Here is a 56,405-nt window from a genome sequence, read left to right as displayed (position 1 = left end):
CGGCGCGGACGTGGCGTGCGACTTTGCCCTCGAGTACTGCGACAGCCGCAAGCAGCTGCTGGAACGGCTCAACCAGTGGCTCGCCACCCATGACCCCGATGCGATCATCGGCTGGAACCTGGTGCAGTTCGATCTGCGCGTGTTGCACGAGCATGCTCAGCGCCTGCAGGTGCCGTTGCAGCTCGGCCGCGGCGGCGATGCGCTGGGCTGGCGCGAGCATGGCAGCCGCAACAATCACTTTTTCGCCGAGGCCGCCGGACGCCTGCTCATCGACGGCATCGAGGCGCTGCGCTCGGCGACCTGGAGCTTCACCTCGTTCAGCCTGGAGAACGTCGCGCAGACCCTGCTCGGCGAAGGCAAGGACATCGCCACGCCCTACCAGCGCATGGACGAGATCGACCGCATGTTCGCCGAGGACAAGCCCGCCCTGGCACGCTACAACCTCAAGGACTGCGAGCTGGTCACGCGGATCTTCGCCAAGACCGAGATCCTCACCTTCCTGCTCGAGCGCGCCACCGTCACCGGCCTGCCCGCCGACCGCAGCGGCGGCTCGGTGGCGGCCTTTACCCACCTGTACATGCCACTGATGCACCGCCAGGGCTTCGTCGCGCCGAACCTCGGCGAGCGGCCGCCGGAGGCCAGCCCCGGCGGTTTCGTCATGGACTCGCAGCCCGGCCTGTACGAGTCGGTGCTGGTGCTCGACTACAAGAGCCTGTACCCGTCGATCATCCGCACCTTCCTGATCGATCCGCTGGGGCTGATCGAGGGCATGCGCCACCCCGAGGACAGCGAATCGGTACCAGGCTTTCGCGGCGCGCGCTTCTCACGCACCCGGCATTGCCTGCCGGCCATCGTCGAGAACGTCTGGCAGGGCCGCGAGGCAGCCAAGCGCGAGGGCAACGCGCCGCTGTCCCAGGCGCTGAAGATCATCATGAACGCCTTCTATGGCGTGCTCGGCTCCAGCGGCTGCCGCTTCTTCGACCCGCGCCTGGCCTCCTCCATTACCCTGCGCGGCCACGAGATCATGCGCCGGACCCGCGAACTGATCGAGGCCGAAGGCCATGCGGTGATCTACGGCGACACCGACTCCACCTTCGTCTGGCTCAGGCGCGCGCATGGCGAGGACGAAGCGGCGCAGATCGGCCGCGCCCTGGTGCAGCGCGTCAACCAGTGGTGGCGCGAGCACCTGCGCCGGGAATTCGACCTGGAAAGCGCGCTGGAGCTGCAGTTCGAGACCCATTACAGCCGCTTCCTGATGCCGACCATCCGCGGCGCCGAAGAGGGCAGCAAGAAGCGCTACGCCGGCCTGGTCGTGGCGGCGGACGGCAGCCGCGAGATGGTCTTCAAGGGCCTGGAAACCGTGCGCAGCGACTGGTCGCCGCTGGCCCGGCAGTTCCAGCGCGAGCTGTACCTGCTGATCTTCAACCGGCAACCCCACCAGGACTATATCCGCGACTACGTGCGCCGCACCCTGGCCGGCCAGCTGGATGAGCTGCTGATCTACCGCAAGCGCCTGCGCCGCCGCCTGGACGACTACCAGCGCAATGTGCCGCCGCATGTGCGCGCGGCGCGCATGGCCGACGCATACAACGACCAGCACGGCCGCCCGCGCCAGTACCAGAACGGCGGCTGGATCAGCTACGTGATCACCCTCGCCGGCCCCGAACCGCTGGAAACCCGGCGGGCGGCCATCGACTACGAGCATTACCTGACCCGCCAGCTGCAGCCGGTGGCCGACGCCATCCTGCCGTTCGTCGGTGACGACTTCGCCCAACTGGTCGGCGGCCAGCTCGGCCTGTTCTGAGGCCGGCGCAGCTGCGCCAGCTTCGCCGGCGTAACCCGCAAGTTCTGCGAGACGCTGGATGAGGCTTTATTCATCCATCAATAGCAGGCCGTTTAAAAACGTAGGCGAGGCAGCGCTTAGCCCGGACGCAATCCGGGAGCGGTTGTTCAGGCCAATACTTGCCCCGGATTCCAGCCGGGCTACACAGCATGGTCACAGCGCGGCGCGGAGCAATGGCAGGTACGCGGGGCTCTCGGAAATCGTGTTGTGGCCCTTGCCCGGAATCACCTCGAGCGTGGCCACGCCGGGCGCGAAATGCCGGTAAAGCGCCTCGGTACTGGCACGCGGGATGATTTCGTCGTGCTCGGCCGCGACCAGCAGGGTCGGCACCCGGATGCGCGCGGCGTAGGTCGAGGATTCGAACTTGTCCTTGAGCAGCCACTTGATCGGCAGGTAGGGAAACTGGCGCGTGGCGAACGCCAGCAGGCTGTCGAACGGCGTGATCAACACCAGGCGCGAGGCCGGGCGTTGGCTGGCCAGACGCACGGCGACCCCTGCGCCCAGGCTGCGGCCCATCACCACCGTCTGCGGGTGCGCGGCGTGCACCCGGTCGAACAGGGCCAGGGCATCGTGCTGGATCGCCTCCTCGGAGGGCGACCCGGCACTGCCGCCATAGCCGCGGTAGTGCATCAAGTAGAGCGCATGCTCGGGAAAGGCCTGGGCGAACTCGGGCAGGTTCAGCGAAACGTCCTCGGCATTGCCGCCGAAGTAGATCAAGGCATTCGGGCCGGCGTGCGGCCTGACCGACACCAGCACCTCGCCAGCGTCCACCGGCAGCCTGAGCAGGGTGTCGGGCTGGCTGATGGCAAGCGGTTGCGGGAAGTAGATGAGGCTGCGCTGAAACACCCACACAGCCGCACAGATCGCCAGGTACACGGCGGCAAGCACTGCCAGGAGCGAGAGCATTCGCGACATAGGGGTAGCTTCTCTTCGGCTATGAGGCCGGGCTGAATGACTGCGACGGATCGCGTTCAACGTTTCAGCATAGGTTTATATGCCCTGCCCCGCGAAGCTCGCTACAGTAGCCGGTCACTCCAATAGCGAACTGAGCCAGGAGCCATTTATGAGCATTAGCCGATACGAAACCAGCGCACGGATGAGCCGAGTCGTGGTGCATAACCAGACCGCCTATCTATGCGGGCAGGTGGCAGAAGACCGCAGCGCCGGAATTGAGGAACAAACGCGCACCATGCTGGCCAAGGTCGACACGCTACTGGCGTCGGTCGGCAGCAATCGCCAACAGATTCTGTCCGCCACCCTCTACCTGAAGGACATGGGCCTGTTCGCCGAGATGAACAGCGTGTGGGACAACTGGGTGCCGCCAGGCTATGCCCCGGCCCGCGCCTGTGTAGAAGCAGCGCTGGCCAGCCCCGAACTGCTGGTCGAAATCTCCGTGATTGCAGCCGTCAGCCGTTGATTGCAGACGAACCGTTGCGCGGTTGCTGAACGTGGATTCGAGCATCCATCATCCTGCGCGGTTCGTAGGGCGGATTCGGAGCGCAGCATCGTAGGGTGGATGAAAAAGGCGTCATCCACCCTACCCGGCTGCCGTCGGCCGTTGATGGCAGGCGAACCGTTGCGCGCTTGCCGAGCCTGGATTCGAGCGCCCAGCATCCAGCGTGCATGGCTTTCCCAAAACAGCATGTTAGCGCTGGGCATAGACGATCCTGCGTCATCTATCCGCTGCACAAGCATCCTTTGTCAGCCACACCGCGGCGCCGTCTAATGGCAGCGCAACGCGGCCGGTTCATCTCTCCGCGCGCAGCCGAACATCCGACCCGAGGAACCTACCCATGCTGCTTGGCAAACCCCTCACCGCCTGGTGCAACGAGTATCCGCTGCTCAATGAGTTGATTGCGCTGCGGGAAACCAGCTGGTTCAACCCCGGGGTCGCCGGCGCGGCCGAGGCCTTGGCCGATGTCGGGTTGACCCGGGCCGATGTAACCGAGGCCAGTGCGCGCCTGGCTCGCTTCGCGCCCTATATCGCCCGGGCCTTCCCGGAGACCGCGGCCAGTGCCGGGATCATCGAGTCGGGCATCCGCGCGGCGCCGCACCTGCAGACGCTGTTAGCCGAACGCTATGGGCTGAGCGACAGTGGGGCGCTGTGGCTCAAGCAGGACAGTCACCTGCCCATCTCCGGTTCGATCAAGGCGCGTGGCGGCATCTATGAAGTGCTCAAGCATGCCGAGGAGCTGGCGCTGGCCGCAGGCTTGCTGCAGCCAACCGACGACTACGGCGTGCTCGACAGTGACGCGGCCCGGGCCTTCTTCGGTCGCTACAAGATCGCCGTCGGCTCGACCGGCAATCTCGGCCTGTCGATTGGCATCGTCAGCGCGCGCCTGGGCTTTCAGGCCACGGTGCACATGTCCGCCGATGCCCGCCAGTGGAAGAAGGACAAGCTGCGCGCCCACGGCGTCAGCGTGGTCGAGTACGCCTGCGACTACAGCGTCGCGGTGGCCGAGGGGCGCAAGCAGGCCGGCGCCGACCCTTACTGCCACTTCGTCGATGATGAGAACTCGACCAGCCTGTTCCTCGGCTATGCCGTCGCCGCGCAACGCTTGCAACAACAGTTCGCGGCCGCCGCGATCCGCGTCGATGCCGAGCACCCGCTGTTCGTCTACCTGCCCTGCGGCGTCGGCGGCGGCCCGGGCGGGGTGGCCTTCGGCCTCAAGCTGGCGTTTGGCGATGCGGTGCATTGCCTGTTTGCCGAGCCCACCCATTCGCCCTGCATGCTGATCGGGGTCTATACCGGACGACATGACCAGGTCTCGGTGCAGGACTTCGGCATCGACAACCTCACCGCCGCCGATGGTCTGGCGGTCGGGCGGCCGTCCGGCTTTGTCGGCCGCGCCATGCAGCGTTCGATCGACGGCTACTACACGGTCAGCGATGAAGAGCTGTATCGCCTGCTGGCACTGCTGGACAGCAGCGAAGGCCTGCGCCTCGAACCCTCGGCACTGGCCGGCGTACCGGGCATGGCCCGGGTGCTGACCGAGCAGCAAGGTTATCGTGCGCGCATGAACCTGACCCCGACCCGGATGGCCCAGGCCACCCACCTGGTCTGGGCCACCGGCGGCAGCATGGTGCCCGCGGCGGAAATGGCCGCTTATCTCGCCAAGGGCCGGCAACTGTTGCAGGCCGAACAGGCTGATAGCGGTGGCTGCTGATCCGCCACCGCTCACTGCTAGAATGACGCCATGCTGAATCTGCCCCCTCGGCTTGGCTCCGGGCTCAACAGTAGCCAGTTCGCCAACCTGCATACCTTCCATGCTGCGGCGCGCCATCTGAGCTTTGCCCGCGCGGCAGACGAGCTCTGCCTGACGCCGAGCGCCGTCAGCCATCGTATCGCGCGTCTGGAGCGCGGGCTGGGGCTGAAATTGTTTCAGCGCCTGACCCGCCAGATCCGCCTGACCGCGGATGGCGAACGCATCTTCAACATCCTGCAGGGTGCGCTGGGCGAGTTGCTCGAAGCCTTGCAGCAGGCTCCAGGCGCCGAGATCTCCGGACCGCTGGCGATCTATGTCCGTCCCTCGCTCGCCGAATGCTGGCTAGTGCCGAGGCTGGCCGACTTTACCGCCCGCTACCCCGCGGTTGCCCTGGATATCCGGGTGGGCAACGACACGGTCGATTTCCGCACCCAGAACATCGATTTGGCACTGTATTTCACCCGCGATGAGTTCCCCGGGCTGGTCGCCAGCCAACTGATGGACGAACAGATCGCCCCGGTGTGCAGCCCGCAGTATGCCCAGCGCCATGGCTTGCTGGATAACCCGGACAACCTGGCGCAGTGCACCCTGCTGCATGACTCCCTGGCCTGGGACAACGCCGCCTATGACGCCGAATGGCGACTGTGGGCCAGTCACTCGGGGCTTGAGGCCAAGCTGCCCCCGCGCAGCCTCACCTTCGACCGTTCCGACCTCTGCGTGCTGGCGGCCATCAATCACGCGGGGATCGCCATCGGCCGCTCTCGACTGGTGCAACAGCGGCTTGAGCGAGGCGAACTCATCCTGCCATTCGGCGGCTTCGCGCTGACCAGTCGCTGCCAATACCGGCTGGTGCACCCCGCCCTTGAGCCCATGCCGAGCCGGCTGCAGGTCTTCATCGACTGGCTGCGCGAATGCGTCACCGCCGACGCCGGGCAGGCATAAGGACCGCTCCAGAGCCTGTGAAAAAATCGAGCGCCGTAGCGAGCGCGTCTCCACGTGTTCGTAGCGCAACGTCAGCAGCGGACGCCTGGGGGCGGTCGCGGTAGGCGAGCGTTTTTTCACGGCTCTCAGGGTTTGCACCACCGCCCCGCTCCGCTACCCTCGCGACATACCTCAGCGCAAGAAGGATCGCCCCATGTTTCGCATCACTGCCCTCGTTGCCGGCCTGGCCCTGTCTGCCAGCGCTTTCGCCCTGTCGCTCGCCGACCTGTCCCAGCAGGATGCCAGCGGCGGGCTCAAGGACGCCTTGATCCAGGGCGCCCAGGTGGCGGTCAAGCAACTGGGCGCGCCCGGCGGCTTCAGCAACAACCCGGATGTGCGCATCGAACTGCCGGGCAACCTCGGCAAGACGGCGAGAGCCATGAAGATGATGGGCATGGGTGCCCAGGTGACCCAGCTGGAGACGAGCATGAACCAGGCCGCCGAAGCCGCCGTACCCCAGGCCCAGGTGCTGCTGGTGGATGCGGTGAAGAAGATGACCGTGCAGGACGCCAAGAGCATCCTCGCCGGCCCGCAGGATTCGGCCACCCAATACCTGAACAAGAGCAGCCGCGAACAGATCCGCGCGCGCTTCCTGCCGATCGTCAAACAGGCCACCGACCAGGTCGGCCTGGCCCAGCAGTACAACAGCTTCGCCGGCCAGGCCGCGGGCTTCGGCATGGTCGACGCGAAGAGCGCGAATATCGAGAACTACGTCACCGAACAGGCGCTGGACGGGCTGTTCGCGATGATCGCCAAGCAGGAAGCCAGCATTCGCCAGAACCCGGCCGGGGCGGCGACCAGTCTGGCGAAGAAGGTGTTCGGGGCGTTGTAGGAAGGGTTGAGTTGATGTGAAAAAGCCAGACCTTGGGGTCTGGCTTTTTTTGTGGAAAGACAAAACATTTATTGGAAGCGATGGGTGAAGGCGAGAAGCCAAAGCATCGCGGCCATGGCCCGCTCCTACAGTTTGCTTTGCTTTTTTCACAGGCGACGTGAAATGCCCCATCAGGAGGCCGAAACGCAGCGAGTAGTGGAATCGTTGGGTAAGGGAGCACGAGCCGGCATGGATGCGGCGAGAGGCTTAACGGGCCAGGGCCAGCCCTTTTAGGCCGGCCCCTGGGGCGCGCACTCCGTAGCCATGCCGTACACGAGCGCCAATCATAAACGCAGCAATACCCGGCTCAGCACCTGAAGGTCGTCTCCTCGCCGCTGTCCGGGTCGGTGCAGGTCACGGTGGCGGTGCGGAAGTTCAGGTCGACGAACAGGTGGCAAGCATGCTCGCCGGCGCGCCAGCCCATCGACACGCTCGACATGTTCGACTGGTGCAGCTCGAACTCGCCGGCGAAGGCCGGGTGGATCGAGCGCAGTTCCATCAGGCTCAGCAGGCGCTGCACCACCGGGGCCTGCAAGGCCTGCTCGGCCTCGTCCAGTGAGTAATGGTGGCGGTTGATTTCCCGCGCCTCTCCGGTTTCCAGCATCAGCTCGGTGTCGTTGTGGCCGGCCAGCAGGCCGACGTAGTAGACCTGCGGAATGCCGGGGGTGAAGAACTGGATCGCCCGCGCAGCGATGTAGGCGTCCTCGTTGCCCTGCAGGGCATCGAAGAAGGTGCAGGTGAGCTGGTAGATGGCGCCGACGCTGTGCACGTTGGCGGCCGAGCGGCGCAGGATGGGGTCGGCGCTGCGCTCCGAGACATTGTGGATCAGCGCTTCGATATGCTCACGCGGGAGGATCTCCTCCACATCGGGGATGCAGATGCCGTCGTGGGTGTCGAGCACGGTGATCTGGTTGTGCGGGCACATGCGCAGCCAGGACTTGAGGTACTGGCTGTTGGCGTCGAGCAGCGTGTACAGCAGCAGGGGCGGCAGCGCGAAGGCATAGGACCACATGCCGCGCGCCGAGATGGCGTACTGCCAGCTCGGATGGTCGTGCACCTCGGGCAGCAGCTCTATGCCGCTGGCCACCGCCGTGGTCTTGAACCAGTCGAGGATCTGCCACACCTGCGGCTCGACCAGAAAACAGCTGGTGCCGATCTTCTTGGTGGTGTAGCCGAAGGCATCCAGGCGCAGCAGCTTGACCCCGCGGGCGGCAAGATAGGCGATGGTGTCGGCCATCATCTGATAGGTCAGCGGCGAGTCGAAATTGAGGTCGATCTGCCGCTCGCTGAAAGTGCACCAGACCCGCCCGCTGCTGCCGTCGGCAAAGGTGATGTCGCGGAACGGTTCCTTTTCCTTGCGGATGTGGATCTTGGCCAGATCGTCCGGGCCGATTTCGCCCAGGCTGTCGACGTCGACGAACAGCTCGGCCCACTCCGAGGCCTTGCCCTTTTGCAGGTAGTCCTGGAACTCCGGCGAGTCGTCGGCCAGGTGATTGAGTACCAGATCCAGGCAGACATCGTAGTGCGCCGTCAGGCGCTCGATGTCTGCCCAGGAGCCGAAGGTCGGGTCGATGCGCTTGTGCGTCAGCGGCGAGAAACCGCCGTCGGCATTGGACGGGAAAGGCGGCAGAACATGCACCCCACCCACCGCGCGCCCCAGCTTGTGTTCGACGAAATCGGCCAGGTCAGCCAGGCCCGCACCGATACGGTTGGGGTAGGCGATCAAGTGGACGGTATTTTTCAGCGGCATGCGAAGTCTCCCTGAATTCATGGAATTTCAGCTGCCTGTCAGTGCAACCCTGGCAACCAGCGGTGCAGGACAAGCCGCGCAAGAACCCGGACGGATCAACGCACAAAAAGCCACGCCCTGCCGGCAACTGTCTGCCACAACGGTAACAGCTTGGGCCCAGGCCGTGAGCGGACAGCGCCCGCCGGCATCGGTTCGGCAGGACGTCGAATGGGGCGAACAAAAGGGCTCCGTACCCGAAGACTGGTCACAGGGCCGCTAGCGCTGCCCCGGATTGCATCCGGGCTACGAGCGCTGGGTAAGGTGGATGGATAAGTGGCGGCGCTGCAGCCGCGATGCGTTGCCACACGGCAACGCATTCGCGACCGAAGCCGCTGCCAGGACGCGGCTAAACCGCCGGACCAGGCTCTTGCTTGACCCGGAACCAGGCGGCGTAGAGTGCCGGCAGGAACAGCAGGGTCAGCGCCGTGGCGACCACCAGGCCGCCCATGATCGCCACCGCCATCGGCCCGAAGAACACGCTGCGCGACAGCGGGATCATCGCCAGCACCGCCGCCAGGGCGGTCAGCACGATGGGCCGGAAGCGCCGTACCGTGGCTTCGATGATGGCGTTCCAGCTGTCCAGGCCGGCGCTTCTGTCCTGCTCGATCTGGTCGACCAGGATCACCGAGTTGCGCATGATCATGCCGGACAGGGCGATGGTGCCGAGCATGGCGACGAAGCCGAACGGCTGGCGGAAGATCAGCAGGAACAGGGTCACGCCGATCAGCCCCAGCGGCGCGGTGAGAAACACCATGGCCGAGCGCGAGAAGCTCTTCAGCTGCAGCATCAGCAGGGTCAGCACCACCACGATGAACAGCGGCACCCCGGCATTCACCGATGCCTGCCCGCGCGCGGAATCCTCCACGGTGCCGCCGACGTCGAGCAGGTAGCCGTCGGGCAGCGCCGCGCGGATCGGCTCCAGAGTCGGCAGGATCTGCTTGACCAGGCTGGCCGGCTGCTCACCGCCATAGATGTCGGCACGCACGGTGACGGTCGGCAGGCGGTTGCGGTGCCAGATCACCCCTTCCTCGAAACCGTATTCGAGGATGGCGATCTGTGCCAGCGGCACACTGGTGCCGCTGTCGGTGGGTATGGCCAGGCTCGGCAGCAGACCGAGTTGCTGGCGCTCGCTCGGCGTACCGCGCAGGAGGATTTCGACCAGCTCGTTGCCTTCGCGGTACTGGCTGACCGGCGCACCGGTCAGCGAGCTCTGCAGGAAGCGCGACAGGTCGGCGGTGCTCACGCCCATGACGCGGGCGCGCTCCTGGTCGATGTTCAGGCGCACCACCTTGCTCGGTTCTTCCCAGTCCAGGTGGACGTTGGCCACATGCGGGTTGCCGCGCACCTTGTTCGCCACTTCGCGGGCCAGCGCGCGAACCTCGTCGATATGTTCGCCGGAGACGCGGAACTGCACCGGATAGCCGACCGGCGGGCCGTTCTCCAGGCGCGCAACACGCGTGCGCAGGGTCGGGAACTCCTCGCGCAGGGTGTCGATCAGCCAACTGCGCAGCTGCTCGCGATCCTCGATGCTTTTCGCCAGCACCACGAACTGGGCGAAGCTGGCGGCCGGCAGCTGCTGGTCGAGCGGCAGGTAGAAGCGTGGCGAGCCGGTGCCGACATAGGCCACGTAGTTGTCGATGCCCGCGTGGCCGTCGAGCAGTTGCTCGAGATGCTCGACCTGCTCTGCGGTGGCGTTCAAGGAGGCGCCTTCGCCGAGCTTGAGGTCGACCATCAGCTCCAGGCGCCCGGAGGCCGGGAAGAACTGCTGCGGCACGAAGCGGAACAGCATGATCGAGGCGACGAACAGCGCGAGGGTCAGCACGATCACCGTCTTGCGCCGACGTACGCACCACTGCACGGTGCGCCGCACGCGCTGATAGAACGGTGTCGCGTAGGGATCATGGCCCGCGGCGCTGCCGCCATGCTTGGCCGCGTGCAGCTTGGCCAGGTCCGGCAGCAGCTTGGCGCCCAGGTAGGGCACGAAGACTACCGCGGCGATCCACGACACCAGCAGGGCGATGGTCACCACCTGGAAGATCGAACGGGTGTACTCGCCGGTGCCGGACATCGCGGTGGCGATCGGCAGGAAGCCGGCGGCGGTGATCAGGGTACCGGTGAGCATCGGAAAGGCGGTGCTGGTCCAGGCGAAACTGGCGGCCTTGATACGGTCGTAGCCCTGCTCCATCTTGATCGCCATCATCTCCACGGCAATGATCGCGTCGTCGACCATCAGGCCCAACGCCAGCACCAGCGCGCCGAGGGAGATCTTGTGCAGGCCGATGCCCAGGTAGTACATGGCGGCGAAGGTCATCGCCAGCACCAGCGGAATCGACAGCGCCACCACCAGGCCGGTGCGCAGGCCGAGGGAGAAGAAGCTCACCAGCAGGACGATGATCACCGCCTCGGCGAGCACGCGGACGAATTCGCCGACGCCGGTCTTCACCGCCGCCGGTTGATCCGACACCTTGCGCAGCTGCATGCCGGCCGGCAGGGTTTCCTGCAGGCGGGCGAAATCGACTTCCAGGGCCTCGCCCAGCACCAGGATGTCGCCGCCGGCCTTCATCGACACGGCCAGGCCGATGGCATCTTCGCCCATGAAGCGCATGCGCGGTGCCGGTGGGTCATTGAAGCCGCGCTTGACCTCGGCCACATCGCCGATGCGGAAGGTCCGCTCGGCCACCCGGATCGGGAAGTTGCGGATTTCCTCGACCGACTCGAAGCGCCCGGTCACCCGCAGCTGCACCCGATCCGAGACGGTCTCGAAGAAGCCCGCCGCCGCCACCGCGTTCTGCTCTTCCAGCGCCTGCTGCACCACGGCCAGCGGCAGGCCGAGGGTGGCCAGCTTGGTGTTGGACAACTCGATCCAGATCTTCTCGTCCTGCAGGCCGATCAGCTCAACCTTGCCGACGTCCTTGACCCGCTGCAGCTGCAGCTGCACGCGGTCGGCATAGTCCTTGAGCACCGCGTAGTCGAAGCCTTCGCCGGTCAGTGCATAGATATTGCCGAAGGTGGTGCCGAACTCGTCGTTGAAGAACGGCCCCTGAATGCCCGGCGGCAAGGTGTGGCGAATGTCACCGACCTTCTTGCGCACCTGATAGAAGAGCTCGAGGATATCGGCCGAGCGCATCGAGTCGCGGGCCATGAAGGTCACCTGGGATTCGCCGGGGCGCGAGAAGGACACGATCCGCTCGTACTCGCCGGTCTCCATCAGCTTCTTTTCGATGCGTTCGGTGATCTGCCGGGAAATTTCTTCGGCGCTGGCTCCCGGCCAGTTGGTGCGCACCACCATGGCCTTGAAGGTGAACGGCGGGTCTTCGCTCTGGCCCAGCTTGGTATAGGAAATACCGCCGACCACGGCCAGCAACAGCATGATGTAGAGCACGATCTGACGATTGCGCAGCGCCCAGGCGGACAGGTTGAAATCCATCGGGGCTACTCCTTCGCGGCCAGCTTGACCGTGCGGTTAGCGCGGTCGACCGGGCGCACCTGCTGGCCTTCGCGCAGCACCTGCACGCCGGCGGCGACCACCCAGTCCTGCGCCTGCAGGCCCTCCAGCACCGGCACGCTGTGCTCGGCATAGGCTCCGATGCGCACGGGCGTGCGCTTGAGCGTGGAATCCTCGGGATCGACCACCCAGACATAGGGCTGGCCTTTCTCCGCGGTCAGCGCCGACAGTGGCACCGACAGTGGCACTTCGCCGTTGTGGGCGATGAACACCCGCGCGCTCTGGCCCAGCTCGGCCGCCACCTTGCCTTCGCTGAAGGCCACGCGGGCGGCAAAGGTGCGCGACTGCGAGTCGGCCGCCGGGGATATCTCGCGAATCCGCCCGGGGAAGCGCCGATCCGGCTGCGACCAGAGTTCGACCGCCACTGGCTGGCCGACCTTGAAGCGCTCGAAGGCTTGCTCGGGCAGGCTGATCGAGACTTCCCGCTCGCCATCGGCGGCCAGGGTGAACACCGTCTGCCCCGCCGCCACCACCTGGCCGACCTCGACCATGCGCCGGGCGATCACTCCGTCCTGCGAGGCGCGCAGCACTGCGTAACCGGCCTGATTGCTGGCCACGTCGAACTCGGCCCGGACCTGCTTGAGCCGCGCCTCGCCGGAGCGGTAGAGATTTTCGGCATTGTCGTATTGCGAACGGCTGACCAATTGGCGCGCCAGCAGGGTCTTGTAGCGATCACGCTCGGCGCGCACCAGTTGCAGATTGGCTTCGGCCGCGGCGACTTGCGCGCGGATGGCCTCGAGCTGCAAGCGCACATCCTGCGGATCCAGCTCGGCCAGCGGCTGATCCTTGCGCACATGGTCGCCCACCTCGACCAGGCGCTTGGCCACCTTGCCGCCGATGCGGAAGGCCAGCTCGGGCTCCAGCCGCGCGCGCACCTCGCCGGCATAGGCGTCCATCATTTCGGTCGCAGGTTGCGGCTGCACCACCATGGCGGGGCGGATAGACTGCTCGACCGGCTCACCATTACCACAGGCAGCGAGCAAAGCGATGAGACTGACGGACAAGGCATGGCGCAACATGATGGATGACCTTTCGCGAAGGTTTGGAATATTTGTACTGAGGGGTATAGTAAAAATAGCAAACTCACCAGTCCAGTATTAAAAGCAGCCAATGCCAAACAAGTTGTTACCGCCCAGCGGCCCCGGCCGCCCAAAAGATCTCGTCAAGCGCCAGGCCATCCTGCAAGCGGCGAAAACCCTGTTCCTGCGCCATGGTTACGATGGCAGCAGCATGGACGCCATCGCCGCCGAAGCCGGGGTGTCCAAGCTCACGGTGTACAGCCACTTCACCGACAAGGAGACCCTGTTCTCCGCGGCGGTGAAGGCCAAGTGCGAGGAACAGCTGCCCGAGCTGTTCTTCGAGCTGGCGCCAGGCGTACCGATCGAGACCGTGCTGCTGAACATCGGTCGCGGTTTCCACACCCTGATCAACAGCCGCGAATCGGTGGAAATGCACCGGGTGATGGTGGCCCTGGCCAGCCAGGATCCGAAGCTGTCGCAGATGTTCTACGAGGCCGGCCCGCAACGCCTGCTCAGCGAGATGGAAGGCCTGCTGAGCAAGGCCGACCAGGCGGGCCAGTTGCGCATCGCCGATGTGCACAGCGCCGCCGATCAGTTCTTCTGCCTGATCAAGGGGGGCGCCAACTTCCGCCTGCTGATCGGCTGCGCTGGCCCGCAGCAAGGCGAAACCGCCGAGCGGCATGTGCAGGACGCTGTGGAGATGTTCATGCGTGCCTATCGGCCAACGCAAGACGACAACAGGATGTAGGAGCGGGGGGGACGCCCAGTTCCATGCCCGCGATCGGGGGCCGCAAAGCATCGCGGGCATGGCCCGCTCCTACGAAACGCCCGAATCCCGGATGCTATCCGGGTTACCGTGACGATTTCAGGCCTGCAGCTTCTTCAACGGATAGATGTCGTAGCGGCTGGATTTGCCTTCCAGTGCGTAACCGGGTTTGGCGCCGTCGATGATCGGCGCCTTGCGCGGGCGCTTGACCACCACCCGGTGGCTGGCCAGGGCCAGAGCGGCCTGGAGCAGGGCCGGGGCATCCAGGTCGTCGCCGACGAAGGGGCGGAACAGGCGCATTTCCTTTTTCACCAGCGCGCTCTTGTCGCGATGGGGGAACATCGGGTCGAGGTAGATCACCTGCGGCGGATCGCCCTGCCATGCGTTCATCAGCTCGATCGCGTTGCCGGTCAGCAGGCGCATCTGCGCCACGATCGGGCCGACATCCCGATCGCCGGCGGCGCGGGCCAGGCCATCCTCCAACAGGGCGGCGATCAGCGGTTGACGCTCGATCAGCGTCACGCTGCAGCCCAGGCTGGCCAGGACGAAGCCATCGCGACCGAGTCCGGCGGTGGCATCCAGCACCCGCGGACGCACGCCCGGCTGCACGCCCACGGCCTTGGCTATCATCTGCCCGGTGCCGCCGCCGAACAGCCGGCGATGCGCCACCGCGCCCTCGACGAAATCCACCCGCACCGGCCCCGGCGCCTGCGGCCCCAGCTCGACCAGCTGCAGCCCCTGCTCGCCCAGTTGCAGGGCAAATTGCGCCTCGCCCTCCTGCGCCAACCCCAGGCGCTCGGCCCATGCAGCAGCGTGCTCGGCCAGATGCGGGGCCAGGGCCTGCATGCGAATTGTGGCGCCAGGCCGTTCGTCATTCATCGGGAATATGCTCAAAAAATAGTCAATTCGACCTGTATGCGGTCGATCATCGTTGATGCGGCATTCTGCCAGAGCCAGCCCTTTCCAGTCGCACCGAGTTCGCCCTGTTTGCGCGGCTTGCCCCTAGCCTGGTATCAGCCCGCTAGCGGCACATGCGGAACAGGCCCATATCGACATGCAGGTGATCGCGGTGGGCAGCGTTGTACTGCGGCCCGAGGGTGACATTGAAGCTGGCGCAAGCGCCTTCATGCACCAGACGCAAGAAGCGCGCGGCCTCGCCCTCTCCCGGCCAGTCGCGCAGCACGCTGATGCGCCGGCCGTCTTGCAGGCGAAAGCCGGCGATATCCAGGGCATTGGCCGCGGCATGCTGGCTGCGCCGCTGGCTGCCCGCGATGCTGCGGCAGGCGAAGCTGCCGACATGCTCGACCTGCACCACCGGCTGGCCGAACACCTCCTGGGCGGCAGGCTGCAAGGCATGCCGCTCGAACAGGGCAAAGGCCGCCGCCAGCGGGCAGCTGGCGATAAAGCTGCTGCTGAAACGCACCCCGGAGGCCTGCACCCGCAGGGCATTCTGCAGCGGACAATCCGCCGCCGGGCTGCTGTCGGGCAATGCCGTGTAACGCAGCGGCGACGTGGCCAGGGCCTGCCGGCAGAGCCCGGGATCATCCTCCAGGCGCCAGAGCTTGAAGGGGGTCAGCAGGTTCGGCGTGGCCCCAATATCCAGTGGCGCCCAGGGATTCCAGCGCGGCGGCACATCGAGCCACTGTTGCTGGACCGCCAGGGGCACGCCAAACAACCCCAATAGCACAAGCACCATCAGAACACGACGCAAACCCTACCCCGCTCAGAGCTTGTGAAAATATCGAGCGCCGTAGCGAGAGAGTCTCCAGGCGTTCGCGGCAAGGCGCGCTACGCGAAAAATGGGGGAGTTTAGTGAGCTAAATGACCCCGTTTTTTTGCGTAGCGCAACGCAAGCAGCGGGCGCCTGGGGGCGCTCGCAGTAGGCGAGAGTTTTTTCACAAGCTCTCAGTCCTTGAACAGATTGTTGATGCGCTCGAACGGCATGGCCTGGCCGGTCGCCTCCAGGCTGCCGCGAGCGGCCAGTTCCTGCGCGGCCTGGAAGAAGGCGCCATAGGCGACTCGCGCCAAAGCGGAGCCGAGACTGACGCGCTTCACTCCCAGTTCGGCCAGCTCATCCAGCGACAAGCGCAGGCTGGGCGAGCCCACCAATACGTTGACCGGGCGCGGCGCCACGGCCGTGACCAGCGCCAGGATTTCCTCGCGGCTAGTCAGGCCCGGCGCATAGAGCACATCGGCGCCCGCCTCGGCGTAAGCCACCAGGCGGCGGATGGTGTCGTCCAGATCGGCTCGGCCATGCAGGTAATTTTCCGCCCGCGCCGCCAGGGTGAAGGGGAACGGCAGGCGGTGGGCTGCCGCGACCGCCGCCTGGACCCGCTCGACCGCCAGTTCGAAGGGGTAGATCGGCGACTGCGCATCCCCCGTGGCATCCTCGATGGAACCGCCAACCAGGCCGATCTGCGCCGCCAGGGCGATGGTGTCGGCACAGTGCTGCGGTTCATCGCCATAGCCGTTCTCCAGATCGGCGGCCACCGGCAGCGGCGTCGCCTCGACGATAGCGCGGGCGTTAGCCAGGGCCTCCGCGCGACTGACCGCGCCTTCTGCATCGCAGCGGCCCAGGGAAAAGGCCAATCCGGCACTGGTCGTAGCCAGCGCCTCGAAGCCCAGGGCCGCGAGCATCTTCGCCGAGCCGGCATCCCAGGGATTGGGCAACACGAACAAGCCTTCGCGCTGGTGCAAGGCGCGAAATGCCTCGCCACGCTCCACCTGAGTAGCCATATCGATCGCTCCTATTTCGATTTCAACCTGCATGCACCTTAGCAGGCCGTTGAAAAACTACTGCGCTCGACTATGCGGCGTTGAAATCGGCCTCAAAATGCTCATTTACAACACGTAAACTGCGCTTTTTCGGCAAATTTCGCCTTGCCTAGCCGTCGCTCGCTACATTTTTCAACGGCCTGCTAGACCAGACTCACTGCGCCGCAACAGCCTGGAGGCAGGCCAAGCGAATCAGCTGCGACCCTGTTCGATCAGTTGCAAGCCATGGGTCAGGCTTCGAAAAATCCGCTGGAACAATGCTCAACCCGGCCGCCAGGCGGCCGATAACCAGGTACGCGGCATTCTGCCGACTTGGCCCGTCGCGGCCGCACCGAGTGACTCATGGTTAATGGCGTTTGCGCTTCCAGCACCGCACTGAAGGCCCTTGGCAGCAACCCGAGCCGCAGCAGCCCGGCAGACATTCGCGCCTACCTGGATTTCCAGATCCTCTTGAGCCGGGTGACCGCGGGCCAGCAACCGGCGGTTGCCGAGGCCACGGCAGGCGACCCAGAGGCGGCTCCGCACGCAGCGCCGGCGCTTGGCGAAGCAGACTGCGGTGCTCTGCAATTGATCGCCCAACGCCAGTTCGAGCTGAGCACCAGACTCAATGCCGAACCTGCGAAAGTCGAGCGCTTGACCCTGATGCTGCTCGCCGATGCGTTCAGCGCTGGCAGCCAGCTTGCCCGCGGAGCGCCCACACTGCCCTATCCGCTCAGCCTGACGTGAGCGCGGCGCAATTGCACTCAACGTCGATGGTGTGAAGTGGTGCGAAAACGTCCCGGGGAAATCTCGAAAAACTCGCGAAAACAGCGGCGGAAGTGCGAAATGCTGACAAAGCCGCTGGCGACGGCGATATCGGCCAGCGACTTGTTGGTCTGTTGCAGCAGCTGACGGGCACGGGTCAAGCGCAACTCCAGGTTGTAACGCGAGGGCGTCGCATTGACGTGACGGCAGAACAGGCGCTCGAGCTGGCGCCGGGAAATGCCCACGCAGCTGGCGAGCTCATCGACCGTCAACGGCTCGTCGATATTGTTGTGCATCAGCTCCAGCGCCGACTTCAACGCCTGCGGCAGGGTCGGGTCGTAATCGACGGCCACCACCGACACATCCAGCACTTCCTGCATTTTGTCGCAGCTCAGCACTTCCTCGATGGCGCTCACCAGGTTGATGCCACTGCCGCGGCGCACCACTTCCAGCATCATGCCCAGCGAGCTGTTGGCCCCGGCACAGCTGATCCGCTGACGATCCAGCACATAGGCATGGCTCGACAATTTCACCTTGGGGAACAGCTCGGCGATCATCGCCCGCCCATCCGGGTGGAAGGCACAATCGTAGCCATCCAGCAGCCCCGCTTCGGCGAGAAAATAGGCGCCATTCCACAAGCCGCCGAGCATGGCGCCGGCGGCGTCGGCCGCTTTGAGCTTGGCCCTGAGCAGTGGATCCGCCTGCAAGCGCACCCGGAAACCACCGCAGACGACCAGGATGTCCTGCTGTTTTTCTTCCAACTCTGCCAGGCGGCAGCCTGCCGAAATGGCGATGCCCAGATCGCTGACCACCACCTCGCTTGCACCACCGGCCACCAGCACCTCATAGAGCGGCGTCGGGCTCATCAGGTTGGCGGTGACCAGGGCGTCCACCGCCCCGGTGAAGGCCATCATCGAGAAGTTTTCCAGCAGCACGAAGGCGACCCGGCGCGGCGGCAGCGCCGGGCCGCCGTCCAGGCTCTTGGCGAGGTGCGCCATATTCTTGTTCTTCAGCAAGCTCTCGAAGGAGGAACGCATGTCGTAACTCTCAGGCAGTGAAGCGTCTACGCAGTAGTAAACCATAGGCGGCCGGCCCGGCATCAGCCGGCGCCGAACCGCGCGCTCGCCGCGCCAAGGTTGTGCAATATCGAACGCCGTCGCGAAGCCGTCTCCAGGTGTTCGCGGCAAGGTGCCTGGCGGCGGTCGCAGTAACGGGAGTTTCTTCACACCCGCTCAGAGCAGCCCCAGTTGCTCGCGCGCGGGCTCGACGATTGGCTCAGGCAAGTCCACCAGCCCCGGCAGGCGCGCCATCAACTGGGCGTGGAAACGTCGGGCCAGTTGCGGCGCCAGGCGGTTGTCGGCGGTGTGCAGGAAGACGTAGGGTGTGCGCCCGTCCTCGATCCAGCCGGCAATCTTGTCCAGCCAGGGCGCCATGAAGCGGTCGTTGGCGGCGAGTTCGGGATGACCGATGAAGCGTAGCTGCGGCGCCTGGCTGAACGCCGTCGGGCGGATCGGCAGGCGTGGCTTCTTCGCCTGGGCATGCAGAACTGCCGGCGCCTGCGACGCACAACTGAACAAGGCCCGCGCATCCAGGCAGATCCGCTCGATGCCCCGCTCCAGCAGCAGGCGGTTGAGCGCCCGCTCCTCCTCACCCTTGGCGAAGAAAGCCGGATGACGCACCTCGACGGCCAGTCCGCTGCCGCCCCAGTGCTCGATAAAGGCGCTCAATTCAGCGAGACGCGACGGGCCGAAGCTGGCGGGCAACTGCAACCAGAATGGCGCCACCCGCGCGCCCAAGGGTGCCAGCAGGCGGCGGAAGTCGTCACTGGCGGCCAGTTGCTCGCGCAAATCCCCGGCATGGCTGATATCGCGCGGCAGCTTGGCGCAGAAGCGCAAGTGCGCGGGCATCAGTGTCGCCCAGCGGTTAACCGTAGCGGCCGAGGGTCGCGCATAGAAGGTGGTGTTGCCCTCGACCGCATTGAAGACCTCGGCGTAGCGCGGCAAAAACTCCGCCGGACGCGCGCTATCCGGATACAGCGAACCACGCCAGGCCGGCTCGCTCCAGGACGGGCAGCCAAGAAAGTAGGGACGCATCAGCGGTCGTTATCAGGCGTAGAGATCAAGGCCCAGTATTTCCTGGGCGCCAGGCTCGCTGGCGTAGGTGGCGGTAGTGCTGTAACTGGCAATCGCCTGGGCCGCACGATTGCTGACGCCTGGCGGGTAGGTAAGGTTCTGCGTCCGCACCGGCAGGCTGTCGCTGCTGGCGCTGGAAGCCTGTACCCGACGGGTTTGCGCAGTCTGCTCGAAACCCTGGCTGCTCGCCGGGGCTGCCGGCTGCTCACGACGCTGCTCTATCTCACGCTGGGCTTCGCGAAACGGCGTAACCGCCGTGCCCGAACGAGGCCCGCGATCTGGCGAGTAGGAAGGTATGGAGCCGTCGATGCGCATCTATTGCTGCTCGGCAGTGGTCAGCCAAATGGGTGGAGGTGCATGCAATTTAGCCCCGCCCAGACGGATTGGCAATCGATCATGGAACGGGGCGACGCAGAGCATCCGGGCGCAGTAGCGGATCGCCAGCAAGGACTAGGCGCCCCCCTGGCTCCTACAGACAGCGGACGGCGACCTTATTGCGGCGCTTTCGGCGTGGCGACCTTGTCGCGCAGATACACCGGCAGGGCCTCGTCGGCCACTAGCGCCTCACCCCGCGCCCAGGCAAACCGCGCCAGGCTGAGCAGGTCCTCGGCATGCGGCAGCATGGCGCCGTCCTGTCCGTAAGGGGTCAGCGGGATGCGCGCGGCGAACGTGCCCCAGCCAGTGCCGGCGCCGAACCAGTCACCCGTCGCGTCGCACGGCAAACCGACCAGTTCGGGCGGCGCCACCACTTCGGCCCCGGCAAGGCGCATTTCGCCATTTTCGCTGCGATAGCAGCCCCAGTAGATTTCATCCATGCGGGCGTCGATGGCCGCAGCCACCTGACCGGCGCCGTACTCGCGCTGCGCGCGCTGGGCCAGTACGGCAAGGTTGGACACCGGCAGTACCGGACGATCCAGGGCAAACGCCAGGCCCTGCACCACGCCGACGGCAATGCGCACACCGGTAAAGGCGCCCGGGCCACGACCGAAGGCGATCGCATCCAGCGCCGACAGCGGCACACCAGCCTGGGCCAGCAGATCCTTGATCATCGGCAACAGGCGCTGGGCGTGCAGGCGCGGGATCACCTCGTAGTGGCTGATCACCTGGCCGTCATGCAGCAGGGCGACGGAACAGGCTTCGGTGGCGGTATCCAGGGCCAGGAGAGTGGTCATTGCATTCGGACGGTGACGAAATGGACCGGCATTAGAACGGCTTGAGGCTTTTTTTTCCAGCGCAATCACTATAGTTCGCGCCCGTCACGCGCACGAATCCGCCGGGCAACTGGCATGCACCGGGCCAGAACGGACCCAGTGCATTCCAGCAAACAGCGGCTTACCAGGCCTCGATCACTGTCTCGGCTTCCCAGGCGCTCAACGGCGCTTTGGACCAGGTGCCGTAGCCCGCATTGGGGAAGACGATCCATTCGGCACCCCATTTGCCCGCTTCCGCGGCCACGGTGGCGCGCTGATCGGCCAGCGGCGTCTTGCGGAAACGCCCATCGAAGTCGTGCAGCGTATCGCCCAGCAACAGCACGATCTGATGATCGGAGCTGACGATGGCGCGACGCTCGACCTTGGGCGGGCCCAGCAGCAGAACACTTTCCGCCGACACCTGGGGCAGGCCGAGCTTGTTCAGGGTGGCCAGGGTATGTGGCTTCTGCTCGTCGGCACGGTCCGAGATATAGCGAATGGTCACGCCCAGGCTGTCGGCGTGCTGGAGAAACTGCTTGGCACCGGGAATCAGCGCCGGGGTGCCGTCTCGCTCCCAGGGCAGCCAGGTGTCCCAGGCGTCATAGGTGTGGCAGTTGGCCAGGTCGCGCGCCAACAAGGCGCTGTTGTCGATGACGGTTTCATCCAGGTCGGTGACGATGGCCAGCTTCGACGGATCTTTCGCGGCGGCCACTGCCGCATCCAGCTTCAGCGTCGCGATGTTGTAGGCCTGCAGCTGCAGGGCCTGAACTTCCGCCGATTGCTGCTGGAAACGCAGGCCCATGGTGAACTCGGCGACAGTGCAGTCCGCCTTGGGCTTCGCCGCGGTATCGGCAAAGGCCGCGGGAATGGCCAGCAGCGATACCGCAAGGCCCAGCCAGGCAAGGCCGTTTGTGGATTTCTCGGTCATTGAATGTCCTCTCTCCTTGGTGGTGACGCACGCGCGACTCGACAGGCCAGGGCGCTACGGCCAGGCCAAACAGCTATGACTATCGCCCGCCGATAGTAAAAAACCTGTCGCGCCTCTCCATGCTTGAGAGCGACCCGAACGTATCCGTAGCCACACAAACACAAGGCCCAGAAACGCCAACGGCCCGCAAAAGCGGGCCGTTGGCTGACTGCAGGCAGCTGCTTAGCTGAGCGCGGCGAGCACCTTGGCGGTGATCTCGTCGACGCTCCCAACGCCGGCTATGGCGCTGTATTTCGGCGTGCCGTTGGCAGCGGCAAGCTTCTGGTAGAAATCCACCAGCGGCTTGGTCTGCGAGTGGTAGACCGACAGGCGGTGACGCACGGTTTCTTCCTTGTCGTCGTCGCGCTGAATCAGCTCCTCGCCGGTTTCGTCGTCTTTACCGGCGACTTTGGGCGGGTTGTGCTCGGTGTGGTAGACCCGGCCGGAAGCCGGGTGCACGCGACGGCCGGCGATGCGGCTGACGATTTCCTCGTCTTCGACGGCGATTTCCACCACGTGGTCGATGCTCACACCAGCATCCTTCAGCGCTTCGGCCTGGGGAATGGTGCGCGGGAAGCCATCGAAGAGGAAGCCATTGGCGCAATCGGGCTGGCTGATGCGTTCCTTGACCAGATTGATGATCAGGTCATCGGAAACCAGACCGCCACTGTCCATGATGCTTTTGGCCATCAGGCCCAGCTCGGTGCCGGCCTTGACCGCGGCACGCAGCATGTCGCCGGTGGAGATTTGCGGAATACCAAACTTCTTGGTGATGAAACCGGCCTGGGTACCTTTGCCGGCACCGGGCGCCCCTAGCAGAATCACGCGCATCGATGTGCTCCTCAAGATTAAAGAAAAAAGCGTCGGACTCGCCTCGTGGGGCCAATCTCAGAATGGTTCGGGCAACGCTGGCAAGTAGCCAAGTGGCCTGTGTCCAAGTGTCCAAGGGACTAAAAGGTTGATCACGATACACAGCGCACCCCCACCGCACAAGCCACCGAAAGTAGGATAAACAGGGGCCTTTCAGGCGCAATCAGACAGCGATCGGGTGCGTCCGGAACACCTCCGGAGCACCCGGGTAACGCCCGCGCTGCTCCCGCTAACCGGTGTTGCGCAAACCGGCGGCGATGCCGGCGACGCTGACCAGCAAGGCCTGCTCCAGAGGGCTGTCGGCCTGGCTATCACGCTGCCTGGAGCGCGCCAGCAGCTCGGCCTGGAGCAGGTGCAAGGGGTCAAGATAGGTGTTGCGCACGCTGATGAATTCCAGGGTCTCGGGACTGTGCGCCAGCAGCTGCGACTGACCGGTCAGCCCCAGTACCGTAGCCACCGCCTGCGACAATAGGTCGCGTAAATGTTCGCCCAACGGCCGCAGGGACGGCTCGACCAGCCGTTCGTCGTAGAGCCGGGCAATAGCGCCATCGGCCTTGGCCAGGACCATTTCCAGCATGTCGATGCGGGTGCGGAAGAACGGCCAATGCTCGCGCATCTGCGCCAGCAGCTCGCCCTCGCCGCGTTGCATTGCGCTGCTCAGGGCATATTCCCAGCCCAGCCAGGCCGGCAACATCAGGCGGGTCTGGGTCCAGGCGAAGATCCAGGGAATCGCCCGCAGGCTCTCCACCCCGCCCTCGCGCCGCTTGGCCGGGCGGCTGCCCAGCGGCAGGCGGCCGAGCTCCTGCTCCGGCGTGGCCTGGCGGAAATACTCGACGAACTGCGGATGCTCGCGCACCACGCCGCGATAGGCCGTGACGCCATCGGCGGCCAGCTTGTCCATCAGTTCGCACCAGGCCGGTTCGGGCGTCGGCGGTGGCAACAGGGTGGCTTCCAGCACCGCGGCCAGGTAGAGGTTGAGGTTCTGCTCGGCAATATCCGGCAGGCCGAACTTGAAGCGGATCATTTCGCCCTGCTCGGTGGTGCGAAAACGCCCCGCCACCGAGCCCGGCGGCTGCGACAGGATCGCCGCATGGGCCGGACCGCCGCCGCGGCCGACGGTGCCGCCACGGCCGTGGAACAGCAGCAACTCGACCTGTTGCGCGGCACAGACCTGCACCAGTTTCTCCTGGGCACGGTACTGCGCCCAGGCCGCCGCGGTGGTACCGGCATCCTTGGCCGAGTCGGAATAACCGATCATCACCTCCTGCGGGCCGTGCAGGCGCGCGCGGTAGCCCTTGAGGCTGAGCAGGCGGTCGATCACCGGGCCGGCGTTGTCCAGGTCGGCGAGGGTTTCGAACAGTGGCACCACGCGGATCGGCCGCAGCAGCCCGGACTCCTTCAACAGCAGTTGCACGGCCAGCACATCGGAAGGCGCACCGGCCATCGAGATCACATAGGAGCCCAGCGAGGCTGCCGGCGCGGCGGCCACCTCGCGGCAGGTGGCGAGTACTTCGGCGGTGTCGGCGCTGGGTTTGAAGTGGCTGGGCAACAGCGGCCGGCGGTTGTCCAGCTCGGTCATGAGGAACTGCTGGCGCGCCTCCTCGTCCCACTCGGCGTAGCGCCCCAGGCCCAGATAATCGGTGATTTCATCGAGCGCCGCGGCGTGACGGCTGGAGTCCTGGCGCACGTCCAGACGCACCAGGAACAAGCCGAAGGTGGCGGCGCGGCGCAGGCAATCGAGCAGCGGGCCATTGGCGATCACCCCCATGCCGCAGGCGTGCAGCGACTGGAAGCAGCACTCCAGCGGTTCGAGCAGTTCGCGGTTGTCCTGCAACACCGCCGCCGGCGCTGCGACCGGACCGTGCAGCGCCTCCTGGGCCCAGCTGCGGGTGGCGCGCAGACGTTCGCGCAGTTGCTTGAGCAGGCTGCGATAGGGCTCGGAACTCTCGCCAACCTTTGCCAGCAGCTCGGGGCTGGCTTGCTGCATGGACAGCCCGGCGGCCAGTTGGTCGATATCGCGCAGGTACAGGTCGGCCGCCATCCAGCGCGCCAGCAGCAGCACCTCGCGGGTCACCGCGGCGGTGACATTGGGGTTGCCGTCGCGGTCGCCGCCCATCCAGGAAGCGAAACGAATCGGCGCGGCGTCCAGCGCCAGGTGCATGCCGGTGGCCGCTTGCAGGGCATGATCAGCCTTGCGCAGGAAATTCGGCACCGCCTGCCACAGCGAATGCTCGATCACAGCGAAGCCCCACTTGGCCTCGTCCACCGGGCTCGGGCGACTGCGGCGGATCTCTTCGGTATGCCAGGCCTCGGCGATCAGGCGCTGCAACTGCTCGGCGACCTGCTCGCGCTCGGCGGCGGACAGGTCGCTGTGGTCGCTCGCGGCCAGCTGTGCGGCGATCGCATCGTATTTCTGGATCAGGGTGCGCCGCGCCACTTCGGTCGGGTGGGCGGTCAGCACCAGCTCGATGTCCAGCCGGCCGAACTGGCGCGCCAGGGCATCGGCGCCGTGGCCGTTGGCCAGCAGGCGCTGCAACAGTTCGGGCAACACCCGCGACTCGAAGGGCTCCGGCTCGTCAGGGTCGCGCCGGCGGATGCGGTGATACTGCTCGGCGATATTGGCCAGGTTGAGAAACTGGTTGAACGCCCGCGCCACCGGTAGCAGTTCGTCGTCGGCGAGCTGCTCGAGGCTGGCGCTGAGCTGCTCGGCACCGGCGGCAGAGCCGCGCCGCGCGGCCTTGGCACCCTTGCGAATGCGCTCGATCTTGTCGAGAAAAACCGTCCCCCGCTGGGCGCTGATGGTGTTACCCAGCAGCTCGCCGAGCTGATGAACGTCCTCGCGCAGACGCGCGTCGATTTCTGCCATGAGTGACTCTCCGCTGAAGCGTGAAGCTCAAGAGTGCCCAGCACGGCAACATCTTACAAGGGCGCGACACCGCACCGACAAGAACGCTGGGCAGCGTCTAGGCTCTAATCAGGCCCGCCACAAAAGGGCGAGGCCCAGCACAATCGCATAACCGCCTACCACGAGTAGGTAAAGGACGAGGTAGTCATGAAAATTCGCGAGCTTGTCCACCATTGGGAACAGAACGCCAAGGGTCGCATGACCCGCAATCTGTATCAGATCAATCTCGATATGGAAGCGGCTGCACGCCTGGCGGCTTTAGCCGAGATGTACCCCAAACGCAGCCCGGAAGCACTACTCGGCGAGCTGATCGGCGCGGCGCTGGAAGAACTGGAAACCAGCCTGCCCTACGTCAAAGGCAGCCAGGTGGTGGCCACCGACGAGGAAGGCAATCCGCTCTATGAAGATATCGGCCCGACACCGCGCTTTCTCGCCCTGTCACGCAAGTATCTGCACGAGCTGAGCGCGCAACAGGACAGCACCAACCACTGAAATCTCTGCATGCCCCTGAACGACCCACGCGCCCCAGCAACTGGGGCGGCGTGCCTGCGCGCACAAGCGTTCAAGAAAGAAAACATCAGAACGAATAAATCCAGAAAATAAGCTTTGATGGATTATTTATGTTGTTTTTTTTGAACAAAATTATTCTAAACGCACTCGAAGCTTCGTAGCGTTCTGACGAACGGTCGCGGCTAAGGGCCTGTTGCGCCTTGTCCAAAAGCGTCCGCCGCCTGCAGTCAAAACGCTGGCTGGTGACCATCATGGGAACCGCTGCATGCAAGGAAACCACCAATGGAACTGAACACCATGATCATCACCCCTGCCCGGCCACAACCTAGCCAACGGTCAACCTGGACACTCGCCGCACTCGCCCTCGGCAGCAGCCTGTTGCTGGCCGGCTGCGCCGGCAATCCTCCTAGCGAGCAGCTCGCAGTGAGCAAATCGGCGGTCAACTCTGCGGTCAGTGCCGGAGGCCCGGAATTCGCTGCCGTGGAAATGAAATCCGCACAAGAGAAGCTCAAGCAAGCCGAGCAGCAACTGCACGACCAAAACTACGAAGAAGCCAAACGCCTGGCCGAACAGGCCGAGTGGGATGCGCGCCTGGCAGAACGCAAAGCCCAGGCAGCCAAGGCTGAACAAGCCCTGGAAGACGCCCGCCAGGGCGTTGAGGAAATGCGCGAGGAAAGTATGCGTGGCAGCAGCCTTTAACCCCGGCCGCCAAACACGCTGAACACCGACTCCGCCAACAGCTAAAGGATTACCCGAATATGCGTACTCAAGTGATGATTCCCGCCTTACTGGCATTGAGCGTAGGCCTGGCCGCATGCTCCTCGCAACCCAACGTCAATCTGGAGGCGGCACGCAGCAATTTCTCCACGCTGCAGTCGGACCCGCAAGCCAGCAAGGTCGCGGCCCTGGAAACCAAGGGTGCCAGCGAGATGCTGGACGAGGCCGAACAGGCCTACCGCGCCAGCGAGGATGAACAGAAAGTCGATCAACTGGCCTACCTGACCAACCAGCGCATCGAAGTCGCCAAGCAGACCATCGCCTTGCGTAGCGCCGAACAGAACCTGGGCAAGGCTGCCGCCGAGCGTGCCAACGCGCGCCTGAATGCACGTGATGCACAAATCGATGCCCGTGATGTGCAACTCGATGCGCGCGATGCGCAAATCAAGCAGCTGCAGGACAGCCTGAATGCCAAAAAAACGGAACGTGGCACGCTGGTAACTTTCGGTGATGTGCTGTTCGACCTGAACCGCGCGGAGCTGAAGTCCGGCGGCATGAACAACGTCAACAAACTGGCTCAGTTCCTCCAGCAAAGCCCAGAGCGCAAGGTGATCGTCGAGGGTTACACCGACAGCACCGGCTCCGCCGCTTACAACCTGAGCCTGTCGCAACTGCGCGCCAACTCGGTACGCATGGCGCTGATAAAAATGGGCGTTGGCCCGGAGCGCATCGTCACCCAGGGTTATGGCAAGGAATACCCGGTGTCAGGAAATGACACGTCATCTGGCCGCTCGATGAACCGCCGGGTCGAGGTGACTATATCCAACGACGACCAACCGGTTGCACCACGCAGCACGACAAACGCTGGCTGATTACCGCGCAGCAGCACAATGCCGCTCACTTGAACCAGGTGAGTGGCATTTTTGTGGTCTTTTGTTTATCTGCACTACCGCAAGATCAGCTGTGGATGACGCTTTACCCGGTCCTGGGCGGTCCATTTTCTTAGCGTAGGGCGGCCGGGGCGCCGTCCGTTCGGAGCGCAGCGACAACCCGCCAGCTTTTGCGCCGCACCGCCAAACCAATGGTGCCCTGCCTGCGGCGAGAGCCACCCTACGAATAGCGGATTACTCGAGATAATCAGCCGAAACGCAGGGCACCGAGAAGCCGCCGTAGGCACGAGTTTTCACAGCCGCTCAGAGGTTGTGAAAATATCGAGCGCCGTAGCGAGACCGTCTCCAGGCGTTCGCGGCAAGGCGCCATACATGAAAAGCAAGGGAGTTTAGTGAGCTAAATGACCCTGCTTTTCATGTATCGCAACGTCGCAGCGGGCGTTTGGAGGCGTTCGCAGTAGGCGCGAGTTTTTTCACCGCCTCTCAACGCAACAGCCCCAGATCCTTGGCCCGTGCCACTGCCTGGGTACGCCGTTCGACGCCCAGTTTGCCGTTGATATGACGGGCATGGGTTTTCACCGTGTGCAGCGAAATGAACAGCTGCTCGCTGATTTCCTGATTCGAACAGCCCAGGGCGATCAGCTGCAATACCGCCAACTCACGCGAACTCAAGGCCTCGGTCAGCTGGCTATCAAGCCTGCTCAGCCGCCCTTCCTGGGTCTGCGGCAGATACTTGAGCAGCTCGACGGCCACGGCGCAATCGGGGCGCGCGATCAGTTGCTCGCGCAGCCACTGTGGCTGGTGCACGAACAACTCCTGATAAGGCAGCAAAGCACCACCCTGCGCCGCTTCCAGGCTGCTGGTCAGCCAGCTGACGGCCTCGCGGTCGCGTCCGGAGGCCTTGAGCAGCAGGGTCAATTGCACCTGAGCAGCGACCACGAACAATTGACCCGATGCGGACTGGGCGCACCGACTGAGTGCGCGCAGGCGCCGTTCGGCAACCTCCAGGCGCCCCTGCAAGCGTTCTAGCGCGGCTTGCTGCAACTCGATATGCAAGGCCAGCTGCGGGTGGAACTCGGGGGCCGCGCCGGGCGTTGCGCCGCAATAGGTCTCGGCCAGCCGCTGCAACCAGACTTCGGCCAATTCCAGCTGGCCCCGGGACAACCACAGCTCGCACTTGACCACCGTGATCATCGCCAGGTAGTAGATCGATGGCACATCCCAGGCATGCATCAGGCGCTCGGCTTCGGCCAGTTGGGCGAAGGCCTCGCCGAGGCGTCCTTCACGCCCCTCGACCCCGGCCAGCACGCAGTACCCCACCAGCAGGCTGATGTCGCGACAGGCGCGTGCCTCACCGATCCCGGCCAGCAATTTGGTGCGGGCGGCCTGGGTTTGCAGCGACACGCTGAGCAGATAGCCCTCGTACAGATTCAACCGCGCCCGCACCGAATAGACCCGCTGGCTCGAGAGCCCGTGCAACCGCTGCTGGCCCAGGCGTACCTCGACCAGAGCACGCTGAACCTCGCCACGGGCGTGCAGCACTCGCGCCCGCTCGGCATGCGCCAGGCCCTCGAACAGGGGATTGTCGATCCGCTGCGCCAGCTCCAAGGCCTCGCGATTGAGCCCCCGCGCACGCCACAGGTCGCCCTTGGTCATCGCCAGGTTGGCCAGGGTAAACAGGCACATCAGGCGCGGCCCGCAGCGTTCGCCGCCGAGCAGGGCCAGGGCCTCTCTGCAATAGCGCTCGGCCTCGGGCACCTGGCCACGACCGCGGGCGATGATGCCGGACAGGGCCAGCCACTGGGCCAACAGATCATCCTGCTCCTGCGCATTGGGGGCCGGCATGAAACGTCCCAATTGCTGGATCAGCTCGTCGGCGGCATCCAGCTGGCAAGCCAGGGCCAGAGCCCAGCCGTATAACACCAGCAGGCGCGGCGTGCTGGCCAGCAGGCTGTCGGGCAGGTCCATCTTCCAGCGCAGCAAACGCGCGACATTCTGCTCGCCGAGCAATTGTTCCTCGGACAGGTTCTGCACCAGATTGGCCGCCACTTCCGGCTGGCCGGCTCGTAGCGCCTGATCGACCGCTTCCTCATGCAGGCCCTGGCTGCTGAACCAGCGACAGGCCCGCAGATGCAGGGCCGCCTGGGACTGGCTGCGCTGGGCAGCGGGACGCGAGCGCAACAGATCGGAGAACAGGTGGTGGTAGCGAAACCAGTGGCCCTGCTCGTCCAGGGGCACCAGAAAGACCTGATGGGTCTGCAGGTGCTGGATAATCGCCGCGCTGTCATGCTGCTCGCGCAAGGCATCGCACAGCTCGACACAGAAACGCTCCAGGCAGGCGGTGTCGAACAGGAAGCTCTGCACCTCGGCCGACTGCTGCTCGATCACCTCTTCCAGCAGGTATTCGCGGATCAACCCCTCGTCGCCCTGGGGCACCCGCTCCGGGCTGCCGTCATCCGCCTGCTGACGGGTCAACAGCCACAGGCGCAGGCCGGCCACCCAGCCCTCGCTGCGCTGGCGCCACTCCTCCAGAACCGGCCCACTGAGCTGGGCACCCTGGCTGCCGAGTAGTGCGCGGGTCTCGTCCTCGGTCAGGCGCAAGTCCTGCTCCTGCAACTCCAGCAACTGGCGTGACAGACGCAGGCGCGCCAGGTGCCAGTCAGGGCGCTGGCGGCTGGTCACCAGAATGACCAGGCCCTCGGGTAGATGATTGAGGAGAAACTGCAGGCAACGGTCGAGCACCGCACCCTGGGCCAGGTGATAGTCGTCCAGCACCAGCAACAAGGGCGCTGTCGGCACGAGGCGCTCGCCCAACTCGTCGAGCAGGCCATCGAGCCACTCTTCGAAGGCGAAGGGTTGATGGCGCTGGCGCATGCGCAGCAATGCCTGGGCATCCTCGCCCAACCCCGGATAAAACTGCTGCAGACCCGCCAGCAAGCGCTCGAGAAAACGCCCGGGATCACTATCCCGTGGGCTGAGACCCAGCCACAGGCTGTGCCACTGCTCGGGCAGTGTCTGGCAGAACTCACTGGCCAGCGAGCTTTTGCCGAAACCTGCGGGGGCGCTGACCAGCAGCAGCCGCCCGGTCAAACCCTCGGCCAGCCGCTCACACAGACGCGGCCGCGATACATGGCTGGATGGCAGTGGTGGACGAAAAAAGCGACTGTCGCCCAGAGGAACGGAATCGCTGACTACAGGTGTTATACGCGTCAGATCGGTCATCACCCGGCTCTTGTTAAGTCATTGCCAGTTCAGGCGCGAACTTTCAGCAGACTATCGACTTAACCGCGGGAATTGAAGCCTGGATGTGGGCACGGACACAAATCATTACCCAGGCAGGCAACCCGGATTCAGTCTGAGCCAGTTCGTGCGGGCGCTGTTCAGCGGCATGGATAGCCGAATCGGCCACGCCAAAGCAGCGCCGCGAAGCGGGCGAGCCTCATGAATGGAGTAGGCAGGAACAAGGCCGGGAACATTTTCGACAGCGGCAGCAGCGCTGCGTGTAGGCCACGCGCCGTGGCTGGCGACACCGGCACGCTGTGCTGACCTGCTGGCCAGTGCCGCGAGCCACTGGGACATCGCTAAAACAAGAAAGCCGGCCCAATGGGCCGGCTTTCACTGTTGCAACAACGGTTGTTAGCGAACGCCAGCCTGACGCAGTGCTGCCGGGGTGTAGTCGCTTTCTTTTGCCGGGTAGCCGAACGCGTAGGATTGCTTCTCCTCGTTCTTCATACCCAGTGCCAGGTAACGACCGGACTGCAGGTCATACAGGGTTTCCAGGGTGTACCAGGGTACTTGCTTGTCGTAGTAGTACTGGGCGTGGGCCTCAGCCACACGCCACAGGGTACCGCGGCCGTCGTAATGGTCGATTTGCGCGGCCTGCCAGGTGTCTTCATCGAGGTAGAAGTCACGCTTGGCATAGATATGACGCTCGCCGGCCTTCAGGGTCGCAGTCACATGCCATACACGGTGCAACTCGTAACGGGACTGCTCCTGGTTGATATGGCCAGGCTTGATGATTTCGCTGTACTTCAGCTTCGGCGAATCCAGACGGTAGGTGTTGTAAGGAATGTAGATTTCCTTCTTGCCGTTCAGCTTCCACTCGTAACGGTCAGGTGCACCGTTGTACATGTCGAAGTTGTCGGACGTACGCAAGCCATCGGCGGCGGTACCCGGCCCGTCATAGGACACCTGCGGTGCGCGGCGCACGCGGCGCTGGCCGGCGTTGTACAACCATGCCAGACGCGGCTCTTTCACCTGGTTGAGGGTTTCGTGCACCAGCAGCACGTTACCGGCCAGACGCGAAGGTGCAGTTACCCGCTGCTTGAAGTAGAACAGCACGTTGCTTTCCTTGCTGGTGTCGACACCCTCCAACGCGCCACGGAAAGTGAACTCATCCTGGAAGTAGACCAGGCTGTAGGAACCGTTCGCCTGCGGTGTCGCCTGGGTTACCAGACGCTTGACGCTGCCACCACGGTAGCGGGTGATATGGTTCCAGATCGCTTCCAGACCATCCTTCGGAATCGGGAACGGGTTGGCCTGCTCGAAGTTCTCCAGACCATTGCCGCCCTCGACCATGCGAGTGCTGGCCGCATTGCGCTTGGTGGCTTCGTAGACGAAGTCCGGCATGGCGGCGGAACGGTGGGTCGGGTACACCGGTATTTTGTAGCTTTGCGGATAACGCTTGAACATGGCCTGCTGACCGGGGGTCAGCTTGTCCTTGTACTGTTCGGCGTTGGCCGCGGTGATGGTGAACAGTGGTTGCTCGTTGGGGAACGGGTCGGACAGGAAGCCGGCGGCATCGGCAGTGCCGGCATTCTTCGGCAAACCACCGGTCCAGGCCGGAATCGAGCCATCCGCATTACCCGCCATCTCGGCACCGACTGGCGTCAGCGTGGTCCCAAGCTTGGCAGCCTCGTCTGGCGACACCGCTGCCATGACGCTGCAGGCCAGCAGCGAAAGGGTCAGCGCGCCGGTTTGCAACAGACTTTTTGTTGTTTTCATATACAGAGTCTTCCTCAAAATTCCTGGCCGCTTAGAAGTTCATACCGAAGCTGAGTGCAACGAAATCGCGGTCGATAGCAGTGTTGTAGTCGCCACCGAAGAAATCGGTGTAGGCCAAGCTGGCGTTATAGGTGTTCTGGTAGTCGGCATCCAACCCCAGGCTGACGGCCTTGCTGCCTTCGTTGAACAGACCGTTCGGGCCGTAGCCATCCACATCATGCGACCAGGACACGCTCGGCTTGAGGTTGACGCCAGCGAACACGCTCGGGTATTCGAGAATGGCGCGAGCGCGATAGCCCCAGGAAGTGCTGGTCACGAAACCGTCGTCATTGGTTGCGCTGTAGGCACCATAGATGGAGTCGCGGCCGTATTGCAGATCCTCACGACGCTCGAGGGCGCCGACGTGGGCGACACCGACTTCGCCGACCACGGTCAGGCGACTGGCACCCAATACCTGGTCGAAGAAATGGGTCAAGGTAGTTTGCACCTGGGTCAGTTCCTTGCGGCGATAACCCTGGTTGTCCGCACCCGGCGTGGTATCGATGGTGGGGGCTGCCAGACCGCCGCTAGCCGGATTCAGCAACGCCAGGTTGAGCGCGGTACTGTTGATCTGGATCGGCGCATTGGGGCGATAGCTCACCTCGCCGCCCCAGGACGAGCCGGTGGGCAGCACGGTCGAGAAGCTCAGGCCGTACAGCTGAATATCTTCTGGATAGCTGATGAAGTATTCGCCATTACCCAGTGCAGTGCTTTGCGCCAGACCAGCACCCGATGCTTGGCCTATAGCCGTAGCGGTAGCTGCGTTTGCTGCATAGCAGGCGTTGGGGACTGGGCCGCAAGTTGCCACCAGGAAAGCGCTGGCCGCGGCGTTGCCACCCACCGCACCAATAGCAGGCAGTGCAGCAAAGGTACCTGCTTCTGCCGTCTTGGTATTAAAGAACGGATTACGGCTGTGGTAGTTCATGAAGTAGGCGCCGTACTCGGTGTTATCGCCAAGCCAGCGCAGGGCCATACCGTACTGGCCACTGTCGCGCGCATCGCGATCGCCGCCACGCGGCACCACCACGCCTTCGCTTTCCACATCGAAACCCTGGCCAAACGCGGCGGCGACCGGCTGCAACGGTGCAATAGCCGGCGAGCCGACAGTCAAGTTCCTATCGCAACCATCGGCCACCACGTCGGTGGTCGAGAAGAAGGTGCCGCAGTTATCGACTACGGTCTGGTCCCACTCGAGCTGGTAGAACGCCTCCATGGACAGGTTGTCGGTCAGGCTCTGCGACACATAGAACATGTTGACCGGGATCAGGCCTTCCTTGATCTCCGCGCCGGGACGGCGGAAGGCGGCGGCGTCGACCGGGTTGATCGAGTTGATCGAGTTCTGAATGAAGGTGCTTTCACCCCAGCTGACGACCTGCTTGCCCAGACGCACGGAACCCGGCATGTCGGCAATGTCGTAGTTGTGGTAGACGAAAGCATCGAGAATTTGCGCGCCCGAGGACTGGGCCGCTTCCTTACGGTTGTGGTCGTCGATGTCCTTGAACAGGCGCTCCTCGTCTTTCAACTCGAAGTCGTACCAGTACTTGCCGCGCACGAACACGCCGGTATCGCCGTACTTCAGTTCGAGGTCGTGGATACCCTTGAAGATCTTCGAGAAGGTCTCGCCTTTCTTGAAGTTCAGGCGGTTGTCGTCGCTGGTCGATGAAGCGGCTTTACCGCCATTGACGGTGCCGATCAGATCTGGATCTGCGCCACGGGTCGACCAACTGGCACCAACCGACAGCGACGAGTCGAACTGACCTTCTATTTCACCGATATTGAAATTCACGCCGAATGCCGGTGCGGCGAGGGTGGATGCGAGGCTGACGGCCAACGGCAGTTTAGCCAGACGCCAGGTTTGCTTTGATTTTGTCATCGACACTACTCCATGTACTTTTTTGTTATGGATAGTGCGGACTATAGCCAGAGGGTGTGACTGCCTGATCCCTCGAAAGTATGATTTGCAGCCTCCCAGACACTCTGGCTCGCAGGTTTCGGCGGATAAGTCCGATTCGCCACAAGCCAGGAATGGCTGGGAAAGAGCAATTGGCAAGGCAAACGCTTGTTTGACTATGCAGTCACTCCGGCCAGGTATCACCGCCACACATTACAGGGTGGAGAGAAACGCATAGCCGGCCGCCTGCCACTGGGCTATATCCAGGCGGATGCGTTTCTTGTCCAGCTTGCCAACGCTGGTCTTGGGAATTTCGGTAACAAGGGCGACCTGCGAGGGAATTGCCCACTTGTTGATATGACCCTGTTCGACATACGGCTTGAGGTGGTCCTTGAGGCCCTTGGCATCCAGGGTCTGATTCTCACGCAGCACCAGCAAGGCAAAGGGTCGCTCGCCCCACTGCGGATCCGCCACCCCCACCACCGCCACTTCACGCACGGCCGGATGCCGACTGATCAGGTCTTCCAGCTCCAATGAGGAGATCCACTCGCCACCGGTCTTGATCACGTCCTTGATGCGGTCGCGAATCTCGATAAAGCCCATGTCGTCGATGGTCGCCACGTCACCGGTGTGCAGCCAGCCGTGCTCCCAGAGTTCCTGACCTTTCTCCGGCTCGCGAAAATAACCCTGGGTCAACCACGGTGAACGCAACACCAACTCGCCCTGGGACTCACCGTCCGCCGGCAGCATGCTGCCATCGGCGCCCATGATCGCCGCCTCGACCAGAGGCACCGGTACCCCGGCCTTGATCCGATAGGTGATCTGCTCATCCTCGCTGCCGGCCAGCAGTTCGTCATTGATGTGCGCGCAGGAGATCAGCGGGCAGGTTTCCGACATGCCATAGGCCGCCGTCAGCTGGATGCCGCGCGCCTTGGCAGCATCGTAGAGGGCACGGTTCAGCGCACTGCCGCCGATGATCATCTTCAACCCGCCGAAGTCATGGCCTTGGGCGCTCGGGGCGCTGAGCATCATTTGCAGGATGGTCGGTACGCAGTGGGAGAAGCTGACCTTCTCTTCCTTGATCAGCTTGCACAGCAACTCCGGCTCGTAGCGCCCCGGATACACCTGCTTGATGCCCAGCATGGTGGCGGCATAGGGAATGCCCCAGGCATGCACATGGAACATCGGGGTAATCGGCATGTAGACATCGTTGGTGCCCAGCAGGCGCACGCTGTCGAGGCTGCCCAGCACACTGGCTGCCGCCATGGTGTGCAGCACCAGTTGCCGATGAGTGAAATACACGCCCTTGGGGTTGCCGGTGGTGCCGGTAGTGTAGAAGGTGGTGGCCACCGAGTTTTCATCGAAATCGGCGAAGTCATAGCTCGGGCTGGCCGCCGCCAGCAGCTGCTCGTACTCGCCGACCAGCCCCGGCAATTCGGCGGTTTTCTCCTCGGCATCGGTCAGCAGCAGGGTTTTCTCGACCGTGCTCAGTTGCGCGGCGATACCGTTGTAGAGGGGCACGAACTCACTGTTGACCAGGACGAACTTATCCTCGGCGTGGTTCATGGTGTAGAGAATCTGCTCAGGCGACAGGCGAATATTGATGGTGTGCAGCACCGCACCAAGCATGGGAATGGCGAACATGCATTCGAGGTAGCGGTGGCTGTCCCAGTCCATCACCGCCACGGTATCACCCGCCTTGACCCCCGCCGTCGTCAGCGCATTGGCCAGGCGTGCAACCCGCTCATTGAAGGTCGCATAGCTATAACGCAGCGTGTCGCGATAGACGATTTCACGGGTTTTTTCGTAGCGCACGCCGGAAAGCAGCAGGCGCTTGATCAGCAGCGGGTATTGATGGGCATTCGCCGCGGGCGGGATGATGCGGGTTTGCAACATAGAGAGCACCTGTCAGCAGATATATTTTATTCAGTGACAGGACTCTAGAGCGCTTACCAAGCGGGCAAATCAGTCAAAAGAATGATTTGCCCGTATGACTTTTTAACTATTTTTGGTCACGCAACAGGATCGACAAACACAGCCGGTTCACAGCCACTACTTATTTATCCCGCACGCTTATAGCGGCAACCGTAATACCCAATATCGTCATCGTCGGTGAGCGCCCCTAGCGCAACTCGCTGAACGCCAACTTGACGCCCAAGCCGATCAATACCGCACCCATCAGCCGGTCGAACCAGTGGCCCAAGCGGGCAAACCCGGCGCGCACCCGCGGCTGGCTGAACAACATCGCCACCAGGCAGAACCACAGCGCCGTCGCCAATGCCAGGTAGAGGCCATAACCGGCCTGCACCGTCAGCGGGGTATGCGGATCGATCACCACGGTAAACAACGACAGGAAGAACAGGGTTGCCTTGGGGTTCAGGCCATTGGTGACGAAGCCTGTGACAAAGGCCGCACGCGGAGAACGCGCGGCCTGCTCCAGGCTCAGCTCGGCGCGGGCCGGACCCGCCGGTTTGGCGCGCAATGCCTTGATCCCGATATAGAGCAGGTAAGCGGCCGCCAGCCACTTCAAGGCGTTGAACAAGACAATCGACTGGGACACGATCAGGCCGATGCCGAGCAGCGAATAGGCCACGTGCACGAAGATCCCGGTGCCCACACCCAGCGCGGTGAAGATCCCGGCACGCCGGCCGAAGGCCACGCTTTCGCGCACCACGATGGCAAAATCCGGCCCGGGGCTGGCTACCGCCAGCAGGTGAATCAGGGCAACGGTGAAAAATTCCGTCCAGTACATAGCGGCTCCGCAACAGGCATGGGGGTCTGATAGGCTGTTTACCTTACGCCCCGCTCCGACAGCAGAAAAGGTACAGCTGATGAGTAACAATAGCCGCGCAGTCTTTCTAGACCACAGCACACTCGACCTGGGCGATCTCGACCTGTCGCCACTGCAGCAGCTATTCGGCGAACTGACGTTGTACCCGCTGAGCAGCCCTGAACAGGTGATCGAGCGCCTGCAGGGTGTGCAGGTGGCGATCAGCAACAAGGTCCCGCTGGACGCCAAGACCTTTGCCGCCTGCCCCGAGCTGAAACTGGTATTGATCGCCGCCACCGGCACCAACAACATCGACCTGGCCGCCGCGCGCGAGCATGGCGTGCTGGTCTGCAATTGCCAGGGCTACGGCACGCCTTCGGTGGCGCAGCACACCCTGATGCTGTTGCTCGCCCTGGCCACCCGCCTGCCCGACTACCAGGGCGCGGTACGCGACGGCCGCTGGCAACAGGCGCAGCAGTTCTGCCTGCTGGATTTCCCCATCGTCGAACTGCAAGGCAAGACCCTCGGCCTGCTCGGCCACGGCGAACTGGGCGGTGCCGTGGCCACCCTGGCCGAAGCCTTCGGCATGCGCGTGCTGCTTGGCCAGCTGCCGGGGCGGCCGTCCCGCCCGGATCGCCTGCCGCTGGACGAACTGCTGCCGCAGGTCGATGCCCTGACCCTGCATTGCCCACTCACCCCTGCCACCCAGGACCTGATCGGCGAATACCAGCTGAGCCTGATGAAACCCGGCGCCTTCCTGATCAATACCGCGCGTGGCGGCCTGGTCGACGAACAGGCGCTGGCCGACGCCCTGCGCCGCGGCCATCTCGGCGGCGCGGCCACCGACGTACTGACCCGGGAGCCGCCAACCGACGGCAACCCCCTGCTCGCCGCCGACATCCCACGGCTGATCGTCACCCCGCACAGCGCCTGGGGCAGCCGCGAAGCGCGGCAACGCATCGTCACCCAGCTGACGGAGAACGCTCAGGCGTTTTTCGACGGCGCAGCGCGCCGGCTGGTGAACTAGCCGCACGAGGAATGGGTAATCGGGCCCGCATCGCCGCAGCCCCATTCCGCTCAAAGCCCTGGCCGGATTTGCTATCCTCCGCGCTTTTCCCAGGAGCCTATCCCCCCATGGACCCGCGAAGCGAAGTGCTGCTGCGCCAGGCCGACCTGTTCGGCGGCCCGTTGTTGCTCGCCGGCCTGCCGGCCGATGACCTGCTCGGCCAGTTGCCGGAAGCCCGGGGCTGGAGCTGGCACGCCGGCGAGCAGGCGCTGCTGGAAACCCGCTTTGCCGGGCGCAGCCACTTTGGCGTAACGCCTCCCGCGGACGGTTTCGCCGCCGCAGTGCTGTTCCTGCCGAAATCCCGCGAACTGACCGACTACCTGCTGGGCGCCCTCACGGCGCAACTGGCCGGGCGCCAGCTGTTCCTGGTCGGCGAGAAGCGCGCTGGCATCGAACGTGCGGCCAAGCAGCTGGCAGCCTTCGGCAGAGCGCGCAAGCTCGACAGCGCGCGCCACTGCCAGCTCTGGCAAGTCACCGTGGAAAACGCCCCAGCCACCCCGGACCTCGAAGCCCTGGCGCGGCACTACAGCCTGCCCCTGAGTGACGGCCCGCTGAGCGTGGTCAGCCTGCCCGGGGTATTCAGCCATGGCCGCCTGGACATCGGCAGCGCCTTGCTCCTGGAACATCTGGATCAGCTGCCGGCGGGTCACCTGCTCGACTTCGGCTGCGGTGCCGGCGTGCTCGGCGCGGCGCTGAAGCGCCGCTATCCGGAGAGCCAGGTGACCCTGCTGGATGTCGATGCCTTCGCCGTGGCCAGCAGCCGCCTGACCCTGGCCGCCAACGGCCTTGAGGCCAACGTCATCAGTGGCGACGGGATTGCCGCCGCCCCCAGGGGCCTGGCCGCTATCCTCAGCAACCCGCCGTTCCACCAGGGCGTGCACACCCACTACCAGGCCACGGAAAATCTGTTGCGGCATGCCGCCGAGCACCTCGAACGACACGGCCAATTGCGCCTGGTGGCCAACAGTTTTCTCAAGTACCCACCGCTGATCGAGCAATACCTCGGCCCCTGCCATACCCTGGCCGAAGCCAAGGGCTTTCGCATCTACAGTGCGAGCAAACCATAGCGACCCGATACAAGCGCAGGCTTGCCCAATCCGCTGCGGTTGGGCAGAATGCGCCCGTCCTAGGGGAGTAGTCTCCCGCGAGCAGCAGCTCGCCCGGCACGCGTCAACATACTTGGTCCACCGACCATGGTGCGTGCGACCCACAGCCCAGCAACACGGGCTGGCGCATTGTTAACCAGCAGCCGCTGGCCGATGACACTGCGCACAGGGTTTGACAAGACCTATGACACGCACACCTTACCCGGGGCGGGAAGGCGGTACGTGTCATAGCCATGTCGACCCGCCCCCGTTAGGAAGTCTGATGCTGGAATCCCTGTTCGTCCCTACCCTGATCGTTGCCCTAGCCGAAATCGGCGACAAGACCCAATTGCTCGCCTTGCTGCTGGCCGCGCGTTTTCGCAAGCCCCTGCCAATTATCCTCGGCATCGTGGTCGCCACCCTGGCCAACCATTTTCTCGCCGGTGCCGCCGGCAACTGGGTAGCCAGCCTGTTTTTCCCGCTGACCCTGAGCTGGACGCTCGCCGCCTCCTTCGTCGCCGTGGCGCTGTGGACCCTGGTTCCCGACAAGCTGGATGACGATGAAAGCTCGAGTTTCAAGCGCTACGGTCCATTCCTGACCACCCTGATCGCCTTCTTCATCGCCGAGATGGGCGACAAGACCCAGGTCGCCACGGTGATGCTGGCCGCGCAGTACCCTCACTTCGTGCTTGTGGTGATCGGCACCACCCTGGGCATGCTGATCGCCAACGTCCCCGTGGTGCTGGTCGGCAACTTTGCCGCCGAGCGCTTGCCACTGACCCTGATTCGTCGCCTGGCAGCCTGCGCTTTCGCCGCGCTGGCGGCTTATGCGAGCTACCAGGCCCTGCAACTCGGCGGACACTTATGGTATTGATTTGACGCCGATCCTCTGGCGCTCCGGCCGATGTTTTGGCTACTCTGACGGCCGATAAAGTGCGCAGCATCTTGCGCACCTTGCCCGACAAGCTTGGGAGAGCAGCATGTCATTGGATGATCGGAAAAAAGTGGTCCGCCAGCATATCGACCTGTCGTGGAACAAGGGTCGCCTGGCCCTGGCCGAACAGCTGCACAGCAAGGACTTTCTCTACAAAAGCTCGTTTGTCGGCCATCACCTGGGCAGCGCCGCCTTCGCCCAGCTGATCCAGGACATCCGCACTGCCATGCCAGACCTGCTGGTGGTGATCGAGGAGTGCATCGCCGAAGGCAACAAGGTCGTCACCTGGAGCACCCTGATCGGCACCATCGAGAAACCGGCCCTGGGTTACCCGCCGAGCGACAAGGTCTTGAGCATCGCGGCGATGGCCTTCTGGACGCTGACCCCGAGCAACGAGATCCAGGAAATCTGCACCATGTTCGACATGGAAAGCTTTCGCGCCCAACTGGGCCTGGACACCCGTTCCTTCTCGGAAAAAGCCCTGCCGTAAGCCGCTCGCCTATATGCACAGGGCGGCACCACCGCTGGCTAGCCCTGCCTGCGGTGGCGACGCTGTCAGCGCGCGGCCTTGGCCTGTTCGTAGAGCGGCATGACTTTCGGGATGGCCGCCTGCAAGGCGGCGATGCGGCTGCTCGACGACGGGTGGGTGCTCATGAACTCTGGCGGCGCGCCATTACCGGCCTTGGCCATCTTCTGCCACAGGCTGACAGCAGCGTTCGGGTTGTAGCCGCTGCGGGCGGCCAGTTCCAGCCCAAGCAGGTCGGCCTCGTTCTCGTTACCCCGGCTGTTGGGCAGGGTCAGGCTGTACTGCACCACGGTATCGGCCATGGCCATGCCCGTCTGGCCGAGCCCGAGCAGGGCACCGGCGCCCTGCTTGGCCAGCGCCACGCCGTAGGCCTTGGACATGGCTTCGCGGCTATGCTCGCGCAGGGCATGGGCCATTTCATGGCCGATGATCGCGGCGATCTCATCGTCGTTCAGTTGCAGCTTGTCGATCAGCCCGCTGTAGAAGAGGATCTTGCCACCCGGGCCGCAGCTGGCATTCAGCTCGGGACTCTTGATCAGATTGACCTCCCACTGCCACTGCGCGGCATCGGCGCGGAAAATCGGCGCCTGCTTGATCAGGCGATCGGTGATGACCCGCAAGCGCTTGGCGCTGGCGCTGCTCTTGTCCAGCACACCCTTGCTCGACGCCTCGCCCAGCGTCTGCTGATAGGACGCCGCATACATCTGGTTGATCTCTTGGGTCGAAAGCATGCTGAACATGTACTGCTTGCGCTCGACTCCCACTGCGCCACCGCTGGTGGTGTTCACGGCTTGGCATCCTGCCAGCAGCAAGGCCGCGGCCAGCGCGGTAAAGGACAACGTCTGGTTCATGCTGAATCTCCGTGCGAATAAGCCGCGTATGCTAGGCCCGCGCCCCTGGGCGAGCAACCGGCAATAGCGGCGGGAAGACGGCCAGCCATTCGTTATCGGCGCAAGACCCTGCGCCCGATAAACAGTCACGCAGTGCCTGCCGCTTTGCCAGGGCTGGTCGGATCGCAATAAGTTTCACCCCAGCACCCAACTGACGCCAGCTACGCCGGCGTCAGGCACTCGGGAGCATTCAGCTTGGGGTCGTTGACCAGATTGGCCAGGACCCGCTCGCGCAACAGCGGCTGCGGCCGGGCCAACAGCGCGTTGAGCTCGTCCAGCGGCGTGTCTGCCGCCAGCCACAGCGCCTGGGCGGCGGCATCGAGGATCAGCGGGCGACGCTGATTGGCCGCCGGCTGAGTCACCACCGCCGCGCTGAGATAGACACAACCCTCGACCGGATAGGCCTCCCACAGCGCGGCAAAGTACAGCGGGCTGTCTTCGCTGGTCAGCCAATACGGCCGTTTGCGCGCTGAGCCGCGCCATTCGTAAAAGCCATTGGCCGGCAACAAGCCGCGGCGCAGACGCAAGGCATCGCGGAACATCGGCTGCTCGGCCAGGGTTTCCGCCCGCGCCTGGGCCGGGGTTTTCGACAGATCCGTCAGCCAGGGCGGGGTCAGCCCCCAGCGGGCGCGCGCCAGTTGGCGCTCACCGGCGACGGCACGCAACAACAGAACCTGGGCACCGGGCGCAATATTCCATTGCGGCTGCTGATCCGCAGGAAAACCGGGCAAGGCCGCGAACACTGGCGACCAACGGAACAGGGCATAACGTCCACACATGAGACAACTCGATAACAGGTAGGCAGCGGGCCAGGCAGGGCCGGCGGTTGAATGGGACACCCGCGAAGACCAGGGGCCGACGCGTCACAGGCTATCGCTCAAGCAGCCTGGGCAGGCTCAGCCATCGCGCGCGGCGCAGCCTGCAGGTCCGCCACTGCGCGCCGAAGCGACTAGCAGAGCAGCACGCCCTGGAAGTTCTCTGGCTCGTCATTGGCCAGCGGTTGCGCGGCATTGTACGTGGCGATCAACTGCTGTGCGCGCTCGGCCTGAACATCCTCGACCATCAGACCGAGCAAGCCACAGGCCGGCAGCTCGCCGACCCCACCGAGCAGGTGCTGGCCGGTTAGGTGGGCCTCGATGCCCTCACTGGCCAGCATGCCCAGGAGCAACTCGCCTTCCAGCACGTCCTGCGGCTCGTAGATGCGCTGCATCAGTCGTTTTCTCCGCGCACATCGAGCGTCCAGTCAATGCCGTCGGTGTGCAGATCGAAGACAATGGGCCGGCAGCACACCGGGCAATCCTCGATGTACTGTTGATCGCCAGCGGAGAGGTCGAGCAGAGCCTCAACCGACTCGCCACAGTACGGGCATTGATAAAGCTGGCTTTCCAGCATCGCAGTCTCCATGTGACTTGTAGGTATAATCGCCGGTCTATCGCTGGTTCCAAGCACGGAACCACCCTCCTCAACATTCTGCTAACCACAGCCAACCACGACAAGAGAGCATGATGGGCGAATTCGATGCCATCCGACCTTACGCCGACTCCGAAGTACCCACTGTTCTGGCGCGCTTGCTGGCAGACAACGAGTTTCTCGACATCCTCACCCAGTATCGCTTCCCACGCCTGGCTGGCGCACTGGGCTGGCTGCTTAAACCACTTATAGCCTATCGACTGCGAGTTGAGTTCAGCAAGGTCGCCTCGGTAGCGGCGCTGCAGGAGAAAGTCGAGGTTTACGTCGACCAGAGCATCGAGCGCGCCACCGACGGCGTGACCTATTCCGGCGTCGAGCAACTCAAGGCCGGCAGTGCCTACCTGTTTCTCGCCAACCACCGCGACATCGTCATGGATCCGGCCTTCGTCAATTACGCGGTGTACCACGCCGGCCTGCCGACCCCGCGCATCGCGATCGGCGACAATCTGCTGCAGAAGCCGTTCGTCAGCGACCTGATGCGCCTGAACAAGAGCTTTATCGTGCATCGCTCGCTCAGCGGCCGCCGCGAGAAACTCGCGGCCTACCAACTGCTGTCGGCCTACATCAATCACTCGATCCGCACCGATTGCGAGTCGATCTGGATCGCCCAGGCCGAGGGCCGCGCCAAGGACGGCAACGACCGCACCGACTCGGCGATCCTCAAGATGTTCCACATGAGTCGCAAGAGCGAACCCTTTGCCGAAGTGATCGCTGCGCTGAAACTGACCCCGGTGTCGATCAGCTATGAATACGACCCCTGCGATCAGGCCAAGGCCCGCGAGCTGTTCATCCGCGCCAGCAGCGGCAGCTACAGCAAAGCGCCGGGCGAAGACGACCAGAGCATCGCCCTCGGCATTACCGGCTATAAAGGTCGCGTGCATATTCACTTCAGCGCACCGGTGAGCCACGGCCTGGAAGACAGCAAGCAGCTGGCTGCCGAGATAGACAGGCAGATTCTCAGCGGCTACCGGTTATTCCCGGTGCATTACCTGGCCTACGCCATGTGGAGCGCGCGCGATCCGGCACTCGACGTACCGAGCGCAGCGCAGCTGTTTCCCGCCGAGGAACTGGCTCGCGCCGAAGCCGAGTGGAACAAGCGCCTGGCGCGCTGCCCGGTCGAACAGCAGCCATATCTGGTGTTGCAATATGCCAATCCGGTGCGCAACCAATACCGGGTGAAAGCCGGCTTGCCGCTCTAGGAATGCCTGGCGCAGCAACAAAAACGGCAGCCCATGGGCTGCCGTTTTTGTTGTTTGAAACCATTGTCGCCGCCTCGGGCAATTCAGATCTGAGTGCTGCCCCAGGACAGCGCGAGCGACACCGCCAGGCTGATAAAACCGAAACGATAGAAAAACCGGTTAAGTCGTTGAGTCGGGGCGTCGAACATGTACACCTCCTCGGCCATATCCTTGGCAGCGCTGCCCGCGATCAAGCGCGCCACTGCGCGCTGCTCGCGCACTCGGGTGGCCAGCAGCAACCAGCTCCCGGCAAGCCCGAAGAACAGGGCAAGGGCATTCAACGACTGCGCGGGATGGGCAAGGAAAACAGACCAGAGCGCCTGCAACGGCATCAGCAACCTCCACAGCAAATTGGTGCACAGAGCACGCCTGTGCACCACGAAAGGGAAAATGCCGGCATTGTCGGGCGGAATGAAGCAACTGCGCTGATCGTTCGGGAAGGGAAAACTCGATTTTCCAGGGATAGGCGCTGACTTTCCGCCTCAAGCACTTCCATCAAGCGCACTTCACACCGCCGCAACCCACCGGGCGATCCGAAATACCGCGCGCAGTTTACTGGAGCAGCCGATTTAGAAGTTTCGTTTCCGACGAACGAAGGAGCTATCCCGAAATCGTCTGAGGATCGTCACATTCCTGGCCTAAGCTTTGAATCCTCTTCAGCTGCGCCACCGTCATCGCGGCACGGCGGCGTATCCAACCTGCCCCACGGAGGAATTGCCATGCTCACCCCACAACCACTTGATCGTGATTACCTGATCGATTCACTCGACGAAGTGGAAGACGTAATCAACGAGCTGTCCTTCAACGTCCAGGACCACCACTGGCTGGTCTATTGCGCCCTTGGCGGCCATGAACACTATGACCTGCCGGACATCGACCAAAACACCGGCTTCAGCTTGCCGGAGTTTTACGCCGAGGCGGCCTGAATCCCCCAAAAAGCCAAGCACGACTGCAATACCCTTCACTCAAAAAAAACGCCGCTCCCCCCCGCTACCGGAAAGCGGCGTTTTTTTGTGTGCGGCGCAGACCCTGGATGGGGTCACCCTACTGCCCTGCTTGATGGGCTGCCGCCAAGGAAAAATGCCGCTTGGCCCTTGCGGGGAAGCGGCATTCTCTCTGACTCTCGAGTTAGCCGACCAGTCGCTACCGCCAAGACCTGACAATCCTACTAGCGGCTGAACAGCATTGCGCTAACGGCCGGAACTCTATCGACCAGCGATTATTGGCTGAGCATTTGGCCAATGGTCGGATCCTTGAACGCGCGGGTCAGCGCATCGCTCAACACATCGCTGACCAGCTTGGTATTGGTTTCCTGGTTCGGTGCCATGCCAAAGCGCTGGTTCAACGAGGCGCCGTAGCGGCCGTTGTAACGGCGCGCGCTGTTCTGCACGTCGAGGCGGAAGGTTGCGGTGATATCGGACTCGGTGACGTACAAGCCTTCTTTCGGCGACTGGTACTTCAACTCGGCCAGGGTCAGGGTCAGTTGCGGCGCGTTGTAGGCATTCGGAGTCGGAGTGAAACCCAGCAGGCGCACCGCCGCTTCTGCCTGAGCTTGCAGTTTTGGCAGAATGTCCTGACCCCTCACGACGATCGCGCTGGTTTCCGGGTACAGGCCACCGCGCGTGCCGAGTACCGGCGACGGACGACCGTCGGCGACCCGAACCACCACCGGCTGGCCTTGGCCAACGGCGACCAGCGGGGCATTGATCTTGGGTTGCGGGCTGAGTTGTTGCGGGCTGTGGGCACAGCCGACCAGGGTCAGGCTGACGACAGTGATCAGACCAAACAACAGGCGATGCAGCATGCTCATCTCTCCATGGGTGTAGGGCGCAAAATTGCCCTGCAGTATAACCAGCCGCACCATGGGCTAACAGCGCCGCGGGCAAGACTTGAGGGTTGTCGGGCTGTTGTCATGGCCTTGTCATGCCCAACTGGCATAAGACTTTAGTCGTCAACCGCCTGAGTCCACACCATGTTTTCCCTTCGTTCCTGGCTCGCCCCGCGCCGTCACATTCGCACCTTTGCCCTGCTCGACGAGCACGGCCTGTGCCGTGCCTTTCGCCAGTCAGCCCAGGCGCCACAAGGCCTGGGCTGGATCGAGGTCAATCAGCAGCAGCTCGGCTGGCTGCATAAACCACTCCCCGCCAGCGCGCGTAGCGCCGCAAACGTGAAATATTCGGCCGCCGCCAAAACCTCAGCAGCCTGACCGGCGGGAGAAGAAAAGCCACTTGAGGCGATCAATTTTTCTGCATTCGTCTTATAATCGCGCCCCGATTATAAGGACGTCTCCTGATCGGGCCTCGCCGTACCGCTGATGCATTAGCCATCGGCCACGCCCCAGAGAGTCGCCCACTTCGTGCAGCCCCTTCCGGCTCGCCGCTTTTACCCATAACGCAGAATACCTTGCAGCCATGCAACGGGAGTTTTGCGCGGGCAAAAAGGCAGGCCAGGGCGAACGAGCTTTTGAGGTTCACGGCTCCAAAAGAGCGTGAAAAAAACGGTTTCAACAACTTCACAAGAGTGTGGCGAAAATGAACGATCTTGCGGCTGGCAAATGCTCCGCTATCCCCTCCTGCCTCATCCCAGGACATCTCGGCGACTGCTGATTAGGCGTTGTTTCACGCTTAGGCCTCTGGCCGTCAATTGGGTGCTGCATTTTTAGGAGAAGTGGTAATGGCGCATAACGATTACGAAACGGTAGATGCGGTGCTGGTTGGCGCCGGCATCATGAGCGCGACCTTGGCCGTGCTACTGAAAGAGCTCGATCCGACCCTCAAGCTGGAAGTCATCGAACTGATGGAGTCCGGGGCGATCGAAAGCTCCAACCCCTGGAACAATGCCGGTACCGGCCATGCCGGGCTGTGCGAACTGAACTACACCCCGCCAGCGGCGGATGGTTCGATCGACATCAAGAAATCGGTGACCATCAACACCCAGTTCGAAGAGTCGAAGCAGTTCTGGGCCTATTTGGTTGAAAAAGGCACCTTCGGCTCGCCCAAGTCCTTCATCACCCCGGTGCCACACCTGAGCTTCGTGCGCGGACAGGAAGGCATCGACTTCCTCAAGACGCGCTTCAAGGCACTCACCCAGCACCATGCCTTCAGCGACATGGAATACACCGAAGACCGCGCCACCATGGCCAAGTGGATGCCACTGATGCTGCCGGGGCGCGATCCCAACGAACCGATTGCCGCGACCCGGGTCATGGCGGGCACCGATGTCAATTTCGGCACCCTGACCAAACACCTGCTCGACCACCTGGGCACACAGCCCAACGCACAGGTCAAGTGCAGCCAGAAGGTCACCGGCCTCGAGCGTAACGAGCAAGGCTGGCGCGTCAGCATCAAGGATCTGCAGAACGGCGACCAGCGTACGGTCCAGGCCAAGTTCGTCTTCCTCGGTGCCGGCGGTGCCGCCCTGCCGTTGCTGCAGATGTCCGGCATCCCGGAAGGCAAAGGTTACGGCGGTTTCCCGGTGAGCGGCCAGTGGTTGCGCTGCGATAACCCGGAGGTGGTCAAACAGCACGAAGCCAAGGTCTACAGCCAGGCCGAAGTGGGTTCGCCGCCGATGTCGGTGCCGCACCTCGACACCCGTGTGGTCGACGGCGAGAAATCCCTGCTGTTCGGACCCTACGCCGGTTTCTCGACCAAGTTCCTGCGCCACGGCTCCCTGCTCGATCTGCCGCTGTCGATCCGCCCCAACAACATCGGCCCGATGCTGGCGGTGGCGCGCGACAACTTCGAACTGACCCGCTACCTGATCAAGGAAGTGATGCAGTCCGACGAGAAGCGCCTGAAGACCCTGCGCGGCTTCTACCCGCTGGCGAAAGCCGAGGACTGGCGCCTGGAAACAGCCGGCCAGCGCGTGCAGATCATCAAGAAAGATGCCAAGCACGGCGGCATCCTGCAGTTCGGCACCGAACTGGTCGCAGCCCGGGATGGCTCCATCGCCGCCCTGCTCGGCGCATCGCCAGGCGCGTCGGTGACCGTGTCGATCATGCTCGACCTGCTGCAGCGCTGCTTCCCCAAGCAGGTTGAATCCGAGCAGTGGCGCAGCAAGCTGAACGAGATCTTCCCCGCCATGGCCGCAGTGCTCGCCAGCGACGCCGAACGCTACAGCGAAGTGCAGGCGCGCTCCGACGAACTGCTGCAACTGAACGAGCCCGCCATGGCTTGAGTCGGCAGCAGAACTGAGAGCTTGTGAAAAAACCGTCTTGCGAGGCGGTTTTTTTATGGACGCTGTTTCGCTCAAGCAGCGCACGAACCCGTTGCTGGCAGTCACCCACATCAGAGCGCAGGATTGCCTACCGTTTTTTGCAGGTGGGGCAGACCGCGTAGCGATAGCCATCGCAGCTCAATCGGCGCACTGGCAATCATAAGCATGGTTCGCGGGGTTTCGCTCGAGCCGCCTAGGCAGAGGCACCCAGCGGGTAGAAGCTGAAGTATCGGCGTAGCGAATCGACCATCTCGACGAACTCGGCTGGCGGCGCCACCAGGGCGAAACCCGAGTCGAAGCTGCCTGGGGTGACATCCTCGCGACACCACTGACAGGTGGCCGAGAAATCGATGAAGCGTGGCGCATTCTGCCCTGGAATCTTCAAGCGCATGTCGAAACGCGCACCGACCAGCAACGGTAATTGGCTGATCAACATCAGGCCGTCCAACGACACATTGCCGATATAGCCCATCGGCTTATCGGTAATGCGGTTGAACACCTTCAGGTAGCTAGGTAACTGCTGGCGTTCTATTCGGCGCTGAATGGGCATAATGGCAAATCGCTATAAAGAGCCTCTAAGTATGGCCGCACTACTGCTCTTAAACCAGTTTCAGGAACAGCGCTCGGACACTCGGTCACGTAGCTGGCGACGAGCGGCATCCAGCTGTTCGTCGCTGTAATAGGTTCGTTCGCCATTGCCCTCGGAGCGGAAATAGCGCCGTCCTTCCGGGATCTGCGCCAATCTACTGCGCAACTCGTCGCATTCCTGCGCACGCTGGCTTTGCCGTTCGGCTGAGGCAACCGAAGCCTGCGCCTGCTCGGTGCGGCGCGCCTCGTAGAAGCGCGCGGTACGCTCCTCGCGCTCGCGGGTCGCCACGTCACGCTCGATCACCTGCGGCCTGACCTCGACCTGCTCGGCTCCGGGCGCAACAGGGCGCTGAGCGAAATGCACCTGGCCATTGGCATCGACCCAGCGATAAATTTCTGCCGCGGCCAATCCAGGCAGCAACAAAAGACAGAACAACAGGCGCATGATTTTTCCTCCCTGAACGATGCATCAGCTTACCCCTGCAACACCCAGTCGCCAAACCCTTCGACCAGTGGTCAGAGGGTTGCGGATGCAGTCTTGGCCGCTCCCACCGGACGGTAATGCCCCGATTGCTGCAAGGTTTCCAAGCGCGCGCGGGCGCGGAACGCGTATTCGCTGGCGGGATAGCGGCTGATGATGAACTCGTAGGTCTGCGCCGCATCGACGAACAGTGTCTGCCGCTCCAGGCACTGGCCACGCAGCAGGGAGATTTCCGGCTGCAGGTACCCGCGCGAACGGCTTTTGCGCTCGGCCTGGGACAACTCCAGCATGACCTGCTGACAATCGCCCCGCTCATAGGCGCGATAGGCGTTGTTCAAATGGTGGTCGAGCGACCAACGGGTACAACCGGCGGCGCTGAGCGCCAGGATCAGAATCAACAGGGTTCGCATGGGTCTCTCCTCCTCTGAGCAGTGTATCGACCGCGACGGGAAAATCTGCAGGGCAGCGCCGATAGCCGGTTCAGGCACCAGGCACTCAGCCACCACCCGCAGCCTCCACTAAGCTGATACAGATCAACGCCAGCAGCGCCCCCATGCGTTGCAATGTGCAGCTAACCCACAGCGAGGTCCAGACCATGAATCTGCAACAGCTACTGGTGGTCATCGATTCCCAGCAGCCCCACCAGCCGGCTCTCGAGCGCGCGCTATGGCTGGCGCGCAAGACCCGCGCGCAACTGCACCTGCTACTGGTCGAATACAACGCCACCCTGGAAGCCGGCCATCTGTTCGATACCGCCATGCAAAACCGGGGGCGCGCCGCCTTGCTCGACCGTGGCACGCAATGGCTGGAGGAATTGGCTGCGCCGCTACGGACCGAGGGCCTGGAGGTGCATCTGGACGTGCGCTGGGGCAGGCCGCTGCACAAATTGGTCTTGGAGAAAGTGGACGAGTTGGCGCCAGACCTGGTGCTCAAGTCCACCGTTCATGACAGCCTGCTGCGCCGGCTGCTGCTGACCAACAGTTGCTGGCAGTTGATCCGCCATTGCCCGGCACCACTATGGCTGGTGCACCATGCCGAATGGCAGGGCCACAGCCTGTGCGCTGCGCTCGATCCGCTGCACAGTGCCGACAAACCGGCGGCGCTCGATCACCAACTGATTCGCGCCGCCAGCGAACTGAGCCGTCAACTGGGCATGCAGGCTCACTACCTGCACAGTTATTCCCCCTTGCCGCGCACCCTGATGTTCGATGCCGAACTGGTCGCCAATTACGATGACTATGTCGCCCGTTGCGCCGCCCAGCACCGCGAAGCCTTCGAGCAGTTGATCGGCCAGTACCCGATCGCCACGCCCGATACCCACTTGATCGAGGGCTTTGCCGAAGAAGTGCTGCCACGCTTTGTTCGCGAGCAGCATGTCGATCTGCTGCTGATGGGCGCCATCGCCCGCGGTCACCTGGATACGGCCCTGATCGGACATACCGCGGAACGCATTCTGGAGAGCGTGGACTGCGATTTATTGGTCCTCAAACCTGAGCGGCTGTGAAAAAACTCCCGCCTACTGCGGCCGCCTCCAGGCGCTCGATATGTTCACAACCGCAGCGCAGAAAGGTAGTGCAGAGCAACAATGACTACAGGGTGACGGCGTAGTAGCCTCGCGCTCAATCGCAACTCAGGAGTCTGTGCATGACCTTTCGCCGTACCAAAATCGTCGCCACCCTTGGTCCATCGAGCAATTCGCCCGAAGTCCTCGAGCAACTGATCATCGCGGGTCTGGATGTCGCCCGCCTGAACTTCTCCCACGGCTCGCCGGACGAGCACAAGGCCCGCGCCAAGCTGGTGCGCGAACTGGCCGCCAAGCATGGCCGGCATGTCGCCCTGCTCGGCGACCTGCAAGGACCGAAGATCCGCATTGCCAAGTTCGCCTGCAAACGCATCGAGCTCAAGGTCGGCGACCGGTTCACCTTTTCCACCAGCCATCCGCTGACCGAAGGCACCCAGGAAATCGTCGGCATCGACTACCCGGATCTGGTCAAGGACTGCGGCGTCGGCGACGAACTGTTGCTCGATGACGGCCGGGTGGTGATGCGCGTGGACACGGCAACCGCCGACGCCCTGCACTGCTCGGTATTGATCGGCGGCCCGCTGTCCGACCATAAAGGCATCAACCGTCGCGGCGGTGGCCTGACCGCCCCGGCGCTGACCGAAAAAGACAAGGCCGACATCATCCTCGCCGCCGAGATGGACCTGGATTACCTGGCCGTGTCCTTCCCGCGTGACGCCTCGGACATGGAGTACGCGCGCAAGCTGCGCGACGAGTCGGGCGGTACCGCCTGGCTGGTGGCCAAGATCGAACGCGCCGAAGCCGTGGCCGACGACGAAACCCTCGACGGCCTGATCCGTGCCAGTGACGCGGTAATGGTCGCCCGCGGCGACCTCGGTGTGGAAATCGGTGACGCCGAACTGTGCGGCATCCAGAAGAAGATCATTCTGCATGCGCGCCGCCACAACAAGGCGGTGATCACCGCGACCCAGATGATGGAGTCGATGATCCAGAACCCGATGCCGACCCGCGCGGAAGTCTCCGACGTAGCGAACGCCGTGCTCGACTACACGGACGCGGTGATGCTCTCGGCGGAAAGTGCCGCCGGTGCCTACCCGCTGGAAGCGGTGCAGGCCATGGCGCGGATTTGCATCGGTGCGGAAAAGCACCCGACCAGCAAAGCCTCCAGCCATCGCATGGGCACGACCTTCGAGCGCTGCGACGAAAGCATCGCCCTCGCGGCCATGTACACGGCCAACCACTTCCCGGGCGTCAAAGCGATCATCGCCCTGACCGAAAGCGGCTACACCCCGCTGATCATGTCGCGGATTCGCTCCTCGGTGCCTATCTACGCCTTCTCCCCGCACCGCGCCACCCAGGCCCGCGCCGCCATGTTCCGCGGCGTCTACACCGTGCCGTTCGACCCGGCGGCCCTGCCCCCGGAACAAGTCAGCCAGGCGGCCGTGGACGAACTGCTCAAGCGTGGCGTGGTCAAGCAGGGCGACTGGGTGATCCTGACCAAGGGCGACAGCTACCACACCATCGGTGGCACCAATGGCATGAAGATCCTGCATGTCGGTGAAGCGCTGGTGTAAGGCCTGCGCCGTAACGCCAAAAGGCCGCTCGATCGAGCGGCCTTTTCGTTTGTGCAGCGTAGGGTGCGCCGCGCGCACCAAGAGCTCCATGAAAACTGCCGGTGCGCGCGGCGCACCCTTCGAGTCGGCGCTTAGCCAAATTGGGAGAAATCCGCCGGCCGCCGCTGCATGAAGGCCGTCAGCGCTTCGATGGCTTCCGGCGAGCGCAGGCGCTGGCCGAACAGTGCGCCCTCCTCCTCGATCACCCGGCGCAACTCTTCACGACCCGGCGCGCGCATCAGGCGCTTACTGTCGGTCACCGCCGAGGGCGCCAGTTGCTGGAAGCGCAGGGCCATCTCGCGGGCCTTGGCCAGGGTCGCGGCACCGTCCGCCAGCGCCTGGTTGGCAATCCCCCAGGCGGCCGCCTGCTCGCCAGTGAAGCCCTGTCCCAGCAGCAGCAACTCGGCCGCCCGCGCATGGCCGAGCAGGCGCGGCAGGATCAGGCTGGAGCCGTATTCGGGGCACAACCCCAGGTTGACGAAGGGCATCTTCAGGCTCGCCTCGCGGCTGACGTAGACCAGGTCGCAATGCAACAGCAAGGTAGTGCCGATGCCCACCGCCGGGCCGCTGACCGCCGCCACCACCGGCTTGCTGAACTCGAACAGGGCCCGCATGAACTGGAACACTTCACTGTTCAGACCGGCTGGCGGCGCCTGGATGAAATCGGCCACATCGTTGCCGCTGGTGAAACACGTCTCGCCGCCGGTGATCAGCACGGCGCGAACGCTGGCGTCCCGATCGGCCTGATCGAGCACCTCGGCCATGCCGCTGTACATCGCCCGGGTCAGGGCATTTTTCTTGTGCAAACGATTCAGGCGCAGGGTCAGCAGACCTTCCTCGCGCTCAACCAGCAGGTGTTCGCTCATCACTCATGCTCCGGGATCACGCCGCCGAAGTGGTTATCGGGCGTGCGGTAAAAACAGGTCGGCAAACATCTGATTACGCGGTATGCCTGCCAGATACAGGCGCCGGGTAAAGCGTTCGACACTGTCGGGGTGGCCGCAGAGTAAGGCGAGGGTTTGCCGGGAAACAAGGCGCAGTTCGGCCAAAGCCGCCGGCAACTCGGCCGCGCCGAGCAGCTCGACCTGCAGCTGCGGATGCTCCGCCGCCAGCTGTGCCAGGGGTTCGGCCAGGTAATGTCCGGTTCGATCATGGGCCAGGTGAATGACCCGGATGCTGCCCTGGTGATCCTGGCGCAGCGCTTCGCGCAACACCCCGTACAGCGGGGCCAGCCCGGTGCCGGCCGCCAGCAGCCAGAGCGGGCGCATCTGCCAGTCGGGGTCGTAGTGCAAGGCGCCGCCGCGCAGTTCACCGAGACGCAAGGCATCGCCCGGCTTGAATGCCCGCGCCGCATCGCTGAACGCGCCGCTGTGGCGACAGTCCAGGTGGAACTCCAGCCAGGGATCTTCGTCCGGTAGGCTGGCCAACGAATAAGGGCGGGCAATCCCCGTATCGGTCCAGAGCACCAGATGCTGACCGGCCCGGTAACGCAGCGGTTGCTGCGGGGTCAGGCGCAGGCGCAGCACATCCGGGCCGAGCCAGTCGCAGGCAGCGATCTGCGCGGGGCGGCCATCGCGCAGCGGATCGAACACTTCGACCTGCAGGTCGTCGACGATCCGGCACTGGCAGGCCAGCCGCCAGCCCTGCTCGCGACGCTGCGGGTCGAGCGCCTCGGGCTTGGCATCCAGCGGCTCACCGCGCAGGCAGCGCACCAGGCAGGCATGGCAACTGCCCGAACGGCAGCTATAAGGCACGGCAACACCACCCTGCAGTAGGGCATCGAGCAGGTTGCTGGCGGGCGCAACGGTTAGCCGTTGCTCACCCACCCGGAGCTCAGGCATCGACATCCTCCCAGGCCGCCGCGCAACGGTTACGCCCGCTGCGTTTGGCCCGGTAGAGCGCCTGATCGGCGCGCTGCAGCGCCTCATCCAGATCATCGTGCATGGTCAGCAAGGTCATTCCGATAGACAGACTCAGAGTATCCACCTTAATGCCCACGGGTTCAGCCTGATTGAAGGCCTCGCGCAAGCGCTCGCAACAGGCGGTGAACTGATCGGCCTGGGTGTTGGGTAGCAACAGCACGAATTCCTCGCCGCCGTAACGGGCGATGATATCGCCATCGCGCAGACAGGCTTGCGCCACGCTGGCGAAGGTCTGCAGGACACGATCTCCGGCGGCATGGCCGTGGGCATCGTTGATCCGCTTGAAGTGATCCAGGTCGATCAGCGCCAGGCCGTGCTGGCTGCCTGCGCGCAGACTTTCCAGCTCACCGTTGGCAAAGCGCAGGAAATGGCGACGGTTGAACAGGCCGGTCAGTTCATCCGTCGCCACCAAGCCTTCGAGCTGACGCATCATTCCGCGCAGGGTGTCCTGGTGCGCTTGCAAGGCGAAGCGGCGCTGGCGCATGCGCTGACGCATGGCGTGCATATAACTGGCAAACAGGCTCAGCCAGAGCATCACCCCAGCCAACACGCTGACCTGCAAGATGGCCAGGCCCGGATCGGCCAGCCGGTACAGATACGCCTCGTAAAGATTCAGCCCGGCAAAGCCGAAAAACGCGATGGCCGCACAGCGCGCAAACACCCTGGGCGGCAACTGGAACACACCGAACAACAGGATCAGCACGTAGACCACCAGCAAGGCGCCGCGGCCATTGGCAAACATGCCCAACAACAGCGTCAGCCAGGCCAGGGCCACCAGCACCTGCGCTTCGGTCAGGCTGGGGTCACGAAAGCGTAGATTCTGCCCGGAGAGAAACAGGCCGAGGAAGACCGCCTGAGTGAGCGCCGCCAAGCCGGTGACCAGCAGCGCAGTCGGTATGGAGGCACGAAACAGGTCGTTGAATACCGCGACCCAGCACAGCAGCCCCGTCAGGGCGTAGGTCGCCGTCGCCATGCCGAAGCGCTTCAGCAACAGGCGTTGCAGGGTATGCTGAGTGACCCGCTGATGGCTTAGGCTCATGGGGGCTTATGGGCTCCATCCCATACTGGCATTCAGCCGCCACTCTACGCCCGTGATGATCAAATGCACAGCACGTTCAGAGGGCGATCCGCGACCAAGGTCGACCGCCGGCGGGTGTCCGCCCAGTCGCCTGCGCGTTATACTGCCGCGCCTTTTTTACTGCGCCCGCGCGTCGACGCGTGGTTCGCCGCCGCCGAAGTTTCTGCCCTACTCCTACCTTTACAAAAGGAGCGCCAAGCATGACCGTGATCAAGCAAGACGACCTGATCCAGAGCGTCGCCGATGCCCTGCAGTTCATCTCCTACTACCACCCCGTGGATTTCATCCAGGCCATGCACGAGGCCTACCTCAAGGAAGAATCCCCGGCCGCCCGTGATTCCATGGCGCAGATCCTGATCAACTCGCGCATGTGCGCCACCGGCCACCGGCCGA

At 63.8% G+C, this 56,405-nt stretch carries 51 protein-coding genes, 1 pseudogene and 1 riboswitch (2 of these 53 only partly in view); of the genes and pseudogenes, 21 read left to right on the top strand and 31 right to left on the bottom strand.

All coding sequences use genetic code 11. The annotated features are described in order from the left end of the window. Positions 1-1,804: the 3' portion of a DNA polymerase II gene (locus G9C89_RS10500; RefSeq protein WP_172147819.1), read on the top strand. Its footprint begins 560 nt before the window's first position; only the last 1,804 of its 2,364 coding nucleotides appear in the window; the start codon falls outside the window, past its left edge; the stop codon is at positions 1,802-1,804. A 192-nt stretch (positions 1,805-1,996) separates the two neighbouring features. Here the strand turns inward: G9C89_RS10500 and G9C89_RS10495 are convergent, their stop codons facing one another. Then, the gene (locus G9C89_RS10495; RefSeq protein ID WP_172147818.1) at positions 1,997-2,758 is read right to left on the bottom strand and encodes an alpha/beta hydrolase; all 762 of its coding nucleotides are present in this window, start codon (positions 2,756-2,758) and stop codon (positions 1,997-1,999) included. Between the two features lie 148 nt (positions 2,759-2,906). Here G9C89_RS10495 and G9C89_RS10490 point away from each other — a divergent pair, with 148 nt between their 5' ends. From G9C89_RS10490 to G9C89_RS10475, 4 genes are all read left to right on the top strand, one after another. Beyond that, positions 2,907-3,260: a RidA family protein gene (locus tag G9C89_RS10490; protein ID WP_172147817.1), complete on the top strand. Its 354-nt coding sequence runs from the start codon at positions 2,907-2,909 to the stop codon at positions 3,258-3,260. Between the two features lie 376 nt (positions 3,261-3,636). Beyond that, entirely contained in the window at positions 3,637-5,010 is a 1,374-nt protein-coding gene (gene dsdA, locus G9C89_RS10485) for a D-serine ammonia-lyase (protein ID WP_172147816.1), read from the top strand. Positions 5,011-5,040: 30 nt separating this feature from the next. Further along, positions 5,041-5,991, top strand: coding sequence for a DNA-binding transcriptional regulator DsdC (gene dsdC / locus G9C89_RS10480; protein WP_172147815.1), 951 nt, complete (start codon positions 5,041-5,043; stop codon positions 5,989-5,991). A 193-nt stretch (positions 5,992-6,184) separates the two neighbouring features. Continuing rightward, entirely contained in the window at positions 6,185-6,862 is a 678-nt protein-coding gene (locus G9C89_RS10475; protein WP_172147814.1) for a DUF4197 domain-containing protein, read from the top strand. A gap of 346 nt (positions 6,863-7,208) precedes the next feature. On the opposite strand, the gene gtfA is transcribed toward G9C89_RS10475, so the two are convergent. The 3 genes from gtfA to G9C89_RS10460 all read right to left on the bottom strand — a co-directional run bounded on the left by gtfA (position 7,209) and on the right by G9C89_RS10460 (position 13,214). Then, entirely contained in the window at positions 7,209-8,651 is a 1,443-nt protein-coding gene (gtfA, locus tag G9C89_RS10470; RefSeq protein ID WP_172147813.1) for a sucrose phosphorylase, read from the bottom strand. 385 nt (positions 8,652-9,036) lie between these two features. Continuing rightward, positions 9,037-12,117 carry an efflux RND transporter permease subunit gene (locus G9C89_RS10465; RefSeq protein WP_172147812.1) on the bottom strand — a complete coding sequence of 1,027 codons (3,081 nt, stop codon included), beginning with the start codon at positions 12,115-12,117 and terminating at the stop codon, positions 9,037-9,039. Positions 12,118-12,122: 5 nt separating this feature from the next. Further along, complete coding sequence (locus G9C89_RS10460) at positions 12,123-13,214, bottom strand: efflux RND transporter periplasmic adaptor subunit (protein WP_172147811.1); 1,092 nt, start codon at positions 13,212-13,214, stop codon at positions 12,123-12,125. Positions 13,215-13,305: 91 nt separating this feature from the next. Here G9C89_RS10460 and G9C89_RS10455 point away from each other — a divergent pair, with 91 nt between their 5' ends. After that, the gene (locus G9C89_RS10455; RefSeq protein ID WP_172147810.1) at positions 13,306-13,962 is read left to right on the top strand and encodes a TetR/AcrR family transcriptional regulator; all 657 of its coding nucleotides are present in this window, start codon (positions 13,306-13,308) and stop codon (positions 13,960-13,962) included. A gap of 117 nt (positions 13,963-14,079) precedes the next feature. On the opposite strand, the pseudogene G9C89_RS10450 reads toward G9C89_RS10455, so the two are convergent. The 3 genes and pseudogenes from G9C89_RS10450 to G9C89_RS10440 all read right to left on the bottom strand — a co-directional run bounded on the left by G9C89_RS10450 (position 14,080) and on the right by G9C89_RS10440 (position 16,716). Next, positions 14,080-14,855 (bottom strand): annotated as a pseudogene (locus tag G9C89_RS10450) (class I SAM-dependent methyltransferase). A 146-nt stretch (positions 14,856-15,001) separates the two neighbouring features. Continuing rightward, complete coding sequence (locus G9C89_RS10445; RefSeq protein WP_172147903.1) at positions 15,002-15,676, bottom strand: extensin-like domain-containing protein; 675 nt, start codon at positions 15,674-15,676, stop codon at positions 15,002-15,004. A gap of 209 nt (positions 15,677-15,885) precedes the next feature. Beyond that, positions 15,886-16,716 (bottom strand): isocitrate lyase/PEP mutase family protein, encoded by an 831-nt coding sequence (locus G9C89_RS10440; protein ID WP_172147808.1) that lies wholly within the window; start codon positions 16,714-16,716, stop codon positions 15,886-15,888. A gap of 381 nt (positions 16,717-17,097) precedes the next feature. Between G9C89_RS10440 and G9C89_RS10435 the strand changes: the two genes are divergently transcribed. Further along, positions 17,098-17,481: a hypothetical protein gene (locus G9C89_RS10435; RefSeq protein ID WP_172147807.1), complete on the top strand. Its 384-nt coding sequence runs from the start codon at positions 17,098-17,100 to the stop codon at positions 17,479-17,481. Between the two features lie 17 nt (positions 17,482-17,498). On the opposite strand, the gene G9C89_RS10430 is transcribed toward G9C89_RS10435, so the two are convergent. From G9C89_RS10430 to ppc, 7 genes are all read right to left on the bottom strand, one after another. Beyond that, entirely contained in the window at positions 17,499-18,536 is a 1,038-nt protein-coding gene (locus G9C89_RS10430) for a GlxA family transcriptional regulator (RefSeq protein ID WP_172147806.1), read from the bottom strand. Between the two features lie 195 nt (positions 18,537-18,731). Continuing rightward, complete coding sequence (locus tag G9C89_RS10425; protein WP_172147805.1) at positions 18,732-19,592, bottom strand: DUF72 domain-containing protein; 861 nt, start codon at positions 19,590-19,592, stop codon at positions 18,732-18,734. 12 nt (positions 19,593-19,604) lie between these two features. Further along, complete coding sequence (locus G9C89_RS10420; RefSeq protein WP_172147804.1) at positions 19,605-19,946, bottom strand: hypothetical protein; 342 nt, start codon at positions 19,944-19,946, stop codon at positions 19,605-19,607. A gap of 176 nt (positions 19,947-20,122) precedes the next feature. Continuing rightward, positions 20,123-20,803 (bottom strand): tRNA (adenosine(37)-N6)-threonylcarbamoyltransferase complex dimerization subunit type 1 TsaB, encoded by a 681-nt coding sequence (gene tsaB / locus G9C89_RS10415; protein WP_172147803.1) that lies wholly within the window; start codon positions 20,801-20,803, stop codon positions 20,123-20,125. Between the two features lie 160 nt (positions 20,804-20,963). Beyond that, positions 20,964-21,749, bottom strand: coding sequence for a 5'-nucleotidase, lipoprotein e(P4) family (locus G9C89_RS10410; protein ID WP_172147802.1), 786 nt, complete (start codon positions 21,747-21,749; stop codon positions 20,964-20,966). Positions 21,750-21,971: 222 nt separating this feature from the next. Then, positions 21,972-22,619: an adenylate kinase gene (gene adk, locus G9C89_RS10405; RefSeq protein WP_172147801.1), complete on the bottom strand. Its 648-nt coding sequence runs from the start codon at positions 22,617-22,619 to the stop codon at positions 21,972-21,974. 268 nt (positions 22,620-22,887) lie between these two features. After that, complete coding sequence (gene ppc / locus G9C89_RS10400) at positions 22,888-25,524, bottom strand: phosphoenolpyruvate carboxylase (protein ID WP_172147800.1); 2,637 nt, start codon at positions 25,522-25,524, stop codon at positions 22,888-22,890. Positions 25,525-25,710: 186 nt separating this feature from the next. On the opposite strand from ppc, the gene G9C89_RS10395 reads away from it, so the two are divergent. From G9C89_RS10395 to G9C89_RS10385, 3 genes are all read left to right on the top strand, one after another. After that, positions 25,711-26,055: a pilin assembly protein gene (locus tag G9C89_RS10395; protein ID WP_172147799.1), complete on the top strand. Its 345-nt coding sequence runs from the start codon at positions 25,711-25,713 to the stop codon at positions 26,053-26,055. A 300-nt stretch (positions 26,056-26,355) separates the two neighbouring features. After that, the gene (locus G9C89_RS10390) at positions 26,356-26,772 is read left to right on the top strand and encodes a DUF4398 domain-containing protein (protein ID WP_172147798.1); all 417 of its coding nucleotides are present in this window, start codon (positions 26,356-26,358) and stop codon (positions 26,770-26,772) included. A gap of 59 nt (positions 26,773-26,831) precedes the next feature. Continuing rightward, positions 26,832-27,662: an OmpA family protein gene (locus G9C89_RS10385; protein WP_172147797.1), complete on the top strand. Its 831-nt coding sequence runs from the start codon at positions 26,832-26,834 to the stop codon at positions 27,660-27,662. 501 nt (positions 27,663-28,163) lie between these two features. On the opposite strand, the gene G9C89_RS10380 is transcribed toward G9C89_RS10385, so the two are convergent. From G9C89_RS10380 to G9C89_RS10360, 5 genes are all read right to left on the bottom strand, one after another. After that, positions 28,164-30,902, bottom strand: coding sequence for a LuxR C-terminal-related transcriptional regulator (locus tag G9C89_RS10380; protein ID WP_172147796.1), 2,739 nt, complete (start codon positions 30,900-30,902; stop codon positions 28,164-28,166). Positions 30,903-31,316: 414 nt separating this feature from the next. After that, positions 31,317-32,684, bottom strand: coding sequence for a DUF1329 domain-containing protein (locus tag G9C89_RS10375; protein ID WP_172147795.1), 1,368 nt, complete (start codon positions 32,682-32,684; stop codon positions 31,317-31,319). Positions 32,685-32,715: 31 nt separating this feature from the next. Next, complete coding sequence (locus tag G9C89_RS10370) at positions 32,716-34,596, bottom strand: DUF1302 domain-containing protein (RefSeq protein ID WP_172147794.1); 1,881 nt, start codon at positions 34,594-34,596, stop codon at positions 32,716-32,718. Between the two features lie 231 nt (positions 34,597-34,827). Beyond that, positions 34,828-36,510, bottom strand: coding sequence for a fatty acid--CoA ligase (locus G9C89_RS10365; protein ID WP_172147793.1), 1,683 nt, complete (start codon positions 36,508-36,510; stop codon positions 34,828-34,830). A gap of 226 nt (positions 36,511-36,736) precedes the next feature. Then, positions 36,737-37,366 (bottom strand): LysE family translocator, encoded by a 630-nt coding sequence (locus G9C89_RS10360; RefSeq protein ID WP_172147792.1) that lies wholly within the window; start codon positions 37,364-37,366, stop codon positions 36,737-36,739. A gap of 79 nt (positions 37,367-37,445) precedes the next feature. On the opposite strand from G9C89_RS10360, the gene G9C89_RS10355 reads away from it, so the two are divergent. The 4 genes from G9C89_RS10355 to G9C89_RS10340 all read left to right on the top strand — a co-directional run bounded on the left by G9C89_RS10355 (position 37,446) and on the right by G9C89_RS10340 (position 40,959). Continuing rightward, on the top strand, positions 37,446-38,411 hold the full coding sequence (locus G9C89_RS10355; RefSeq protein WP_172147791.1) for a 2-hydroxyacid dehydrogenase: 966 nt from the start codon (positions 37,446-37,448) through the stop codon (positions 38,409-38,411). Between the two features lie 107 nt (positions 38,412-38,518). Continuing rightward, positions 38,519-39,517, top strand: a complete 999-nt coding sequence (locus G9C89_RS10350) for a class I SAM-dependent methyltransferase (protein ID WP_172147790.1) — start codon at positions 38,519-38,521, stop codon at positions 39,515-39,517. 50 nt (positions 39,518-39,567) lie between these two features. Continuing rightward, positions 39,568-39,704: riboswitch (yybP-ykoY riboswitch) on the top strand. 117 nt (positions 39,705-39,821) lie between these two features. Then, positions 39,822-40,409: a TMEM165/GDT1 family protein gene (locus G9C89_RS10345; RefSeq protein ID WP_172147902.1), complete on the top strand. Its 588-nt coding sequence runs from the start codon at positions 39,822-39,824 to the stop codon at positions 40,407-40,409. A gap of 106 nt (positions 40,410-40,515) precedes the next feature. Beyond that, positions 40,516-40,959: a ketosteroid isomerase-related protein gene (locus tag G9C89_RS10340; RefSeq protein WP_172147789.1), complete on the top strand. Its 444-nt coding sequence runs from the start codon at positions 40,516-40,518 to the stop codon at positions 40,957-40,959. A gap of 65 nt (positions 40,960-41,024) precedes the next feature. Here the strand turns inward: G9C89_RS10340 and G9C89_RS10335 are convergent, their stop codons facing one another. From G9C89_RS10335 to G9C89_RS10320, 4 genes are all read right to left on the bottom strand, one after another. Next, entirely contained in the window at positions 41,025-41,846 is an 822-nt protein-coding gene (locus tag G9C89_RS10335) for a M48 family metallopeptidase (RefSeq protein ID WP_172147788.1), read from the bottom strand. A 200-nt stretch (positions 41,847-42,046) separates the two neighbouring features. Continuing rightward, complete coding sequence (locus tag G9C89_RS10330) at positions 42,047-42,664, bottom strand: SOS response-associated peptidase (RefSeq protein ID WP_172147787.1); 618 nt, start codon at positions 42,662-42,664, stop codon at positions 42,047-42,049. Positions 42,665-42,834: 170 nt separating this feature from the next. Beyond that, positions 42,835-43,095, bottom strand: a complete 261-nt coding sequence (locus G9C89_RS10325) for a putative signal transducing protein (protein WP_172147786.1) — start codon at positions 43,093-43,095, stop codon at positions 42,835-42,837. Continuing rightward, a complete protein-coding gene (locus tag G9C89_RS10320) occupies positions 43,095-43,277 on the bottom strand; it encodes a CPXCG motif-containing cysteine-rich protein (protein WP_172147785.1) in 183 nt (60 codons plus the stop codon). Before G9C89_RS10320 ends, G9C89_RS10325 begins: the two co-directional genes overlap by 1 nt. Positions 43,278-43,387: 110 nt before the next feature. Here G9C89_RS10320 and G9C89_RS10315 point away from each other — a divergent pair, with 110 nt between their 5' ends. Then, positions 43,388-44,554: a 1-acyl-sn-glycerol-3-phosphate acyltransferase gene (locus tag G9C89_RS10315; RefSeq protein WP_172147784.1), complete on the top strand. Its 1,167-nt coding sequence runs from the start codon at positions 43,388-43,390 to the stop codon at positions 44,552-44,554. 83 nt (positions 44,555-44,637) lie between these two features. Here the strand turns inward: G9C89_RS10315 and G9C89_RS10310 are convergent, their stop codons facing one another. Then, the gene (locus G9C89_RS10310; RefSeq protein ID WP_172147783.1) at positions 44,638-44,925 is read right to left on the bottom strand and encodes a hypothetical protein; all 288 of its coding nucleotides are present in this window, start codon (positions 44,923-44,925) and stop codon (positions 44,638-44,640) included. 387 nt (positions 44,926-45,312) lie between these two features. Between G9C89_RS10310 and G9C89_RS10305 the strand changes: the two genes are divergently transcribed. After that, on the top strand, positions 45,313-45,519 hold the full coding sequence (locus tag G9C89_RS10305; RefSeq protein ID WP_172147782.1) for a hypothetical protein: 207 nt from the start codon (positions 45,313-45,315) through the stop codon (positions 45,517-45,519). 293 nt (positions 45,520-45,812) lie between these two features. Here G9C89_RS10305 and G9C89_RS10300 read toward each other — a convergent pair whose 3' ends face one another. Next, complete coding sequence (locus tag G9C89_RS10300; protein WP_172147781.1) at positions 45,813-46,397, bottom strand: YajG family lipoprotein; 585 nt, start codon at positions 46,395-46,397, stop codon at positions 45,813-45,815. A gap of 168 nt (positions 46,398-46,565) precedes the next feature. On the opposite strand from G9C89_RS10300, the gene G9C89_RS10295 reads away from it, so the two are divergent. After that, on the top strand, positions 46,566-46,799 hold the full coding sequence (locus tag G9C89_RS10295; RefSeq protein WP_172147780.1) for a hypothetical protein: 234 nt from the start codon (positions 46,566-46,568) through the stop codon (positions 46,797-46,799). 467 nt (positions 46,800-47,266) lie between these two features. Further along, complete coding sequence (gene mqo, locus G9C89_RS10290) at positions 47,267-48,769, top strand: malate dehydrogenase (quinone) (RefSeq protein ID WP_172147779.1); 1,503 nt, start codon at positions 47,267-47,269, stop codon at positions 48,767-48,769. 232 nt (positions 48,770-49,001) lie between these two features. Here the strand turns inward: mqo and G9C89_RS10285 are convergent, their stop codons facing one another. The 3 genes from G9C89_RS10285 to G9C89_RS10275 all read right to left on the bottom strand — a co-directional run bounded on the left by G9C89_RS10285 (position 49,002) and on the right by G9C89_RS10275 (position 50,287). After that, positions 49,002-49,358 (bottom strand): PilZ domain-containing protein, encoded by a 357-nt coding sequence (locus tag G9C89_RS10285; RefSeq protein ID WP_172147778.1) that lies wholly within the window; start codon positions 49,356-49,358, stop codon positions 49,002-49,004. 60 nt (positions 49,359-49,418) lie between these two features. Continuing rightward, positions 49,419-49,841 carry a DUF4124 domain-containing protein gene (locus G9C89_RS10280; RefSeq protein ID WP_172147777.1) on the bottom strand — a complete coding sequence of 141 codons (423 nt, stop codon included), beginning with the start codon at positions 49,839-49,841 and terminating at the stop codon, positions 49,419-49,421. Positions 49,842-49,912: 71 nt separating this feature from the next. Next, on the bottom strand, positions 49,913-50,287 hold the full coding sequence (locus G9C89_RS10275; RefSeq protein ID WP_172147776.1) for a tetratricopeptide repeat protein: 375 nt from the start codon (positions 50,285-50,287) through the stop codon (positions 49,913-49,915). Between the two features lie 185 nt (positions 50,288-50,472). Here G9C89_RS10275 and G9C89_RS10270 point away from each other — a divergent pair, with 185 nt between their 5' ends. Together G9C89_RS10270 and pyk are read left to right on the top strand one after the other, a co-directional pair. After that, positions 50,473-51,381, top strand: coding sequence for a universal stress protein (locus G9C89_RS10270; RefSeq protein ID WP_172147775.1), 909 nt, complete (start codon positions 50,473-50,475; stop codon positions 51,379-51,381). Positions 51,382-51,521: 140 nt separating this feature from the next. Further along, a complete protein-coding gene (pyk, locus tag G9C89_RS10265; protein ID WP_172147774.1) occupies positions 51,522-52,973 on the top strand; it encodes a pyruvate kinase in 1,452 nt (483 codons plus the stop codon). 131 nt (positions 52,974-53,104) lie between these two features. Here pyk and G9C89_RS10260 read toward each other — a convergent pair whose 3' ends face one another. From G9C89_RS10260 to G9C89_RS10250, 3 genes are read right to left on the bottom strand one after another with little or no spacing between them, the layout of a single operon-like run. Further along, complete coding sequence (locus tag G9C89_RS10260; RefSeq protein WP_172147773.1) at positions 53,105-53,878, bottom strand: enoyl-CoA hydratase; 774 nt, start codon at positions 53,876-53,878, stop codon at positions 53,105-53,107. A gap of 33 nt (positions 53,879-53,911) precedes the next feature. Next, on the bottom strand, positions 53,912-54,853 hold the full coding sequence (locus G9C89_RS10255) for an iron-sulfur-binding ferredoxin reductase (RefSeq protein ID WP_172147772.1): 942 nt from the start codon (positions 54,851-54,853) through the stop codon (positions 53,912-53,914). Then, positions 54,846-55,973, bottom strand: a complete 1,128-nt coding sequence (locus G9C89_RS10250; RefSeq protein ID WP_172147771.1) for a GGDEF domain-containing protein — start codon at positions 55,971-55,973, stop codon at positions 54,846-54,848. Before G9C89_RS10250 ends, G9C89_RS10255 begins: the two co-directional genes overlap by 8 nt. Positions 55,974-56,212: 239 nt before the next feature. Here G9C89_RS10250 and G9C89_RS10245 point away from each other — a divergent pair, with 239 nt between their 5' ends. Next, positions 56,213-56,405, top strand: the start of a protein-coding gene (locus G9C89_RS10245) for a fumarate hydratase (protein ID WP_172147770.1). The gene runs 1,331 nt beyond the window's last position; 193 of the gene's 1,524 nt are visible here — the first part of the coding sequence; its start codon is at positions 56,213-56,215; the stop codon falls past the right edge of the window.

Source organism: Pseudomonas tumuqii, from assembly GCF_013184545.1.
Taxonomy (GTDB): domain Bacteria; phylum Pseudomonadota; class Gammaproteobacteria; order Pseudomonadales; family Pseudomonadaceae; genus Aquipseudomonas; species Aquipseudomonas tumuqii.
This window is presented reverse-complemented; position numbering and strand designations above follow the sequence as displayed.

Excerpts from the sequence above, each read along its gene's own strand:
- G9C89_RS10495 (WP_172147818.1), bottom strand. The coding sequence starts at position 2,758 with ATGTCGCGAATGCTCTCGCTCCTGGCAGTGCTTGCCGCCGTGTACCTG.
- G9C89_RS10490 (WP_172147817.1), top strand. The coding sequence starts at position 2,907 with ATGAGCATTAGCCGATACGAAACCAGCGCACGGATGAGCCGAGTCGTG.
- dsdA (WP_172147816.1), top strand. The coding sequence starts at position 3,637 with ATGCTGCTTGGCAAACCCCTCACCGCCTGGTGCAACGAGTATCCGCTG.
- dsdC (WP_172147815.1), top strand. The coding sequence starts at position 5,041 with ATGCTGAATCTGCCCCCTCGGCTTGGCTCCGGGCTCAACAGTAGCCAG.
- G9C89_RS10475 (WP_172147814.1), top strand. The coding sequence starts at position 6,185 with ATGTTTCGCATCACTGCCCTCGTTGCCGGCCTGGCCCTGTCTGCCAGC.
- gtfA (WP_172147813.1), bottom strand. The coding sequence starts at position 8,651 with ATGCCGCTGAAAAATACCGTCCACTTGATCGCCTACCCCAACCGTATC.
- G9C89_RS10465 (WP_172147812.1), bottom strand. The coding sequence starts at position 12,117 with ATGGATTTCAACCTGTCCGCCTGGGCGCTGCGCAATCGTCAGATCGTG.
- G9C89_RS10460 (WP_172147811.1), bottom strand. The coding sequence starts at position 13,214 with ATGTTGCGCCATGCCTTGTCCGTCAGTCTCATCGCTTTGCTCGCTGCC.
- G9C89_RS10455 (WP_172147810.1), top strand. The coding sequence starts at position 13,306 with ATGCCAAACAAGTTGTTACCGCCCAGCGGCCCCGGCCGCCCAAAAGAT.
- G9C89_RS10445 (WP_172147903.1), bottom strand. The coding sequence starts at position 15,676 with ATGGTGCTTGTGCTATTGGGGTTGTTTGGCGTGCCCCTGGCGGTCCAG.
- G9C89_RS10440 (WP_172147808.1), bottom strand. The coding sequence starts at position 16,716 with ATGGCTACTCAGGTGGAGCGTGGCGAGGCATTTCGCGCCTTGCACCAG.
- G9C89_RS10435 (WP_172147807.1), top strand. The coding sequence starts at position 17,098 with ATGGTTAATGGCGTTTGCGCTTCCAGCACCGCACTGAAGGCCCTTGGC.
- G9C89_RS10430 (WP_172147806.1), bottom strand. The coding sequence starts at position 18,536 with ATGCGTTCCTCCTTCGAGAGCTTGCTGAAGAACAAGAATATGGCGCAC.
- G9C89_RS10425 (WP_172147805.1), bottom strand. The coding sequence starts at position 19,592 with ATGCGTCCCTACTTTCTTGGCTGCCCGTCCTGGAGCGAGCCGGCCTGG.
- G9C89_RS10420 (WP_172147804.1), bottom strand. The coding sequence starts at position 19,946 with ATGCGCATCGACGGCTCCATACCTTCCTACTCGCCAGATCGCGGGCCT.
- tsaB (WP_172147803.1), bottom strand. The coding sequence starts at position 20,803 with ATGACCACTCTCCTGGCCCTGGATACCGCCACCGAAGCCTGTTCCGTC.
- G9C89_RS10410 (WP_172147802.1), bottom strand. The coding sequence starts at position 21,749 with ATGACCGAGAAATCCACAAACGGCCTTGCCTGGCTGGGCCTTGCGGTA.
- adk (WP_172147801.1), bottom strand. The coding sequence starts at position 22,619 with ATGCGCGTGATTCTGCTAGGGGCGCCCGGTGCCGGCAAAGGTACCCAG.
- ppc (WP_172147800.1), bottom strand. The coding sequence starts at position 25,524 with ATGGCAGAAATCGACGCGCGTCTGCGCGAGGACGTTCATCAGCTCGGC.
- G9C89_RS10395 (WP_172147799.1), top strand. The coding sequence starts at position 25,711 with ATGAAAATTCGCGAGCTTGTCCACCATTGGGAACAGAACGCCAAGGGT.
- G9C89_RS10390 (WP_172147798.1), top strand. The coding sequence starts at position 26,356 with ATGGAACTGAACACCATGATCATCACCCCTGCCCGGCCACAACCTAGC.
- G9C89_RS10385 (WP_172147797.1), top strand. The coding sequence starts at position 26,832 with ATGCGTACTCAAGTGATGATTCCCGCCTTACTGGCATTGAGCGTAGGC.
- G9C89_RS10380 (WP_172147796.1), bottom strand. The coding sequence starts at position 30,902 with ATGACCGATCTGACGCGTATAACACCTGTAGTCAGCGATTCCGTTCCT.
- G9C89_RS10375 (WP_172147795.1), bottom strand. The coding sequence starts at position 32,684 with ATGAAAACAACAAAAAGTCTGTTGCAAACCGGCGCGCTGACCCTTTCG.
- G9C89_RS10370 (WP_172147794.1), bottom strand. The coding sequence starts at position 34,596 with ATGACAAAATCAAAGCAAACCTGGCGTCTGGCTAAACTGCCGTTGGCC.
- G9C89_RS10365 (WP_172147793.1), bottom strand. The coding sequence starts at position 36,510 with ATGTTGCAAACCCGCATCATCCCGCCCGCGGCGAATGCCCATCAATAC.
- G9C89_RS10360 (WP_172147792.1), bottom strand. The coding sequence starts at position 37,366 with ATGTACTGGACGGAATTTTTCACCGTTGCCCTGATTCACCTGCTGGCG.
- G9C89_RS10355 (WP_172147791.1), top strand. The coding sequence starts at position 37,446 with ATGAGTAACAATAGCCGCGCAGTCTTTCTAGACCACAGCACACTCGAC.
- G9C89_RS10350 (WP_172147790.1), top strand. The coding sequence starts at position 38,519 with ATGGACCCGCGAAGCGAAGTGCTGCTGCGCCAGGCCGACCTGTTCGGC.
- G9C89_RS10340 (WP_172147789.1), top strand. The coding sequence starts at position 40,516 with ATGTCATTGGATGATCGGAAAAAAGTGGTCCGCCAGCATATCGACCTG.
- G9C89_RS10335 (WP_172147788.1), bottom strand. The coding sequence starts at position 41,846 with ATGAACCAGACGTTGTCCTTTACCGCGCTGGCCGCGGCCTTGCTGCTG.
- G9C89_RS10330 (WP_172147787.1), bottom strand. The coding sequence starts at position 42,664 with ATGTGTGGACGTTATGCCCTGTTCCGTTGGTCGCCAGTGTTCGCGGCC.
- G9C89_RS10325 (WP_172147786.1), bottom strand. The coding sequence starts at position 43,095 with ATGCAGCGCATCTACGAGCCGCAGGACGTGCTGGAAGGCGAGTTGCTC.
- G9C89_RS10320 (WP_172147785.1), bottom strand. The coding sequence starts at position 43,277 with ATGCTGGAAAGCCAGCTTTATCAATGCCCGTACTGTGGCGAGTCGGTT.
- G9C89_RS10315 (WP_172147784.1), top strand. The coding sequence starts at position 43,388 with ATGATGGGCGAATTCGATGCCATCCGACCTTACGCCGACTCCGAAGTA.
- G9C89_RS10310 (WP_172147783.1), bottom strand. The coding sequence starts at position 44,925 with ATGCCGTTGCAGGCGCTCTGGTCTGTTTTCCTTGCCCATCCCGCGCAG.
- G9C89_RS10305 (WP_172147782.1), top strand. The coding sequence starts at position 45,313 with ATGCTCACCCCACAACCACTTGATCGTGATTACCTGATCGATTCACTC.
- G9C89_RS10300 (WP_172147781.1), bottom strand. The coding sequence starts at position 46,397 with ATGCTGCATCGCCTGTTGTTTGGTCTGATCACTGTCGTCAGCCTGACC.
- G9C89_RS10295 (WP_172147780.1), top strand. The coding sequence starts at position 46,566 with ATGTTTTCCCTTCGTTCCTGGCTCGCCCCGCGCCGTCACATTCGCACC.
- mqo (WP_172147779.1), top strand. The coding sequence starts at position 47,267 with ATGGCGCATAACGATTACGAAACGGTAGATGCGGTGCTGGTTGGCGCC.
- G9C89_RS10285 (WP_172147778.1), bottom strand. The coding sequence starts at position 49,358 with ATGCCCATTCAGCGCCGAATAGAACGCCAGCAGTTACCTAGCTACCTG.
- G9C89_RS10280 (WP_172147777.1), bottom strand. The coding sequence starts at position 49,841 with ATGCGCCTGTTGTTCTGTCTTTTGTTGCTGCCTGGATTGGCCGCGGCA.
- G9C89_RS10275 (WP_172147776.1), bottom strand. The coding sequence starts at position 50,287 with ATGCGAACCCTGTTGATTCTGATCCTGGCGCTCAGCGCCGCCGGTTGT.
- G9C89_RS10270 (WP_172147775.1), top strand. The coding sequence starts at position 50,473 with ATGAATCTGCAACAGCTACTGGTGGTCATCGATTCCCAGCAGCCCCAC.
- pyk (WP_172147774.1), top strand. The coding sequence starts at position 51,522 with ATGACCTTTCGCCGTACCAAAATCGTCGCCACCCTTGGTCCATCGAGC.
- G9C89_RS10260 (WP_172147773.1), bottom strand. The coding sequence starts at position 53,878 with ATGAGCGAACACCTGCTGGTTGAGCGCGAGGAAGGTCTGCTGACCCTG.
- G9C89_RS10255 (WP_172147772.1), bottom strand. The coding sequence starts at position 54,853 with ATGCCTGAGCTCCGGGTGGGTGAGCAACGGCTAACCGTTGCGCCCGCC.
- G9C89_RS10250 (WP_172147771.1), bottom strand. The coding sequence starts at position 55,973 with ATGAGCCTAAGCCATCAGCGGGTCACTCAGCATACCCTGCAACGCCTG.